Below are 57,671 nucleotides of genomic sequence, written 5' to 3'. Positions count from 1 at the left end.
CCGACGACAGGGAAGCCGCCTACCGGGGGCTCGTCTCCGATCTGAAAGTGGCGGCACAAGCCCTCGGGTAATGGCTACAATCCGTGCATGCCCCTTACCTTCACGCTCGACCCGGCCGTCACCCCGGATCTTCGCGACGGCATCCTCGACCTGTGGACCGACGTGTCCAACGCCGGCGGGGCCGTCGGCTTCGTGCCGCCGGTGACGCGTGAGGAGATCCGGCCCCAGTTGCTGACGCACTTCGCGTCCATGGCGGAGGGGCGGGTCCGGCTGCTCGTCGGACACGACGAGGAGGGACGGGTCGCGGCCACCGCGTTCCTCACCTTCAACACGCACCACCTGATGACCCACTGGCTGTGGCTGTACACGGTGATGGTGCACCCGCGGCACCAGGGGAAGGGGTACGGCCGCGATCTGCTGGCCGCGGCCGCGGACGCCGCCCGGGGGATCGACGGGATCGAGGCGATCCGGCTGACCTGCCGGGGCGGGCTCGGGCTTGAGCGGTTCTACGAGTCCTGCGGCTACAAGGAGGTCGGCCGGATCCCGGGCGCCATCCGGGTCGCGCCGGGCGACGACCGCGATGACGTGATCATGCTCCTCCCGCTGAACTGACCCCCCTGCAAGATCGGCCCTCCGGCGTGCTTCACTGGACGGTGCCCCTTTGGGTGCGTTCTGGCCGTTCGAACCGGAAGAGTGGATTGAGATGCTCCGCTACACGCTGATGCGCCTCGGAATTTTCGTGGGCTGCCTCGTGGTCGTCTGGGGCGCCGTCTACTCCGGCCTCGCCCCGCGCGGCCTCGGCGCGAGCAACGGCCTGTGGGTCGTCCTGCTCGCCCTGCTCATCTCCGCGCCGATCAGCTTCGTCGTGCTGCGCAAGGAGCGGGACCGGGCGTCCATCCAGGTCGCGCAGCGGGTCGAGAAGATGAAGGCCAACCTGGACGCCAACCGCAGCCAGGAGGACGTCGCCGACGACACCGCCCGGGCCCAGGGGCAGACCTCGTAACGCCCCCACACGCTGCGCAGCGCCCCGTTTCCGTACTTGCTCGGAAACGGGGCGCTTTGCCTTGTATGGGTGTGTGTGCCCCGTCACCTGTCAAAGCCAGGCTTTGGGGTCCTCAAAGTTCAGGTGTTAAGGTTCGTGTATGAAGTCAGCAGCTGTGCCTCATTCGCCTCTGAGCGCTCCGCTCGTGGCGCGGCTGCACGTGGATCTCTGTCGGTGCGCGTCCGCTTTCTGTCGTCCCTGACGTAACGCAAGGCCCGTCGTCTCCCACGTCAGTTCCCCCTACGCGTCCCCCAACGGAGTCAGTCCGTGTCCTCATACACGAAGTCCTTCAAGGTGCCCTTCTGGGCCCAGATCATCGCCGGTCTCGTCCTGGGCGTGCTGCTCGGCTGGCTCGCCCGCGGCCAGGACCTCTCCTGGCTGGTCACGACCCTGGAGAAGGTCGGCGACACCTTCATCGGGCTGCTGAAGCTCGCCGTCGCGCCGCTCGTCTTCTTCGCGATCCTGGTGTCGATCACCAACCTGCGGAAGGTCAACAACGCGGCCCGCCTGGCCTCCCGCACCCTCCTCTGGTTCATGATCACCTCGCTGATCGCGGTGAGCATCGGCCTCGTCATCGGCCTGGTCACCAATCCCGGCGCCGGCACCGGCCTCACGCCCAAGGACGGCGCGAAGCCCGAGACCACCGGCTCCTGGATCGACTTCCTCACCGGCATCGTGCCGACCGACGTCATCACGCCGTTCACCGAGCTGAACGTCCTGCAGATCGTCTTCATGGCCGCCGTCGCCGGTATCGCCGCCCTCCAGCTCGGCGAGAAGGCCCAGCCGATCCTCACCCTGAGCGAGTCCGTCCTCACCCTGCTCCAGAAGGCGCTGTGGTGGGTCATCCGGCTCGCCCCGATCGGCACGATCGGCCTCATCGGCTACGCCATCGCCACCTACGGCTGGGACCTGATCGGCAAGTACGCGACGTTCACCGCGGACATCTACGTCGGCTGCCTCATCGTGCTGTTCGGCGTCTACCCGACGCTGCTCGCGACCGTCGCCAAGGTCAACCCGATCCAGTTCTTCAAGGGCGCCTGGCCCGCGATCCAGCTGGCCTTCGTCTCCCGCTCGTCCGTGGGCACCATGCCGCTGACGCAGAAGGTCACCGAGCGGCTCGGCGTGCCGAAGGAGTACGCCTCCTTCGCGGTGCCGTTCGGCGCCACCACCAAGATGGACGGCTGCGCCGCGATCTACCCGGCCATCGCCGCGATCTTCGTCGCCCAGATCTTCGACATCCAGCTGGGCATCGGCGACTACCTGCTCATCGCGTTCGTCTCGGTCGTCGGCTCCGCCGCCACGGCCGGTCTCACCGGCGCCACGGTCATGCTGACCCTCACCCTGTCCACCCTCGGCCTGCCGATGGAGGGCGTGGGTCTGCTCCTCGCGATCGACCCGATCCTGGACATGATCCGCACCGCGACCAACGTCGCCGGGCAGGCGCTGATCCCGGTCCTGGTCTCGGCCCGCGAGAACCTGCTCGACCGGGACGCCTACGCCACGGCCGACGGCTCCTCCCTGGACGAGCCGCGGGACGCGCGGCCCGAGCAGGTGCCCGCGGCGGCCTGACGTACCGACGGCCTCCGGCCGGTCCTTGGCGGGTTTCCCGGCCGAGGGCCGGTTGGCGGCTTTCCCGGCCGAGGACCGGCCGATGGGACCGTACGCTAAGCGGTATGGGTGCCGTGAAGACGAAGCGGATGCCGCGCGCGGTCCGTGAACAGCAGATGCTGGACGCCGCCGTGCGGATCTTCGGCCAACGCGGGTACATGGCCGCGTCGATGGACGAGATAGCCGAACTCGCGGGCGTCTCCAAGCCGTTGGTCTACCTGTACCTGAACTCGAAGGAAGACCTCTTCACCGCCTGCATCCGCCGGGAGGCCAAGGCCCTCGTCGAGGCGGTACGGGCCGGCGTCCGCCGCGATCTGCCCGCCGACCGGCAACTGTGGGAAGGCCTCGGCGCGTTCTTCGCGCACACCGCCGAGCACCCCGACGCCTGGTCGGTCCTGCACCTCCAGGCCCGTACGCACGGCGAGCCCTTCGCCGCCGAAGTCGCCGCGATGCGCGAGGAGATCGTCGCGTTCGTGACGCAGCTGATCCTCGCCGGGGCCCGCGAGGCCCACCGCGACCCCGACCTGCCCGAGCGCGAGGTCGCCGGGCTCGCCGAGGCCCTGGTCGGCGCCGCCGAGTCCCTCGCGGCCTGGGCCAACGCCACCCCGGGCGTCACCGCCCGCCAGGCGGCGGCCACGATGATGAACTTCGCCTGGTCCGGCCTCGGCGACCTCATGGCGGGACGGCCGTGGTCGCCTCCGGCGGAGGGGACGGACCCCCAGGCCGGGTGAGCCGTGGTCCCGGTCCCGGGTGGCGATCCGGCCGTGCTCCCGCTCAGGCGGGGAGCACCTCCCCGGTCACATGCACCCGGTCGCCCGGGCCCCGCAGTTCGAAGCGGCCGTTCTCCGCCGCGTAGGTCACCGTCCCCGGCAGCGGCACCGGTGCCCTGAAGTCCGCCCGCACCCGGCAGGCGTCCGGCGTGCCGTGCGCGGCCAGGCAGCGGGCGGCCGTCCACATGCCGTGGGCGATGGCCCGGGGGAAGCCGAACAGGCGGGCGGTGAGGGGGTGGAGGTGGATCGGGTTGCGGTCGCCGGAGGCGGCCCCGTAGCGCCGCCCGACGTCTCCGGCCAGTCGCCACTCCGCGACGGCGGGCAGCGGCTTGCGCGCCTCGCCCTCCTCGCGGGTCCCGTCCTCCTCGCGGGTCCCGTCCTCCTCGCGGGTCCCGTCCTCCTCGCGGGTCCCGTCCTTCTCGCGGGTCCCTTCGTTATCGCGTGCCCCGGCGGGACGCGCGGTGCCGTGTCGCGCCAGATACGTGCTCGTCGACTCCCAGACCACGTCCCCGGCGCCGCGCACCTCGGTGACGACCGTGGCCTCGGTGCCGCGCCGGTGCGGTGCCAACCCCTCGACGTGGACGGAGAGTTCGTAGGCGCCGGTGGCCGGCAGCGGTTCCCGCCGCGTGATCGTGACCGAGGTGTGGACGAGGCCGAGCAGCGGCAGCGGGAAGTCCCGGCCGCTCATCAGCCGCATGGCCAGGGGGAAGCCCAGCACGTGCGGATACGTCACCGGCAGCGCGTCCGCCCCGGTCGGGAACCCGCAGACCCGCTCGTAGGCCGCGAGCCGCGCCAGGTCGACGCGCAGGCCGGGCAGGACGAGCCGGGTGCGGGGGAACCGGGCGTCGGGGGCCGGGCGTTTGAAGGGGGACAGCAGGGCACCGCGGGCGAGGAGCGGGGCGAGGGAGGGGGACCCGGTGAGGACGAGAGCGGTGGAGTCGGCCATCACGCCCCCAGCAGGCTCTGGCCGCAGACGCGGACGACCTGGCCGTTGACCGCGCCCGAGGCCGGGTGCGCGAGCCAGGCGGTCGTCTCGGCGACGTCGACCGGGAGGCCGCCCTGGGCGAGGGAGTTCATCCGGCGGCCCGCCTCGCGGATGAACAGCGGGATCGCGGCCGTCATCTTCGTCTCGATGAAGCCCGGCGCGACCGCGTTGACCGTCACGCCGTGCTCGGCGAGCGCGCGCGGCGCCAGGGAGCGGACCAGGCCGACGACACCCGCCTTGCTCGCCCCGTAGTTGGTCTGCCCCGCGTTCCCGGCGAGGCCCGCGATCGAGGCGGTGGCCACGATCGAGCCGCCGCGCCGCAGCGTCCCCGCCTTCAGCAGGGCGTCCGTCGTGCGCAGCACACTCGCCAGGTTCACCTCGAGCACGGAGATCCAGCGTTCGGCCGGCATGTTCACCAGCCGCCGGTCGCGGGTGATGCCCGCGTTGTGGACCAGCAGGTCCAGGCCGTCCGGCAGGGCCTCGGCGATCCGGGCGCCCGCGTCGGCGGCGGTGATGTCGAGGAGCAGGGCGGTGCCGCCGAGCCGGTCGGCGACGCGCCGGGCGTCCTGCCCGGCCTGCGGCACGTCGAGGACGACGACCCGGGCCCCGTCCCGCGCGAGCGTCTCGGCGACGGCCTCGCCGATGCCGCGGGCGGCGCCGGTGACCAGGGCGGTGCGGCCGGTGAGGGGGCGGTCCCGGTCGGCGGGAGCGGTGGTCTCCCCGGGCGGGCCCACCTCGATCACCTGCCCGCTCACGTAGGCCGACTTGGGCGACAGCAGGAACCGCAGCGTGGACTCGGCGGCGGAGGCGTCCGTGAGGCGGACCAGGTTCACGGTCCTGCCCCGGCCGATCTCCTTGCCGAGCGAGCGCGTGAAGCCCTCCAGGGCCTGCTGGGCCGCCGCCTGGTGGTGGTCGGCCGGGTCGAGCGGGGCGCCGAGCACGACCACGCGGCCGCTCGCCGCGACCGACCGCACGACCGGGTGCAGGGCGGAGTGCACCTCGGCCAGGCCCTCCACGTCCCGCACCCCGGTCGCGTCCAGGACGACGGCGGCCGCCCGGTCGGCGCCGGCCGGGCCGATCCCCGTACGGGCCAGGACCGGCGCCAGGTCCAGGGCGGACGCGCCGGCCGTGAGGTGGCGCAGGCCGCCGTCCAGGGCGGGCCGCTCGGGGGACCAGCGCACCAGGTCCGCGGGCTGCGGCAGACCGAGCCGCCGGGTGAGGAAACGGCCGGGCCCGGTGGCGGTGAAGCTCAGATAGCGGTCGGCCATTCCAACTCCCGGTTTGCGACGACGGCTCAGTGCAGGGGCACAACTGCTTACTCTGGAGTAAGGTTACCGGAGGTAAGGCTACGTCACAGGCGAGGAGCAGGTCGAGATGAGCCCTCAGAAGATGTCGGTGCGGCGTGTGGCGGTCATCGGCGGAGCGCGCATCCCCTTCGCCCGCTCCGACGGCCCGTACGCCACCGCCTCCAACCAGCAGATGCTCACCGCCGCCCTGGACGGCCTCGTCGAGCGCCACGGGCTGCGGGAGCCGGGCGCCGTCGGGGAGTTCGTCGCCGGCGCGGTCCTCAAGCACAGCCGCGACTTCAACCTCGCCCGCGAGACCGTCCTCGGCTCGAAGCTCCACCCGAGCACCCCCGCCTACGACATCCAGCAGGCCTGCGGCACCGGCCTCCAGGCCGTCATCGCCGCCGCCAACAAGATCGCCCTCGGCCAGACCGACTCGGCGATCGCGGGCGGCGCCGACACCGCGAGCGACGCACCCCTCGGCGTCAACGACTCCCTGCGCCGGATCCTGCTGGAAGCCCGCCGGGCCAAGTCACTGAGCGGCCGGATGAAGGCCCTGGCGAAGGTGCGCCCGGGCCACCTCGTCCCCGACATCCCGCGCAACGCCGAGCCGCGCACCGGCCTGTCCATGGGCGAACACGCCGCCGTCACCGCCCGCGCCTGGGGCATCGGCCGCGAGGCCCAGGACGAACTGGCCGCGACCAGCCACCAGCGGCTGGCGGCGGCATACGAACGCGGCTTCTTCGAGGACCTGGTGATCCCCTTCCGGGGCCTCGCCCGCGACCAGAACCTGCGCCCCGGCTCGACCGTGGAGAAACTGGCCGCCCTGAAGCCGGTGTTCGGGCTCGACCACCCCGACCCGACCATGACGGCCGGGAACTCGACGCCCCTGACGGACGGTGCCGCCACCGTCCTGCTGGCGAGCGAGGACTGGGCGCGTGAGCGCGGCCTGGAGCCGCTGGCGTACCTCACCGCGTACGAGACGGCGGCCGTCGACTTCGTCGGCGGCGATGTCGCCGGCGGCGAGGACGGACTGCTCATGGCACCGGCGTACGCGGTCCCGCGCATGCTGGAGCGGGCCGGGCTCGGCCTGGACGACTTCGACCTCGTCGAGATCCACGAGGCGTTCGCCTCCCAGGTGCTGGCCACGCTCGCCGCCTGGGAGAAGCGCGGCCTCGGCACGGTGGACCGCGCCCGGCTGAACGTCGCCGGCTCCTCCCTCGCCACCGGCCACCCCTTCGCCGCCACCGGCGCCCGGATCGTCGCCACACTGGCGAAACTGCTCGCCGAACGGGACGCGCCCGCCCGGGGGTTGATCTCCGTGTGCGCGGCGGGCGGGCAGGGCGTGACGGCGATCCTTGAGCGGGCCTGACCGCACGGCAAACCGAAGCTGAAGGACCCTCACTTAACCTCCGAGAATGCACAGCCCTGGCTCCGGACCATCCCCGAACCCGCACAGACCCGCCACGCAAGGGCCGTACGATCCCGTTCCTACCGTCAGTAACCCCTTTCGGGGGGTTCCGCCGGTTGAGCGCCTCGGCGTGCGAGGCACGTACGTCATGCAGCAAGCAGTTCTCCAGCTGCACGCCCCAGGAGCCGCCCGTGTCCACTGCGTATCCCTCCTCCGCCTACGGCGACGTGTACGGCGGGCCGGTCCTGGTCGCGCCCGAGGTGCGGCGCATGGACGGGGCGGTGCGGGAGGCGTCCGTGCCGCCGCTGGCGCCGCCGTGGACGCACGGGTCGCTCGCCGACCTGCCGTTCGACAACGCGAGCGCCGACCCGGGCGCCGTGGTGCTCAGCCGCAAGGACGCCGACGGGCGCTGGAGCGACGTCACCGCCACCCGGTTCGCCGACCAGGTGCTGGCCGTGGCCAAGGGGCTGATCGCCGAGGGGCTGATGCCGGGCGACCGGGTCGCCGTGATGGCCCGCACCATCTACGAGTGGACGGTCCTGGACTTCGCGGCCTGGGCGGCCGGGCTGGTCACCGTCCCCGTCTACCCCACCTCCTCCGTCTTCCAGGCCCGCTGGATCCTCCAGGACTCCGGCGCGGTCGCCCTCGTCACCGAGACGGCCGGGCAGGCCGCCGCCCTCGGCCCCGAGCGGGAGCGGCTGCCCGACCTCAGGCACGTGTGGGTCGTGGAGAAGGGCCACGTGGAACGGCTCGCGGAGGCCGGTGCGCACCTGTCCGACCAGGAGGTGGAGGTGCGGCGCGGCATGCTCGGCCCGGACACCCTCGCCACCCTCGTCTACACCTCGGGCACCACCGGCCGCCCCAAGGGCTGCGCCCTCACCCACGGCAACTTCTTCGCCGAGGTCGACAACGCCATCGAGCTGCTCTACCCCGTCTTCCGGGCCAAGACCAGCGAAGAGGCCTCGGTCCTGCTGTTCCTGCCCATGTCCCACGTCTTCGGCCGCATGGTGGCGATCGCCTGCGTCCGGGCCCGGGTACGGCTGGGGCACGTGCCCAGCATCAAGGCGGAGGAACTGCTGCCGGACCTGGCGAGCTTCCGGCCGACCTGTCTGATCGCCATCCCGTACATGCTGGAGAAGGTCTTCAACTCGGCCCGCGCCAAGGCCGAGGCGGGCGGCCGGGTGACGTCGTTCGACCGCGCGGTGGCGGTGGCCCAGCGCTACGGAGAGGCGATGGAGGCCCGCCAGACGGGCACCGGCCCCGGCCCCTCCCGGGCCCTCAAGGCCGCCCGCGCCTTCTACGACCCGCTGGTCTACCGCCGCATCCGCAACGCCATGGGCGGCAGGGTCCGTTACGCGATCTGCGGCGGCTCACCGCTCGGCCGCCGCCTCGCCGCGTTCTACGCCGGTGCCGGCATCGAGATCTTCGAGGGCTACGGCCTGACCGAGACCACCGGCGCGTCGACCGTCACCCCGCCCCTGAAGCCCCGCCTGGGCACGGTCGGCTGGCCGCTGCCCGGCACCCGCGTCCGCATCGCCGCCGACGGCGAGATCCTCGTCGGCGGCGACCACGTGCTGCGCGGCTACTGGGACCCCCAGGCCGGCGGTGTCGTCCCCGCCGCACCCGACGGCTGGCTCGCCACCGGCGACATCGGCGAACTGGACGACGAGGGCTACCTCACGATCACCGGCCGCAAGAAGGAACTCCTCATCACCGCGGGCGGCAAGTCCGTCGCCCCGGCGCCCCTGGAGAACTGGCTGCGGGCCCACCCGCTGATCTCCCAGTGCCTCGTCCTCGGCGACGGCCGCCCCTACGTCTCCGCCCTGATCACCCTCGACGAGGCCGGCATCACCCACTGGCGCCGCATGAACGGCAAACACCCCGTCCCGCCCGGCCTCCTCGTCGACGACGAGGAACTCCGCGCCGTCCTCCAGCGCGCCGTCGACGAGGCCAACAAGATGGTCTCCCGCCCGGAGTCCATCCGCCGCTTCGTCATCCTCCCCGAGGACTTCACGGAGGAGGCGGGCCATCTGACCCCGTCGATGAAGCTCCGCCGCGAAGCGGTCCTGCGCGCCTTCGCGGCCGAGGTGGAGGGCCTGTACACGCGGTGAGGCACCTTTGCGATCCCTTCACACGTGGTTCTTGACGGCGCAAGGCGTGTGCCCGTTGGCTTTCAGCCACCCCATACACCTCGTAGCGATGCCCCCCATCGGAAGGCACCACCAGTGAAAGCGCGTAACACCCGTCGGACCGCTGTGCGCCCCGTCGCGATAGCCCTGGCGGCCTCCGTGTCGGTCCTGTCCCTCACCGCGTGCGGCGACGAGGGGAGCGACGACGCCGCCGTGAAGAAGGGCAACGACATCACCGTGGGCCTCCTGCTGCCCGACCGGGACACGGCCCGCTTCGAGAAGTTCGACTACCCGCTCATCAGGCAGGAGGTCGCCTCCCTCACGGAGAACAAGGGCAAGGTCCGCTACGCCAACGCCGAGGCGAGCGTCGCCCGGCAGAGCGAGCAGTTCCGGAAGATGATCGCCGACAAGGTCGACGTCATCCTCGTCGACGCGCTGAACTCCAAGTCCATCGCCCCGGACGTGCAGAAGGCCAAGGACGCCGGCATCCCGGTCATCGCCTACGACCGGCTCGCCGAGGGCCCGATCGACGCCTACGTCTCCCACGACAACGAACTCGTCGGCCAGGTGCAGGCCCGCGCCATCATGAGCGAACTCGGCGAGAACGCCGAGAAGAGCAAGGTCGTCATGATGAACGGCGACCCCGCCGACCCCAACACGGCCCGGTTCAAGAGCGGCGCGCTCGGCGAACTCCAGGGCCAGGTCGACATCGTGGAGCAGTACGACACCAAGGAGTGGAAGCCCGCGATCGCCAAGGCGAACATGGAGAAGGCGATCAAGGCCGTCGGGCTGAACAACATCGACGCCGTCTACTCCGCCAACGACGGCATGGCCGGCGCCGTCATCGAGGCGCTCAAGGAGGCGGGCGCCACCAGGATGCCGCCCGTGACCGGGCAGGACGCCAACCTGGACGCCGTGCAGCGGATCGTGTCGGGGGAGCAGTACATGACGGTGTACAAGCCCTTCCTGCTGGAGGCGACGAACGCCGCGAAGATCGCCGTGGCGAAGGTCCAGGGCCGCTCGATCGAGTTCGCCGCGCTGACCCGGGAGACGGTCGACAGCCCGACGCAGAAGAACATCCCCGCGATGCTCGTGCCGGTGGTCGCCCTCACCAAGGACAACATCAAGGAGACGGTGATCACGGACGGCGTGTACACCGTGAAGGACATCTGCACCCCGAAGTACAAGGCGGACTGCGCGGCGATCGGCCTGGAGTAGACCGGCCCTCAGGGCGCGGGAACCCCGGGTATTGGAATCATCAGTCCAAAATTGTGCTAGCGTCCTGCCATGGCCCGGCCGAGGAAGTTCGACGAGGAGCGGGCTCTGGACGCGGCGATGCGCGTGTTCTGGGAGAGGGGTTACGAGGCCACCTCCACCCAGGACCTGTGCGACGCCACCGGTCTGGGGCGCAGCAGCATCTACAACACCTTCCAGAGCAAGCACGACCTGTTCGAGCGTGCGCTCGCGCACTACCTGGACACCATGACGGCGGCGCAGACGGCGGTGCTGGACGACCTGGAGCGGCCGGCCGCCGACCGGGTGCGCGCGCTGCTCACCCAGGTCGTCGAGAGCGAGGCGGAGTGCCGGATCGACTCCGGACGGGCCCTGGGCTGCCTGGGCGTCAACACCGTCGTGGAGCTGGCCGACCGCGACCCCGCGGCGGCCGCGGTGCTGGAGCGTGACACCGCGCGGCGCCTGGCCGCCTACCGCGCCGTGCTGGAGCAGGGCCGGCGCGACGGCAGCATCACCGCCTCGCGTGACCCGGAGGCACTCGCCCGGTTCCTCAACGCGACGGTCGCCGGGCTGCGCGTCTCCAGCCAGGGCGGCGCCGGCCGGGCCGAGTTGGAGATGATCGCCGAGACCGCCATGGACGCGCTGGGGTCCTGAATCCGGCGGAGGGGGGCCTCGGCTTCCTCGGGCGGGTGCATGCCCCTTCACCCCGGCATGCCCCAGTTTTGAACTGACCAATACATAACTCTGGACCGAGAGCAGGCGCCCGGTCCCCCCGGAGCAGAGGAGTCTCCCGTGCCCCGTGCCGTATACGTCCTGGCGCTCGGCATCTTCGCCATGGTGACCAGCGAGTTCGTGGTCGCCGGGCTGATGCCGCAGATGGCGGAGGGCCTGCACGTCACCGTCCCGCAGATCGGGTACCTGATCACCGTCTTCGCCGCGGCCATGGCGGCCGGCGGCCCCTTCCTCACCATGGCGGTGGGCAGACTCGCCCCCCGCACCGCCCTGCTGACCCTCTTCGCCGTCTTCCTGGCCGGCAACGTCCTGGCCGCCACCGCGCCCGGCTACGCCGTGATGACGGTCGCCCGGGTCATCACCGGCGTGGCCTCCCAGGCCTTCTTCGGCGTCGCCGTCTCCCTGTGCGTCCGGCTCGCCCGCCCGGAGCTGCGCGGCCGGGCCATCGCGGTCGTCATGAACGGGCTGATGCTCGGCACGCTGCTCGGCCTGCCCCTGTCCACGCTGGTCGGCGAGCGGTACGGCTGGCGGGCCGCGTTCTGGGCGATATCGGGCCTGGCCCTGGTCGCCGCGGCCGTGACCCTCGTCGGCGTACCGCGCCTCGCGCGCCTCGGGGACGGCGGCGGACTCCGCTCGGAACTCGGCGTCTTCCGCAACCCCAAGCTCTGGCTGGTGCTGTCCACCAGCACGCTGATCATCGGCGCGACCTTCTCCGCCTTCAGCTACTTCAACCCGATCCTCACCGAGGTCACCGGCTTCGCCGGCGGCACCGTCCCCCTCCTGCTCATCGCCTACGGCGCCGCCACCGTCGTCGGCAACACCGTCGTCGGCCGTCTCGCCGACCGGCGGACCGTGCCCGTCCTCGCCACCGGCCTGCTGCTCAACGCGCTGTTCCTCACGGGCTTCGCGCTCCTCGCCGACCTGCCCGTCGCCGCCGTCGTCTGCATGCTGGGCATCGGACTGGTCGGCGTCACGATGAACCCGGCGATGGTCACCCGCGTCCAGCGGACCGGCAACGCGGGCCCCCTGGTCAACACCGTCCACTCCTCCTTCATCACCCTCGGCGTCATCCTCGGCTCCTCCCTCGGCGCCGTCGCCATCGAGGCCCGGGGTCTGCGCGCCGCCCTCTGGCTCGGTGCGGGCATGGCCGTGCTGGGGCTGGCGACGATGCTGCCGGAGTTCACGTCGGGGGGCTCCGGGGGCTCCGGGGGCTCTGGGGGCTCCGCGGCGCCCGGGGATTCCGGCCCCGCCCGGCGCGAGGTCCCCACCGGGACCGGCACGCGGGCCTGAGGGAGAACTCCCTTACGGGCCAAGGCCCTTGACTTCTCCGGGCGCCCGCGCGAAAGTCCCCTCCCTTCCTGTTCGCTGCCGGGCTGGAGCCGCCATGACCACAGGTACGCACTCCGCAGGGACTCCCGGATCCCCGTCCCGAAGACGACTGCTGGCCGGTGCCGCCGGGGCCGGGCTCGCCGTCGCCGCGGGAGTCCAACAGGGCGCCCACGCCGCCGACTTACGCCCGCTCGGCACGTACGACGTCGTCGTCATCGGGTCGGGAGCCGCCGGAATGACCGCCGCGCTGACCGCGGCCCGGCAGGGCCTGAGCTGCGTCGTCCTGGAGAAGGCGCCGACCTTCGGCGGATCGGCCGCCCGCTCCGGCGCCGGGATCTGGATCCCCAACAACTCCGTGATCCTCGCGGCCGGCGTCCCGGACACCCCCGCCAAGGCCGCCGCCTACCTCGCCGCGGTCGTCGGCCGGGACGTCCCCGCCGACCGGCAGCGCGCCTTCCTCGCCCACGGCCCGGCGGCGCTCTCCCTCGTCATGGCCCACAGCCCCCTGCGCTTCCGCTGGATGGAGGGCTACAGCGACTACTACCCCGAGCTCCCCGGCGGCCTCCCGAACGGCCGCTCCATCGAACCCGACCAGCTCGACGGCAGGGTCCTCGGCGCCGAACTGGCCCGGCTGAACCCGCCGTACATGGACGTCCCCGCCGGCATGGTCGTCTTCGGCGCCGACTACAAGTGGCTCGCCCTGGCCGCCGTGAACGCCCGGGGCGCCGCGGTCGCCGCGCAGTGCCTCGCCCGGGGCGCGAAGGCGGCGGCGCTCGGGCAGAAGCCCCTGACGATGGGGCAGGCGCTGGCGGCGGGCCTGCGCGCGGGGCTCGCCTCCGCCGGGGTCCCGGTGTGGCTGAACACCCCGCTGACGGACCTGCACGTCGAGAACGGCACCGTCACCGGAGCCGTCGTCACCCGCGACGGCGCCCCGGGCCTGGTCCGCGCCCGCCGGGGCGTGATCGTCGGCTCCGGCGGCTTCGAGCACAACGCGGCGATGCGCGAACGCTTCCAGCGCCGGCCCATCGGCACGGACTGGACCGTCGGCGCCAAGGAGAACACCGGCGACGGCATCCGGGCCGGGGAGCGGCTCGGCGCGGCCCTCGACCTGATGGACGACGCGTGGTGGGGCCCGGCGATCCCGCTGCCCGGCCGGCCGTACTTCTGCCTCGCGGAACGCACCCTGCCCGGCGGCCTGCTGGTCAACGCCGCAGGCCGGCGCTTCGTCAACGAGGCCGCGCCCTACGGCGACGTCGTCCACACCATGTACGACGTCCACGACACCGACCCGGCCATCCCGTCCTGGCTGATCGTCGACCAGAACTACCGCAACCGGTACCTCTTCAAGGACATCGCCCCGACGCTGCCGCTGCCCGCCGAGTGGTACGACTCCGGCGCCGCGCACAAGGCCTGGACCCTGGACGCCCTGGCCGCGTCCATCGGCGTCCCGCCGGCCGCCCTGCGCACCACGGTCGACCGCTTCAACACCCTCGCGCTGCGCGGCGAGGACCCCGACCACCATCGCGGCGACAGCGCCTACGACCACTACTACACGGACCCGTCGGTCCTCCCGAACTCCTGCCTGGCCCCCCTCTGGCTCCCGCCCTACCACGCCTTCCGCATCGTCCCCGGCGACCTCGGCACCAAGGGCGGCCTGCGCACCGACGCCCGCGCCCGCGTGCTGCGCGAGGACGGCTCGGTGATCCCGGGCCTGTACGCCGCGGGCAACGCGAGCGCGGCGGTCATGGGCCACAGCTACGCCGGGGCGGGCTCGACGATCGGCCCGGCGATGACGTTCGGGTACATCGCGGCGAGGGATTGCGCGGGGGTGTTGTAGAGGCGGTGTTGGTGTGGCAGCGGGGGGGGGGCTGGCCTAGGCGACAGCCGCCGGCTTGCGGGCCACGAGGCACGCCTGGGCGACCGGTTCGCCGAAGGTTTCGTCGGGCTCCCGCACCGTGCGTGAGCGCAGGGTGAACCCGGCCTCCTCCAGCAGCGCGGCGATCCGCTCCGGCCGGCGGCGGCGGAAGTCCAGCGCCACCTGGTGGCCGAAGGCGCCCTCGTGGCGACGCGGCTCGTCACCGACCTGGAAGGCGACGATCAGGTGGCCTCCCGGGCGCAGGACGCGGCGGAACTCGGCGAAGAGGTCCGGCAGCCGGTCCAGCGGGGTGTGGATGGTCGAGTACCAGAACACGACACCGTCCAGCCCACCGTCGGGCAGGTCCAGCTCCAGCATCGAGCCCTGCACGAACCGCAGTCCGGGATTCTCGCGGCGGGCGATCGCGAGCATCGACTCCGACAGGTCCAGGCCGAACACGGACAGCCCCCGGGCCGCCAGGAACCCCGTCACCCGGCCGGGCCCGCACCCGAGGTCGGCGACCTCGCCCCCGGCGCCGACGAGCTCCGCGAACCCGGTCAGCAGCCCCCGGTCCAGCGCCGTGCCCACACCGGCGTCCCGGAAGTGCTCGGCGTAGTCCTCGGCGATGGTGTCGTAGAAGGTACGGGTCTCGGTGAGGAAGTCGACGTCGGCCATGCCCGGGAGCCTACGACCCGGGCACGCCCGACCGACCATTTCCGGCCCGCCTGTCCGCTCCTGACTGTTGCCCGGGGCTGGGCGACTCCGTGCCTGGGTGTTCCGTGTCCCCGGCTTCCGCCGGCGGCTCGCCCTCCGGGTCTTCGCCCGCCGGCTCGTCCCCGGGGCTTCGGTCGGTGGCCCGTCCCTGCCTTCGGGGCGCGGGCCGCCTCCCGGGCTTCGCCTGAGAGGCTGAGGCCCGGGGTCGTGCGCTTGGTCGGCCTGCCGGGCCTGCCGGGCCTGCCGGGCCTTCACGGCTGTGGCCGAGCCCCTGCCCTTCGGGGGAGCGGGCCGCCCCCCGGCGGGCCTGCCTCGCGCTCGCCGGTTCGTGCCCGGCGCTGCCTGCCCGCGTGGCTGCCCTCCCCGCCCTGCGCGTGGCGGGCTCATGTCTCTCGCCTGGGGGCCTGAGCCCATGTCCCCCGCCCGATGGCCGGAGGCCTACTCCCCGCCCGGGGGCCGGAGGCCTACTCCCCGTCCGGGCCGGGGGCTACTCCTCGCCCGGCGAGCTCGTCCCCTGCCCCTCGCGCCCCCGCGCGGCGCCCAGGCCCGCTCCCGCGCCGATCGCCGTGCCCAGGCCCAGGCCGAGGGCCAGGCCGAGGCCCAGGTTGTCGAAGACCGTGATACCGAGCACCAGCCCGGTCGCCGCGCCGAGGGAGAGGCCGAGTGACAGGCCGGTCGCGAGGTGGTTGGTCCCGGGGGATCCACTGTTCTGTTCGTCGTTCCGCATCCGAACATTCTCTCGAGTCCGGGCAGTGGCGAGAAGAATTCGCCCAGAATTCACGAAGGGGCGCCCCGGGAAAAGGCAGGAGCCCCGCCGCCTGACGGCGCGGGGCTCCTTGGGTACTGCTATCAGACCGGCGTGACGTTCTCAGCCTGCGGGCCCTTCGGACCCTGCGTGACGTCGAAAGACACCTGCTGGTTCTCCTCGAGGGACCGGAATCCGGTCGCGTTGATCGCGGAGTAGTGGACGAAGACGTCGGGGCCGCCGCCCTCCTGGGCGATGAAACCAAAGCCCTTTTCGGCGTTGAACCACTTAACGGTTCCGGTAGCCATAAGCCCTCCTTGGGCTCAAAAGGGTTGCCCTGCTCCAGAACCAGCAAGTGTGAAGATGAATTCTGCACAACTGCATACGTCTGAGAATGACGAGAGCCCGCGGTCACATGCTCCGCAGGCTCTGTACTGCAAGGGAAACCAAACTGCAACTTGCGACGAGCCTAGCACGCGACCACCGGAAAGCAATAGGGGTCAAGATCACGTCACCCGAATGTTTGAACATCCCCGGCCGACTGGCCGTGAAGGCGCATGCCCCCCGGCCGCGCGCCGACACCGGGGCCGCGCGCCGGTCCGTACGCCGTGAGGGCTAGCCTCACGATGTGGACAATCCTCGCACCCGGCCGCGCGTCGGCCACATCCAGTTCCTGAACTGCCTGCCCCTCTACTGGGGGCTCGCCAGAACGGGCACGCTCCTCGACTTCGAGCTCACCAAGGACACTCCGGAGAAGCTCAGCGAGAAGCTGGTGCAGGGCGATCTCGACATCGGTCCGATCACCCTGGTCGAGTTCCTCAAGCACGCCGACGACCTGGTCGCCTTCCCCGACATCGCCGTCGGCTGCGACGGCCCGGTCATGTCCTGCGTGATCGTCTCGCAGGTCCCCCTGGACCGGCTCGACGGCGCCCGCGTCGCCCTCGGGTCGACCTCCCGCACCTCCGTCCGCCTCGCCCAGCTGCTCCTCGCCGAGCGCTACGGCGTCCAGCCGGACTACTACACCTGCCCGCCCGACCTCAGCCTGATGATGCAGGAGGCCGAGGCCGCCGTCCTCATCGGCGACGCGGCGCTGCGCGCGAACATGCTCGACGGGCCGCGCTTCGGGCTGGAGGTGCACGACCTGGGGACGCTGTGGAAGGAGTGGACGGGCCTGCCGTTCGTCTTCGCGGTCTGGGCGGCGCGCCGCGACTACCTGGAACGCGAGCCGGTCCTCACCCGCCGGGTGCACGAGGCCTTCCTCGACTCCCGCAATCTCTCCCTCGAAGAGGTCGGCAAGGTCGCCGAGCAGGCCGCCCGCTGGGAGGCCTTCGACGAGGCGACCCTCGCCCGCTACTTCACCACCCTCGACTTCCGCTTCGGCGGCCCGCAGCTGGAGGCCGTCGCCGAGTTCGCCCGCCGCGTCGGCCCGACGACCGGCTTCCCGGCGGACGTGAAGGTGGACCTGCTCCAGCCGTGAGCCGGGCGCCGCTCCGGCACTACTCTGCTGGGGAGTGCGCGCGTACGGGGGCCGGCGAAGGCCTGCACATGCCCACGGGGACATCCCTGGGAGGGGACATGCCCACGGGGGACCTGCCCACGGGGGACGCGTGCCTATGGGGGAGGGGTGACGCCCATGCGGCCGCTCGACGTCGACGAACCCACCGTCGTGGGTCCCTACCGGCTGCTCGGCCGGCTGGGCTCCGGCGGCATGGGCCGGGTCTACCTGGGCCGCAGCGCCGGCGGCCGCACGGTCGCGGTGAAGATCGTGCACCCGCACTTCGCGCTGGACGACGAGTTCCGGGCCCGGTTCCGGCGCGAGGTCGACGCCGCGCGCCGGGTGGGCGGCGCCTGGACGGCACCCGTGCTGGACGCCGACCCGGAGGCGCGCGTGCCGTGGGTGGCGACGGCGTACGCGGCGGGCCCCTCGCTGTCCGCCGCGGTCGCCGACGGCGGTCCGCTGCCGGCCCCCACCGTACGAGCCCTGGGAGCGGGGCTCGCCGAGGCGCTGGCGGCGGTGCACGAGCTGGGCCTCGTCCACCGGGACGTGAAGCCGTCGAACGTCCTGCTCACCCTGGACGGCCCGCTGCTGATCGACTTCGGCATCGCCCGGGCCACGGACGGCACGGCGTCCCTGACGTCCACGGGCGTCTCGATCGGCTCGCCCGGCTACATGTCGCCCGAGCAGATCCTGGGCCACGGCGTCACGGGCGCGGCGGACGTCTTCTCCCTGGGCGCGGTCCTGGCGTACGCGGCGACCGGCGCACCGCCCTTCCCCGGGGACTCCTCGGCGGCCCTGCTCTACAAGGTCGTCCACGAGGAGCCGGAACTCGGCCTCCTGGACGGGGAGCTGCGCTCCCTGACGGCGGCCTGCCTGGCGAAGGACCCGGGCGCGCGGCCGGCTCCCGCGGAACTGGCCCGGCGGCTCGCCCCCGAGGGAGCGGCCCGGCTGGTGGCGGGCGGGTGGCTGCCGGGGACGCTGGTGGAGCAGGTGAGCCGCAGCGCCGTGCGGCTGCTGAACCTGGAGGCGACGGGGACGGGCGCGCCCTCGGGACCGGTGGGGTTCAGCAGTCCGTCCGTGGGGGAGCCGGACGCGGGCGGGGCAGGCGCCGCCGCGGGGGTGTTCGGGCCGCCGCCGGTGATGGACGGACCGATGCCCGCACCGCCGGCATCACCATCGGCATCAGCGGCACCACTGGCATCAGCGGCACCAGCTCCCGCCGCCGTACCCGTACCCGAACCCCGCGACGGGCACCGCGAGGACACCGTCGTCCCCTCCGGGGGCCGTCGGCCCGGCAAGCTCTCCGTCTCCGTCGCCGCGACCTCCACGCCCGAGGGCGGAGGGCGGGTGCGGAAGCTGAGCTGCACCGTGGCGCTGGCCGTCGCGGGGGCGATGGCGGCCGTGACGATCGGGTCCGTGCTCGTCCTCGACCTGCTGCCGGGCGGGGAAGGCCAGGACGACGCGGGTTCGGGCAGCGGCGACGCCTACTCGCCGCCCGGGGCGACCGCGAGCTCCGCCCCCTCCGGTACGGTGCCCGCCGCCTACCTCGGCACCTGGGAGGGCCAGGGCACCGCCCTCGACGGCCGGCTGCCCGTCGGCACGTTCCGGATCACGGTCGAACAGGCCGCGGTCGGTCAGGAGTTGGGACGGCTCCGCCAGACCGACCAGATCGGCGGCGTCTGCGTCGACGTACTGACCCTGAAGCAGGTGACGAAGAAGGAGCTCGTCGCGACGTCCGTCGGAGCGAAGACCAACCACGGCGGCTGCAACCCCGCCCCCACGACCGTCCACCTCACACCGGTGGGCGATGACCTCCAGTACCGCTCGGAGAGCACGGAGTCGGGGCGTCCGCAGGCTCGGATGTCGAAGGTGCGGTAGGGGTACTCCACAGCCGACGCGCCCACCCGCCCTGCCAGTTCCCCATGGTCACTACTGTGTCTGCGATAGCGAAGACCATCACACGAACCGGATGTTCCAGGCACGGTTCGCAACGGGGAAGGCCCGGCATGGACACACTGCAACCGGATGATCCGCGGGAGTTGGGCACCTATCGCCTTCTGCGAAGACTCGGCGCCGGTGGAATGGGCCGCGTCTACCTCGCCCGGTCGCCCGGCGGCCGTACCGTCGCCGTCAAGGTCGTACGGCCGGACCTCGCCGCGGACACCGACTTCCGCGCCCGGTTCCGGCACGAGATCGAGATAGCCAAGGCGGTGTCGGGCCGCTACACCGCGCCGGTCGTGGACGCCGACCCGGACGCGCCGCTGCCGTGGCTGGCGACGTCGTACGTGCTCGGCCCCGACCTCACGGACGTGGTCGCCGCGCACGGCGCGCTGCCGGAGCACACGGTGCGCGCTCTGGCCGCCGGCCTTGCCGCCGCCCTCCAGGAGATCCACGCGGCCGGCCTCATCCACCGGGACCTCAAGCCCTCCAACGTCCTGCTCGCCGCGGACGGGCCGCGGGTCATCGACTTCGGCATAGCGCGGGCCGTGGACGGCAACCGGATGACGCAGACGGGGGTGGTGGTCGGTTCGCCCGGCTACATGCCGCCGGAGCAGGCACTGGGCCAGGACGTCGGCAGCGCAGGCGACGTCTTCTCGCTCGGCGCCGTCCTCACCTTCGCCGCGACCGGCCACCCGGCCTTCGGTGACGGCACCGCCTCGCACGCCTCGATGCTCTACCAAGTCGTGCACGGCGAGGCCGACCTGACCGGCGTACCGCAGTCGCTGCTGGGCCTCGTCCGCGCCTGTCTCCTCAAGGATCCCGCCGGACGGCCGACGCCCTCGGAGATCGCCACAGCGCTCGCCCCGCAGGGCGTCGACGGTCTGCTCAGGGACTGGCTGCCGTCAGCGGTGGCGTCGACGATCGCCACCCATGCGGCCGGAATCCTGGACCTGGACGCTCCCCAGGAACCGGCACCGGCACCGGCACCGGCGACGGCAGGGACCTTCGGCCCCGCGCCGACGACGCTGGACGGCACGCCGGCGCCCGCCCCCACACCGGCGGCGGGATACGGCTACGCGCAGACACCCGGTTACGGCACTCCCCCCGCGCCCGGTTACGGCGGCCCCTCCGCCCCTCCTTACGGCACACCTCCCGGCGGCAACGGCACATTCGGTTACGGCGCCCCGCCCTCTGTCCCCGGCACGCCCGCGCCGGGCACCGTGCCCGTGGGCTCCGCCGCCCCCACCGGCTCCGGTCCCTCGCGCCGTCGCGCTCTCTCGCTCGCCCTCGGCGGTGCGGCGGCCGTCGCGGCGATCGGCGGCGGCACCGCGTGGTTGCTCGGCCGGGACGGCGACGCGTCCGACGCCGCAGGCGGCAAGGGAGGCGTGGGCCGGCCGGTCGGGGAGAACTTCACCACGCCTCCGGCCGGGGTGGCGCCGCAGCCCCTGTGGCATGAGAGCGCGGACCCGGACAGCACCGCCCCGGACGAGCCGCTCCTGACCTACGGCGGCCTGCTGCTGGTCAGTGGTGATCCCCTGGTGGCGTACGACGTGGCGACCGGAGACGCCCGTTGGTCCAAGCCGGGCATCTGCCGCCCCGGCGCCCCGCTCCTGTTCCACGACGGCAAGGTGTACCTGGCCGACGGGGACTACGACGGCGTCCTCGTCGCCTACGACGTACGCACCGGTGAGGAGTCCTGGCGCAGCCGGCTCGGCAAGGCACTGACCGTCGAGGGCACGATCGCCGTCGACGGCAGCAACGTGTACGTCACGGCGAAGGACTACGGCGAGTCCCGCGGCGCCACCGACTACCGCACGGCCGTCGCCGCCATCAGCCACACCACCGGCCGGAAGGTGTGGGTCCAGCGGCGCGACTGGGGCACGAAGGACTACGACGTCCAGGGCACCGTCTCGGGCAGGCACCTCGTCTACACCGACTCCAATCTCAACGTCACCGTGCGCGACACCGCCACCGGCGACCAGTTGTGGACCCGGAAGATCGGTGACGAGTGGAGCTGGCGGCCCACCGTCGCGAACGGGCTGGTCTTCCTGCCCGGCGAGCAACTCACCGCGCTCGACGCGGAGACGGGGAACAGGCGGTGGTCCCTGTCGCCCAACGGCCGACGCGGCTTCCACAACCCGACCGCCATCGACGGTGTGCTCTACGCCGCCGACTTCGACGGCGGTGTCTGGGCCGTGAGCGCCAAGACAGGCAAGCGTCTCTGGCTGTGCGAGGACCCCGGCGCCGACGAGCCCCCGCAGACGTTCCTGAAGGCGGGGACCACCCTGTACGGGGCCTCGGGACCGCTGGACGGCGGCGGTGTCTTCGCCCTGAACGCCAAGACGGGCAAGGGCCGCTGGGTGTACGACGACAACAAGGAGACCGGCGAGCCGTGGCAGGCCGCCCTGGCCGGCAACCGGCTGCTCGTGACCCACGGGGCAGAGGTCTACGCACTGCCGGCGGTGTGATCCCGGACGGCGCCAGGCCACGGGATCATCCGGCCTATCCCGTGGCCTGTGTGCCGCAGCATTCCCTTGCCCGGTGTGATGGGAGCGCCGACCGTCCTCCGCGATGCGGGGTCCTGGGGGAGTTTGCTGTTACGGCCATGCAATCGACGGCCCGTAACTACACTCGCGCCCCATGCGCTCCCCCCACAACAGCAAGCACAGGAAGCCAAGACGAGGCGGCGTCTCCCGAGGAGGCCGAGAAGAAGTGCCCGGGGGCGGTGACGCCCCCTGACCCCCGCCGACCTACCCCCCACACCCCCCTCCCCACCACTCCGGACCCCGGCCCCACCCCGCCGCTCCAAACCCCGCCACAAACAATCCCGAGACCCTCGAGCCCACTGGCTGCTTCTCGCTCTCACGCTCCCCCTCGTTCTCGCCCTGCTGGTCTTCGAGGGCTGGACACGGCACGAGGTCGACGCCGCGAAGGCGCGGACGCCGTGTGTCTCGCCCGTGCCTGAGGGCGTCGCCGGGGGCGGGCCCGTGATCGGGATCAATCGGGACGGGATACGGAGCGGGGCCATGCCCGCCCGGACCGTCGCGCTCACCTTCGACGGCGGGCCCGACCCCGTCTGGACACCCCGGCTGCTCGACCTGCTCCGCAGGAACAGGGCGCGCGCCACCTTCTTCGTGCACGGCGCCCAGGCCGCCCGGCATCCGGAGCTGATGCGGCGTATCCGGGCCGAGGGGCATGAGATCGGGTCCAACACGTATACGGGAGCGGTCCTCGGGGAGTCCTCCGCGCCCCGGTTCCGGGCCGAGCTCGAACTGACCCAGACCGCCCTCGCGGGAACCGCCGGGGTGCGTACCAACCTGCTGCGGATGCCGAGGACCACCACGCCCGACACCCTGTGCGGCCGCGAATGGCAGGCGGCGCGGCGGGCCACCGGGTACGGGTACGTGCTGGTCGCCGCCGACAAGGGGGCGAAGAGGCCCGCGCAGGGGATCGTCCGGCAGTTCAGTCAGACGGAGAGCGCGTACCAGGAGGCGCGCAGGCTGCTGAAGAACCGGGGCGTCGACCGGTTCACCACCGTCTCCGACGGGCTCGGGCTCGTGCCCTACGCCTCCCCGTCCCTCGCCGAGCGGTGGCTGGGGCGGGGGCTCGTCCAGGTGACCGGTCTCGGGCGTGCCTTCTCCACCGCCATGATCTGGATCCTCGGTGTCGCCGGCGGGCTGGGCGTGCTGCGGCTGCTGCTGCTCGCGCTCTTCGCCCGGACCCATGTGCGACGGCTGGAGCGGTTCCGCACCGGGGCGCCCTGGATGCGGGAGACGTCCGGGCCGGTGACCGTGCTCGTCCCGGCGTACAACGAGGAGGCCGGGATCGGGTCGACCCTGCGGTCGCTGCTGGACTCCACCCACCGGCAACTGCAGGTCGTCGTCATCGACGACGGGTCGAGCGATCGGACCGCCGACATCGCCGAGAACACGGGGGATCCGCGGGTGGAGGTCGTACGGCAGGCCAACTCCGGGAAGGCCGCCGCCCTCAACGCCGGGCTCGCGCACGCCCGGTACGACATCGTCGTGATGGTCGACGCCGACACCGTCTTCGAGCCCGACGCCATCGAACGGATCGTGCAGCCGCTCGCGCACCCCGCCGTGGGTGCCGTCAGCGGCAACACCAAGGTCGGCAACCGGCGCAGCCTGCTCGCCCGGTGGCAGCACCTGGAGTACGTCTTCGGGTTCAACCTCGACCGGCGCATGTTCGAGGTGCTGGAGTGCATGCCCACCGTCCCCGGCGCCATCGGGGCCTTCCGGCGGGACGCGGTGATCGGCGTCGGCGGGGTCAGCGAGGACACCCTCGCCGAGGACACCGACCTGACGATGGCCCTGTGGCGGGCCGGCTGGCGGGTGCTGTACGAGGAGTCCGCCGTCGCCTGGACCGAAGTGCCCACCACTGTCCGGCAGTTGTGGCGGCAGCGGTACCGGTGGTGTTACGGCACCCTGCAGGCGATGTGGAAGCATCGCGGGGCGCTGGTCGCCACGGGGCCCGCCGGGCGGTTCGGGCGGCGCGGGCTGACGTACCTCGCGCTGTTCCAGGTCGCGCTGCCGCTGCTCGCGCCGGTCATCGACGTCTACGCCCTGTACGGCGTGCTGTTCCGCGACCCGTGGGAGTCGGCCGCGGTCTGGTTCGCCTTCCTCGGCGTGCAGGTCGTCTGCTCCGGCTACGCGCTGAGACTCGACGGCGAACCGGTGCGGGCGCTGTGGTCGATGCCGTTCCAGATCGTCGTCTACCGGCAGTTGATGTACCTCGTCGTCATCCAGTCGCTGGTCGCGCTGCTGCTCGGCAGCCGGCTGCGGTGGCAGCGGATGAAGCGGTCCGGTACGGCCGCTGAACAGATCGGTGGGCCGGTTCCGTATAGGAGCGTGCCGATGCGCTGACCTGAGAGACCCCCCACAGCACCTTCGAGGCTCCGATGAGCGACTGGACCGACCGGCGGGGAGGGCCGCCTCCCGAGTGGACCGACCGGCAGGGAGGGCCCCCTCCCGAGTGGACCCCGCGGCGGGAACCGCCCGCGCCCTCCCTCGCGCCACCGCCCTCGACCCGCACCGCCCCCCTGCCGGGCATGCCCTCGCCCGCCGCCCCCGGGCGCTACGACAGCGGCCTCGCCGCACGCGGCGGGCGCGGCAGCAGGAACCGGCGCCGTCCCACCCGGCGACGCCGGTTCCTGCGGACGGCGGCCGTCCTGTCGTCGGTGCTGCTGCTCGGCGGGGCCGGTACGTACGTCTGGGCCGACACCCGGCTCAACCAGCAGGTCGACCTCGGCGCGCTCACGGACCGGGTTCCGCGCGGCGAGGGCACCAACTACCTGGTCGTGGGCTCCGACAGCCGTGAGGGACTGTCGGCGCGGGACAGGAAGGAGCTGAACACCGGCTCGGCCGAGGGCCGCCGCACCGACTCGGTGATCCTGCTGCACACCGGGGCGGGCGGCACCACCATGCTCAGCCTGCCGCGCGACTCCTGGGTGACCCTCCCGCCCTACACCGACCCCGACACCGGCAGGAGCTACCGGGCCGCCCCGAACAAGCTCAACGCGGCGTTCTCGCTGGGCGGCCCCGACCTGCTGGTGCGGACCGTGGAACGCAACACCGGCGTGCACATCGACCACTACGCGGAGATCGGCTTCGCCGGTTTCGTGGGCGTGGTGGATGCCGTCGGCGGCGTGGACCTGTGCCTGGACCGGCCCGTGCGCGACAAGGACTCCGGCGCCGACCTGCCCGCCGGCTGCCAGACCCTCGACGGCGCCGAGGCGCTGGCCTTCGTACGGCAGCGCAAGCAGGAGGCGCAGGGGGACCTGGGCCGCACCCGCAACCAGCAGAGATTCCTCGCCGCCCTCGCCCGCAAGGCGGCCACGCCGTCCACCCTCGCCGACCCGTCCAAGTCCTTCCCGACCCTGAGCGCCGGCCTCGACACGCTCATCGTGGACGAGGAGACGGAGCTGCCCGACCTGATGTCGCTGTTCGAGGCGCTGCGGAAGGCCGCGTCCGGCGGGGGCCGGCAGCTCAACGTGCCCGTGGCAGACCCCGACCTGCGGACCCCCCAAGGCAGCGCCGTGCAGTGGGACGGCCGACGGGCCCGCGCCCTGTTCGAGGCCCTGCGGGAGGACCGGCCCCCGGGCTGATCATCGAAGGCCGGCCTCAGTGCACGCTCGCGGTCTCCCTCACCCTGTCGACGAGCCGCGCGATGCCCTTCGGTACGGCGGTCAGCGGGCCGTCGGTCGCGTCGTAGTACGGCACGCGGCCGCCGCCGGACGGGGCCGGCAGCGTCATCAGGCTGCCGGGGACGCCGAGGGGGTCGGCGATGGCCGTGTTGCGGCACGCTTCGCAGACGGGGAGCAGGCGCCGGCTGCCGTTCTCGGTGGAGACACGGACGTGATGGAGGCTCACGCCGGAACCGTGCAGGGGGTTGACGCCACAGCACAGGTCGGCCTTCTCACCGGCGAGGGCGGCCCGGCCCGCCCGGGCGAGGACGATGACGGTGACCAGGGTCGCGGGATCCGTCCCCCCTTTCCGGGCGCGATCGACGTCCCCGTCGAGCAGGAGCAGCGCCGCGTCGAGGCAGTCCCGGGCGCGGGTGCGGTCGCCGGGTTCGGTGAACTCCCGTGCCAGGGCGCTGACCTCGGCGAACGCGGTGCGCCGGAGGTAGGACGCCGACGGTTCCCTGGGGGCCGTGAGGGCCAGCCGGTGGGCCGGCTCGCGTGCCGGCCGCCGCCGGCGCAGCACCAGCTCCGCCACGCCGGCGAGGAGGGCCCACAGCAGGAGGGCCGCGAAGGCGCCCACGAACAGACCGGGCCAGAAGTCGGTGGAGAACAGCGGCGGGAGAGCGGTCTCCTCGGCGGGACTCGGCGCAGGGGCGGGTGCGAAGGCCTCGGCGGGCCGGTCCGTGCGCGGCGTCTTGTCCAGGAAGGTCATCAGCGCGTCGAGGCGCTCGCCGATGAGGTGGTCGTCGGCCTCGTCCGCCCGGCTGTCGCCCAGGGAGACGGAGTCCGGCAGGTCGAGGAAGAGGTGGTTGGCGTCCAGGCGCAGGCCGTGGTTGTAGACGTCGATCGTGCCGTCGCCCGGGTCGGCCACGACGTACACCCCGTCCTCACGGACCTTGGCGTGCACCGCCGCGGCGAACAGCTCCGAGTCGCCGGCCGCCTCGCTCTCGTACGTCTGCGGAACGAGGGAGACGAACACCGGGCCACCGCCGTCGGAGCGCCGGAACGCGCTGATCCGGTCGTGCAGCCGGTCCCGCGCGCGTGCGTCGAGGACCCGCGGGCTCTCCGGGTCGGCGTACACCGGGTCCCGCTCCAGGCCCGCCGCGACGCGTTCGACCCGGGCGGACATCTCGGCGGGGGTGGGCGGCCGCACCCCGCTCGACCTGGTCTGGTCGAAGACGGAGAGGGCGGTGAAGGCGACAGCGGCGGCGGCGACCACGGCGGAGGCGAGGACGGCCGCGAGGGCCGGGATCCGGCGTGGGGCACGGGCGCCGGAGCTCTTGCCGGACTCGGAGCTCTTGCCGGACCGGCTGCTCTCGCCGGACCCGGAGTACCGGCGGCGCACCCGTCGCACGTAGGCCGCCGACAGCAGGATCAGCAGGGGTACGCCGGTGAGCGCGATGCCCGTCAGGAACGACTGGTTGCGGCGGTCGGCCTGGCCGATGTACATCTCGGCGGGCTCGTCGTCCTCGTACTCCGCGCGGGCCGCCTCCGCACGGGCGGCGGCCTTCCCGCCGCCCTGGGCGATGACCTCCGCGAACCGCTCGAAGCTCAGCAACGTCCCCGCGTCCGAGGGCAGTTCGTACAGCTGGACGGTCCAGGCGTCGTCGGCCGGTACGCGCACGCCGTACGCAGCGGCGTCCGTCACGGAACTGTCGTCCAGCAGCACGTACAACCCGTCCCGGCCCAACCGGTCGTGCACCGCGTCGAGAAGCTCCTTGCCCTGCCTGACGCTCTGGAGCGGGAGCACCATGACGTAGGTCGGCACGCCGGTCTTCTTCGCGATCCGCGCGAAGTCCGGTGCGGTGGAGCGCGGTACGGCGCGGGGGAGCTGGTCGCTGACGTAGACCGGGTTCTCCCGGAGCCGGTCGGCGAGGTAGGCGGCCTGGGTGGGGGCGGAGGTGGTGTCCGCGGCGCGGGCCGGGGTGGCGGTTGCGAAGAGGGCCATCAGCGCGCAGAGGGCGAGAAGCAGCCGGCGGACCCGGGTTCGGTCATCGCTGCTCGCCCATATCCGTCCTGCGCAATGCCTGTTCGCCGTGACGGCTCTCACCGATGTGCCCCCGTGGTCCGATCGCTGTCCGCGCCGCACTCTACTCGGCGCTTCGCGCGGGTTTCGGCAGGCGGTTGATCAGGCGTGATAGGAAGACTGCCGACCAGGGGGAGTTGCGATTCGCAGCACAGCTCCGGCTCCCCCCAGGAACGAAGCGGGGAAAGAGCACAACGTGTACCTGAAGACGTCCTTTGTTCGCCTGGGTGCCACGGCCGTGACGGCCCTGGCCCTCACTTTCACCGGCATCGGAACGGCCAGCGCCGCGGCGAAGCCCAACACGATCGACTACTTCTCCTCGGGCGGCAAGAAGCGCGCGATGGTGATTTTCCAGCCGCGCGACTCCTCGCGGGAAGCCGAGCGCGTGACGGTCGACGACCTGAGCAAGGACGGCCACTACATCTGGACCGAGGTCTACGACGTCACGGCCGGGAAGAAGAAGGGTGAGTGCCAGACCAGTTCCTACACGAACTGCGTGTACCAGATTCCGGAAGGCCACAAGGTCCGGATCAACGTCTACCGGATGAACTCGAAGAACGTTGACTTCATGGGCGAAGTCAACACGAAGAGCGGCAAGTTGCCGACGGCGTAGTGCCGACGCCGATTCGCTGCCGATTCGCTGCCGCACACCGCATCGGCAGCGAATCGGCCCCGGCGGTCGGCTGAGGAGCCCGGGCGGAACCTTCGAGGGATCTGCACACCGTTCACCGAGAGGTCGGAGGAAAGGTGGGCAGGACCTGAGCGAGGCTCACATCCCACGGTGCGTCCTGCATTCCTGTACCGCGAAGTGGCAGAAGATGTGAAGAAGACGCGGTACCCGGTGACGGAATGGGCACACTCATGAATGCGGCCCCCGAAATCCACCGCACCCCGATAACCACTGACTGGCCGCCCCTTCTCCTCACGTGCTTTGATCGGTCGCGCTCGAGCACTAATAGATTTTTGAACCGAAGGGAACCGCCTCCCATGGCCTTCACCCCGCAGATCGAGACCGCCCAGATGTCCGACGCCGAGCTGGACACCATCGCCGGCGGCCAGGCGGGCGGCGTCGCCGCGGGTGCCGGCGCCGCAGCCGGTCTCTACGTCGAGACGACGGCTGCCGGCCTCACCGCCGGTGTCGGCGGCGGCGTGGGCCTCGCCGTCTCGCCCCAGGGCGTCGCGGCCGACCTGCACCTCAACGCCGCCGTCGCTTCCTGACGAAAGCGCACGCGAGGCCCCGGACCATCCGGTCCGGGGCCTTTCCGTATGCTCGCCTGCATCTGCGTCCCTCTGCCCTTCAACGACCCCAGGACACCCGCCATGCCGCGACGCCGCACCTCAAGCTCGTCAAGCTCGACGGGAAGTACGTCGGGAGCGACGGCGCCGAGGCCACCCCAGGGCCGCGGCGTCGGCAGCCGGGCCGTGCGTGGGCGGTTGCTCACCGTCGACGACTCCGACTCCCCGTCCGACGTCGCCGACGCCCAACTGCCGCTGCTCGTCGCGGACACGGGGCGCGCGCCGAGCGAGTTCCACATGGAGAAGAACCGCGCGGAGAAGGCCCTGTGGCACGAGCTGCTGCCGACGTGGCGCGACACGATCGCCGCGGCGGGATGAGCACCGGGCTGCTGGTCCTCGCCGCCGCGCTGTGGGGCGCGGCGGCGGGAGCGCTGCTGCCGCGCGCGGTGTACCGGTTCTCGGCCCCCTCGGGGGAGCCGTGGCATGAGGCGTGCCCCGCCGGGCACGCCGTCAGGGGCTGGCTGGGGCGGGCGTCGTGCCCGCGGTGCGCCGGGGGCGGGTACGGGCCGCGCACGACACCCCTGGTGATCGCCACCGCCCTCGTCTGCGCCGCCCTCGCGGCCGCCACCGGCACCCGCCCGGAGGTCGGCGCCTGGCTGCTCCTCGCCCCCGTCGGCGTCCTGCTCACGGCCGTCGACTTCCGCGTCCGACGGTTGCCGGACCCGCTCACCCTCCCCTTCGCCGCCGCCGCCCTGGCCCTGCTCGGCGTCACCGCCCTCGTCCCCGAGCACGCGGGCGAGTGGACCACCGCACTGCTCGGCTCCCTCGCCCTCGGCGGCGGCTACTTCGTCCTCTTCCTCATCAACCCCGCGGGCATGGGCTTCGGCGACGTCAAGCTCGCCCTCGGCGCCGGCGCCGTACTCGGCTGGTACGGCTGGCCGACGGTGATGCTCGGCACCTTCGCCGGCTTCCTGCTGGGCGCCCTGTACGGCGCCGCCCTGGTCCTCACCCGCCGAGCCACCCGCAAAACGGCCATCCCCTTCGGCCCGTTCCTGATCACCGGCGCACTCCTCGGCCTGCTGGTGGGCGCGTACACGGCCTGACGTCCTGCCCCCCGAACCCCTGGCGTACGCTGGGCTGGTCCGTCCACAACCCTTACGAAAGGGACGCCCGGTGACCGAGAAGGCCGACCTTCAGCCCATCCTCGACCGTGCTGCCGCCGGTGGGCGGATCACCCCGGACGAGGCGCTCGTGCTGTACCGGGACGCCCCGCTGCACGCGCTGGGGGCCGCCGCCGACGCCGTGCGGCGGCGCCGGTACGCGGGGACCGAGCACATCGCGACGTACATCATCGAGCGCAACATCAACTACACGAACGTGTGCGTCACGGCGTGCAGGTTCTGCGCCTTCTACGCGGCCCCGAAGGACACCGCCAAGGGCTGGACGCGTGACCTGGACGACATCCTGCGCCGGTGTGCCGAGACGGTCGAGCTGGGCGGCACGCAGATCATGTTCCAGGGCGGGCACCACCCGGACTACGGCGTCGAGTACTACGAGAAGCACTTCAAGGCGATCAAGGACGCCTTCCCGCAGCTGGTGATCCACTCGCTGGGCGCGTCCGAGGTCGAGCACATGGCCCGGATTTCGAAGGTGTCCGTCGAGGAGGCCATCCGGCGCATCCACGCCGCCGGCCTCGACTCCTTCGCCGGCGCCGGTGCCGAGCTGCTGCCGGAGCGGCCCCGCAAGGCCATCGCCCCGCTGAAGGAGTCCGGCGAGCGCTGGCTGGAGATCATGGAGATCGCGCACAACCTGGGCGTGGAGTCCACCTCCACCATGCTCATGGGCACCGGCGAGACCAACGCCGAGCGCATCGAGCACCTGCGCATGATCCGTGACGTCCAGGACCGCACGGGCGGCTTCCGCGCCTTCATCCCGTACACCTACCAGCCCGAGAACAACCACCTGAAGGGCCGCACGCAGGCGACGCTCTTCGAGTACCTGCGGATGATCGCCATCGCGCGGCTGTTCATGGACAACATCGCCCACATCCAGGGCTCCTGGCTGACCACGGGCAAGGAGGTCGGCCAGCTCTCCCTGCACTACGGCGCCGACGACCTCGGCTCGATCATGCTGGAGGAGAACGTGGTGTCGTCGGCCGGCGCCAAGCACCGGTCGAACCGGATGGAGATCATCGACCTCATCCGGAAGGCCGGGCGGGTGCCCGCGCAGCGGTCCACCACGTACGAGCACCTCGTCGTGCACGACGACCCGGCGAACGACCCCGTCGACGACCGTGTGGTCTCGCACATCTCCTCCACGGCCATCGAGGGCGGCACGGCTCACCCCGAGCTCAAGCTGATCGCCTCCAACTAGCGCGCGGCGGAGAAGAGTTGGAGACCATCCACACGGCGGACGCGGTCCGCGTCACCTGGGACTCCGATCCCGTCAAGGGCGGCGCCGTGGTCGTCGGACGGGACCGGATCGGTGCCGTCGGGACCCTCGACGACGTGCGCGGGGCGTTCCCGAAGGCCCGGGTGCGCAGCTGGCCCGGGACCCTCGGCCCGGCCCGCGTCCACGAGGGCCCGCTGCCGGACGCCCCGAGCCCGCGCGAACGCGTCCACGCCGTGCTGAAGCTGGGCGCGGTGGCGGTCCTGGAGGAGTACGTCGACTCGGCGGAACTCCGGGCCGCCGCCGAGCGGAACGACGTGATCGTCCTGCCGCGGGCCCGCCGGACCGCGATCGTCCCGACCGGCCGCGCCGACCTCGCCGTCTTCGACGACGCGGGGGAGTGCCTCGCGACGGTGTGCGCGGGACGGCTGGTGCACCGGCGCCGCTGAGCGGAAGCCGGCCCCCCGACCCCTCCCGGCCCCCCGGCCGGGGCAGTGGCCCGCGTCAGCCCGCGAACGCCTTCCCGAACGCGCCCGCACTCTGCGGCACGCCACTGCAGTCGGTCGCCGGCTGGTCCGACCCGGAGCCGTTCGCGCACTGGCGGTCCCGGGCCGCCGACCACATCGACACCCACCCGATGCCCTTCTCCTCGGCGAAGGCCCGGACCTCGGCGGCGTCGGCGAGCGTGAAGGTCTCGCCGTCGACGTCGTTGACACCGATCATCGAGGTGAGCGCCATGCCCCGCCAGGCGGCCGCGTCCGACGTGCCGAAGACCTTCTTCAGCTGGGTGTGCGCGGCCTGCGCGGCCGTGCGGGCGTAGCCGCCCATGTCGCCGTCGTAGGACGTGCCGTAGTTCATGGTCATCAGGTTGACGGTCGAGACCTGTACGCCGTTGTCGTTGGCGGAGTCGAGGAGCGCCAGGCTGTCCTTCCCCAGGCCCGAGGGCATGACCGGGAGCGTGAAGGAGACCTCCAGGTCCTCGCGTTCCGCCTGCAATCGGGCGATCGCCTTCGAACGCAGGGCGATGGAAGCGGAGTCGGCCAGTTCGTCGCCCTCGATGTCGAAGTCGGCCAGGCCGGCGCCGGCCGCGTCGAGGGCCTTTCCGTACGCCGCCGCAAGGTCCGACGCGCTGTCGCAGTGCGCCGCGAGTTCGTTGCCGGAGGCGCCGCCGAAGGAGACCCGGACCCGGCCGCCGTCCTCCTTGAGCCGGGCGATGCGGGAGGCGACCGCCGAGTCGCCGATGGCGTGCGTGCCGTTCCAGCGCGGGGTGCAGTCGCTGCCGTCGGCCAGGACGAAAGCCAGGTTGTACGTCGTGGGGGAGCCCGCGGAGTCGGTGCCGGCGGCTTCGGTGGAGCTGACGTAAGGGGCGTACGACGTGCCGGACTCGGCAGGTGACGAGGTGCCGGGCGTGGCCGTCGTCACCGGGGGAGCCGTGGGGGTCGCGGGTGCCGCCGGGGTCGCGTCGCCCTGGCCGGAGCATCCCGCCGTGGCGAGAGTGAGCAGGCAGCCCAGCCCGATCGCCGCCGGTTTCCGGTGACTCCTCATGACATGCGCTCCCGTTCTCGTGAGGTCTGGGGGTCAGACAGGAAGTACGTTTCCCGGCAGCAAACGTCTCACGGGGTCGGTCGCTCACGGCGAGTTCCGCGGGCATTCCCGAGAACTCTCAGAGAAAGGACAGCTTGGGCTGTTTCTCACGGGTCTCTCACATGAAAACCCGAGTTTGGGGCACATAAAGGCGCCCTAGTGTCCGGGGAATGCATTCCGAGCCTGCCATCGAAAACCGCGCTCCTCGCGGTCGCCGCCGCAAACGCGGCAACGAGTCCGCCGATGGACCCGTGTTCGTTGACACCTCCGGACGCCGGGCCCGGCTGCTGCGCCGGATCGGCCTCCTGCTGGGGACCGGCTGCCTCGGCTACACGGCCGTGCTGGGCGCGGCCTTCATGGGCTGGGGGACGTCGCTGACGCCGTCGCAGTTGCTGCCGTTCGCGGGCGCGGGCCCCGGGGGCGGTCCCGGCGGCGCCGGCGGGCCCGGCGGTCCGGGGGCTCCGACGGCACCGCCCGGCGCAGTGACCGGAACCGCTGTCCCCACCTCGCTTCCGTCCGCGTCCGCATCTGCGCCCGCATCCGCATCTGCGTCCGCGTCCGCCGCCGCGCTCTCCGACTGACCGGGGCCGCCGTATGACCACGACCACCCCCTCCCGCGGCCGCCGCCGCGCGCCCTCCCGGATGGAGCGGGCCGCGGGCAAGGCCGCCGCGCTGCAGCGGCCGCGCGTCATCCTCGCCCTGCTGCTCCTGCTCGCGCTGGTCTGCGTGATGCTCCTCGACGGCTATCTGCGCGCCGAGGTCGGCGGCGACCAGCGCGTCCGCACCGGGGCCAGCTCCAGCGACGTACCCGACGACATCCTGAACGGCGGGCCGATCGTCACCTTCCGCGGCGGACAGGCCACGACCGTCTCCGTCCCGGACAAGACCATCGCGCTCACCTTCGACGACGGCCCCAACCCGACCTGGACGCCCGAGGTGCTGGCGATCCTGGAGAAGTACGACGTGCCCGGCACGTTCTTCCTGGTCGGCTCGATGGTGTCGCGCTACCCCGGCATCGTCGAGGACATGGTCGACCAGGGCCACGAGGTGGGCATCCACACCTTCACGCACGTCGACCTGTCGTACCAGAGCGATGCCCGCGTCCGGCGCGAGATGGAGCAGACCCAGCTCGCGCTGGCGGGCGCGGCCGGCATCACCACCACCCTGTTCCGGGCGCCCTACTCCTCGCAGACCGACGCCATCGACAACTACAGCTGGCCCGTGTACGAGAAGCTCGGCCAGGACGGCTACACCAGCGTCTTCGTCGACACCGACAGCGACGACTGGAAGCGGCCGGGCGTGGCGAAGATCGTCCAATGGGCGACACCTGAGAAGAACGAGGGCGCCTCGGTCCTCTTCCACGACGCGGGCGGCGAGCGCTCGCAGACCATCGCCGCGCTGCCGAAGTACATCGAGAAGATGCGGGCGAAGGGCTACACCTTCACCACCATCAGCGGCGTCCTGAACCAGCAACAGGCGCAGGCCCCTGCCGGTGCCCCGGGCGCCGGGGGGACCCGTCTGCAGGCCGCCCACCGCGAGGCCACCGGCACGATCCTCTATGAGGGCAAGGCCCTGGTCGCGGCCGTCGCCGTCGCCGAGGCCGCCGTACCGACGTTGTCCGTCGGCCTCATGGTCGTCGGCGTCGCCGTCATGGGCCGCTTCGGGATGATGCTCCTCCTCGCCCGCCGCCACCACCGGCAGCGCAACCGGCGCCGCTTCAGCTGGGGACCGACCGTCACGCGGCCGGTGAGTGTGATCGTCCCCGCGTACAACGAGAAGGAGTGCATCGCCAACACCCTCGACTCGCTGGCGCGAAGCACCCATCCGATCGAGATCATCGTCGTGGACGACGGTTCCACGGACGGCACGGCCGACATCGCCGAGTCCCTCGGCATGCCCAACGTCCGCGTGATCCGCCAGGCCAACGCGGGCAAGCCGGCGGCGCTCAACAACGGTGTGCGCAGCGCCCGGTACGACATCGTCGTGATGATGGACGGTGACACCGTCTTCGAGCCGGACACCGTACGGCAGCTCGTGCAGCCCTTCGCCGATCCGGAGGTCGGCGCGGTCGCGGGCAACGCCAAGGTCGGCAACCGCACCACCGTCATCGGCGCCTGGCAGCACATCGAGTACGTGATGGGCTTCAACCTCGACCGCCGCATGTACGACCTGCTGCGCTGCATGCCGACGATCCCCGGCGCGATCGGGGCGTTCCGCCGCGAGGCGGTGCTCCAGGCGGGCGGCATGAGCGAGGACACCCTCGCCGAGGACACCGACATCACCATCGCCCTGCACCGCGCGGGCTGGCGGGTCGTCTACCAGGAGCACGCGCGCGCGTGGACCGAGGCGCCGGGCTCGCTCAAGCAGCTGTGGTCCCAGCGCTACCGCTGGTCCTACGGCACGATGCAGGCCCTGTGGAAGCACCGCAAGTCCCTGACGGACAAGGGGCCTTCGGGCCGCTTCGGGCGGGTCGGGATGCCGCTGGTGGTGCTGTTCCAGATCGTCACGCCGGTCTTCGCCCCGCTCATCGACGTCTTCACCGTCTACGCGATGATCTTCGTCGACCTCAGGGCGTCCCTGCTGGCCTGGTGCGCGGTGCTGGGCGTCCAACTTCTGTGCGCGGCCTACGCCTTCCGCCTGGACCGCGAGAAGTACCGCTACCTGCTGATGATGCCGCTCCAGCAGCTGGCCTACCGGCAGATGATGTACCTGGTCCTCATCCACTCCTGCGTCACGGCCCTCACCGGCGGCCGACTGCGCTGGCAGAAACTCAAGCGGACGGGCGAGGTCGGGACCCCGGCGGGGGCTTCCCGATGACGTCGTCAAGCGGCGCCGTCTGCGCGGTGGATGGTGACGACCAGCTGCGGCAGCACTCGGCCGGCGATGGAGCCCGAGGGGACTTCCCCTACGCGGACCGCGCCCATCGCGCGGTAGAACGGCTCGGCGTTCGGGTCCGCGTCGATCGTGAGCCGCGTGAACCCCAGGTCCCGTCCGGCGGCGATCGTGCGCTCGAACAGCAGGCGGCCGATCCCCTGGCCGATGGCCTGCGGCTCGACGAACATCATGCCCAGGACGCCGGTGGGCGGCTCACCCTCGAGCGTCGCGAAGCCGAGGATGCGGCCGTCCCTGTCGGCCACCGTGGTCCGTCGGCGCGCGACCTCGTCCGCGGCGAGGGTGAGCTCGTCCCGGCACGCTTCCAGGAACCCGGCGTCATAGCCCCAATGCGCCTTGGACCGCAGAGCCAGGTCGGTGAGCACGCCGGCTTCCGTCGCCCGTGCGGGCCTGATCAGCACGTCCATGTATGTCCCCCACTCAGGTGCGTCCCATTCTCCTGCTCCTCACTCACCCACGAACGGCTGCCACCAGCCCCAGACCGGAAAGGAGGGGCGGCCTGATGGGCGCGCACAGCAAGGGGGCGCGGCGTAAGACGGCGGTCGGCGAGGCACGGACCGGCAAGGGGGCGACGGTTGGTTCGGCGGCGGCGACCGGCTACGGGCCGGTGGCGGGCGACGGGTCGGCGGTTGGCTATGGGTCGGTGGCGGGCGACGGGTCGGCGGTTGGCTACGGGCCGGTGGCCGGCGACGGGCCGGTGGTCAACTACGGACCGGTGGCCCATCTCGGGCCGGTGGCCGGCAACCGGGCGACGGGCGGCGAGGTGCCGGTCGGTAGGTCAGCCGTCGGCGAGGTGCCGGCTGGCTACGGGTCGGCGGGCGGTGAGGCGGTGCTCGGCAGGGGCGCGACCACCGGCGAGGTGATGGCCGCGGACTCGGCCCCGTCGGTCGGTGAGGCGGTGTTCGCGGACCCGGTCCCGTCAGTCGGTGAGGCGGCCTTCGCGGACCCGGTCCCGTCAGTCGGTGAGGCGGCGTTCGCGGACCCGGTCCCGTCAGTCGGTGAGGCGGCGTTCGCGGACCCGGTCCCGTCGGTCGGCCAAGCGGTGGTCGTGGGTCCGGCCGCGTCGGTCGGTGAGGCGGCAGTCGTGGGCCCGGCTCTGCCGGTCGGTGCGGCGGCAGCCGTGGGTCCGGCTGCGGCGGTCGGTGAGGCGGCAGTCGTGGGTCCGGCTGCGGCGGTCGGTGAGGCGGCAGTCGTGGGTCCGGCTGCGTCGGTCGGTGCGGCGGCAGTCGTGGGTCCGGCTGCGGCGGTCGGTGCGGCGGCAGCCGTAGGCCCGGCACCGTCGGTTGGCGAGGCGCCAGCCGTGGGCCCGGCCCCGCCGGTCGGTGCGGCGGCAGCCGTGGGGGCGGCCCTTGCGGCGTCGGACCGTCGCGATCGCTACTTCGACGTCCTCCGCGCGGTCGCCCTCGTCCGTGTCGTCGCGTACCACGCCTTCGGATGGGCCTGGGCCGGGCTCGTCTTCCCCTCCATGGGGGTGATGTTCGGCCTGGCCGGCACGCTGATGGCGCGGTCCCTCCGTCGCCCCGCGCTCACGGTGCTCAGAAGCCGTGTCCGGCGGCTGCTGCCACCCTTCTGGTTCTGGGGCGTCTTCGTCGTCGGCGCGATGCTGGTGCACGGCTGGATGCCGGGCCGGCAGATCCTCTACTGGATCGTGCCGCTCGGCGACCCGCCCGGCGACGCCTGGGGCGAGCAGGCCTGGGAGATCGTCTGGTACCTGCGGACGTACCTGTGGTTCGTGCTGCTCTCCCCGCTCCTGCTGCGGATCTTCCGACTCGCGCCCCTCACCGTCCTGTCGGCGTCCCTGACCCCGGTGCTGGTCCTCCGGTTCGCGTGGCAGCCCCCGGACGACCGGCTCGGTGCCGCGCTGTGGGACCTGGCGACCTTCCTCTTCTGCTGGCTCCTCGGCTTCGCCCACCACGACGGCGTCCTGGCCCGCCTGAAGCCCGCCGCGGTGGTGCCGCCCGCGCTGGCCGCCCTGGCCTGCGGCGGCTGGTACGCCCTCGCGCACCAGGCCGAGTACGGCACGTACGACCTCGACGAGAACCCGCTCGCGCAGGCCTTCTGGTCGGCGGGGTTCGTGACGCTGCTGCTGTACGCGAAGGACCGCTTCCACATCACGATGCCGGCGCCGGCCCGCCACCGGCTCCTCGACCGGCTCGTGACCGTCTTCAACGCGCGGGCCGTCACGATCTACCTCTGGCACGAGATCGCGCTCGTCCTCGCCGTACCGCTGATCGACGTGTTCTGGGAGGTACCGGCCTTCGAGGCGCACCTGCCGCTGGACAGCCAGTGGTTCCTGTTCGGCGTGGGCTGGGTGCTGATCGCCGTGTTCGTGCTGCTGTGCGGGTGGGTGGAGGACGTGGCGGCGCGACGCAAGCCGCGGCTCCTGCCGTGAGGGGGTGCTGCAAGAATGGGCCCGTGACCCGCGCATCCCTGGACAAGCAGCCGCACGAAGTCGCCTCGATGTTCGACGACGTGGCGGAACGGTACGACCTGACCAACGACGTGCTGTCCCTCGGCCAGGACCGGCGATGGCGCAAGGAGGTCGCCAAGGCGGTCGACGCGCGCCCCGCGCAGAAGGTCCTCGACCTCGCGGCCGGCACGGGCACGTCCTCGCTGCCCTTCGCCCGCACCGGCGCCTACGTCGTCCCGTGCGACTTCTCCCAGGGCATGCTCCAGGTCGGCAAGCAGCGGCAGCCCTGGCTGCCCTACACCGCCGGCGACGCGACGCGGCTGCCGTTCAAGGACGACACCTTCGACGCCGTCACCATCTCCTTCGGGCTGCGCAACGTGCAGGACACGGACGCCGCGCTGCGCGAGATGCACCGGGTGACCCGGCCCGGCGGGCGGATCGTGATCTGCGAGTTCTCCCACCCGACGTGGGCGCCGTTCCGCACGGTCTACACCGAGTACCTGATGCGCGCCCTGCCGCCGGTCGCCCGGGCCGTCTCCTCCAACCCCGACGCCTACGTCTACCTCGCCGAGTCCATCCGCGCCTGGCCCGATCAGCCCGCCCTCGCGGAGCGCCTGGGCAAGGCCGGCTGGTCGCGGGTGGCCTGGCGCAACCTGAGCGGCGGGATCGTGGCCCTGCACCGGGGCTTCAAGAAGGACTGAGGTTTCCCTAGAGGGCTTCCCTACGGTGAGCTGAGGACCATGTACGGATCGCCCGGCTCGTCCAGCTCACGCTGGAGCCCGCCCCTCGGCGGTCGCGGAACCCGCGGCTCGTGCACACCTCCGCCGCCCTCGCCGGGGCCGAAGTCGAACCACACGTAGACCATCGAGTCGCGCGGCACCTCGGCGCCGGGCTGCGGGTACTGGCGCACGACGTAGTCGACGACGGCGAGGTGCAAGTCGGGCCGGTCCGGCGCGTTGAGGGACAGCCCCCGCGCCCGGGCCGCCTCGCGCGCGTCCACGGCCATCAGACCGACCAGATGCGGTACGCGCACTTCGGGTGTCTTGCGGGATATGTGCACAGATGTCACCCCCAGCGGTACAGGAAGGGTAACTCCCGCCCCGCACCGGCCGGAAGCGACAAGTGTCTTTCTGTGACAGTCGACTACTGTCCGTTGCCGACCGGGTCGGTGCGGAGTGGAGGCAGCCCTTCAGCAGGGTGATCAACGCCGCTGCATAGACTGCCCATGTCCTGTGCCCGGGCGGCACACCGATTCCGAACCTTGGGGAGATCCCGCCGTGAGTGTCGTGACCGAGCCCCTCTCCGAGAACACCGCCGATGTCATCGTCGTCGGCGCGGGGCCAGCCGGCTCCACCACCGCGTACCACCTCGCCAAGGCCGGACTCGACGTACTGCTCCTGGAGAAGACCGAGTTCCCGCGCGAGAAGGTCTGCGGTGACGGCCTCACCCCGCGTGCGGTCAAGCAGCTCGTGGCGATGGGCATCGACATCTCGGAAGAGGCCGGCTGGCTGCGCAACAAGGGCCTGAGGATCATCGGCGGGGGAGTGCGGCTCCAGCTCGACTGGCCGGACCTCGCCTCCTTCCCCGACTACGGCCTGGTCCGCAAGCGCGACGACTTCGACGAGCAGCTCGCCCGGCAGGCCCAGAAGGCCGGTGCCCGGCTGTTCGAGAAGTGCAACGTGGGCGCGCCGATCGTCGACGACCGCACCGGCCGCATCACCGGCGTGCACGCCAAGCTCGGCGAGGAGAAGCGCGAGGTCACCTTCCACGCGCCGCTCGTCGTCGCCGCCGACGGCAACTCCACCCGCCTGTCCCTCGCGATGGGCCTGCACCGCCGCGAGGACCGCCCGATGGGCGTCGCGGTCCGCACGTACTTCACCAGCCCCCGCCACGAGGACGACTACCTGGAGTCCTGGCTCGAACTGTGGGACCGCCGCGGCCCTCAGGACCGTTTGCTGCCCGGTTACGGCTGGATCTTCGGCATGGGCGACGGCACCTCCAACGTCGGCCTGGGCGTGCTCAACACCTCCGACTCCTTCAAGGAGCTGGACTGGCGAGAGGTCCTCAAGGCCTGGTGCGCGTCCATGCCGGAGGACTGGGGCTACACCCCCGACAACATGACCGGGCCGATCCGCGGCGCCGCGCTCCCCATGGCCTTCAACCGCCAGCCGCACTACACCAAGGGCCTGCTGCTCGTCGGCGACGCCGGCGGTCTGGTGAACCCCTTCAACGGCGAGGGCATCGCCTACGCCATGGAGTCCGGCCAGATCGCCGCCGACGTCATCGTCCAGGCCCACGCGCGGCCGACGCCGGCCGGCCGCGAGATGGCCCTGCAGCGCTACCCGCGCGTCCTGAAGGACACCTACGGCGGCTACTACACCCTCGGCCGGGCCTTCGTGAAGCTCATCGGCAACCCGAAGGTCATGCAGATCGCCGCCCAGCGCGGTCTCACGCACCCGATGCTGATGAAGTTCACGCTGAAGCTCCTCGCGAACCTCACCGACCCGACGGGCGGCGACGCGATGGACCGGATCATCAACGGGCTGAGCAAGGTCGCGCCGAAGGCCTGACCGGCCGCCGACCCATTCGGCCGTTCAGACGATCATCGGCCGTTTCAGTCGATCAGCCGCCCATGGCCTCGATGTTGGCGGCCCGGCGCGCGTACACCTCGTCGCGCCGGTCCGTCATCTGCCGCAGCGCGTCCTTGCGCTCGCGCTGCGAGAGCCGGTCCAGGTAGAGCCGCCCTTCACAGTGGTCGGCCTCGTGGGCCAGGCAGCGGGCGAAGTATCCGGTGCCCTCGATCACGACCGGCTCGCCGTCCCGGTCGAACCCGCGCACCACGGCCCGGTCCGGACGCGGCACCTCCCGCGTGGCGCCCGGCACGGACAGGCACCCCTCGGCCTCGTCGAGCAGCCTCCGGCCGGCCGCTTCGATCGGCTCCAGCACCGGGTTGACGACGTGCCCGACGTGCCGGACCCCGTCGTCGTCCGGGCAGTCGTACACGAACAGCCGCAGATCGACCCCGACCTGGTTCGCCGCGAGCCCGGCCCCGTCCGCGATGTACATGGTCAGGAACATGTCGTCGATGAGCGCGGCGAGGTCCGGGCCGAACTCGGTGACGTCCCGGCACGGCTTGTGCAGGACCTCCTCGCCGACCTCGGTGATCCGCCGCACCTTCCCGTTCCGGGCCTCGGGCGCGAGCCTCGGGTACGCGTCGACGGGCCGTCCCTGCACGAAGACACTCGGCATCTGCTGTCTCTCCCTGTGTTTGTGAGGATGCTGTGGGTGGCGAGAAGCCGACTTCCGGCACCGGGAGCCCCTCCCTACCCTCCGGGAATCATGACAACAGAACACGCGCAGCAGTCCCAGGAGCAGTCCGGCCACACGCGCAGACGCTTCCTCTCGGGCACCGGGGCCGCGTTAGGAGCCGGCGTCGGTGCCGGTGCCGGTGCCGGTGTGGTGGCCGGTGCCGGTGTCGGTGTGGTGGCCGGTGTCGGTGCCGGTGTCGCGAGCGCCGCTTCCGCCTCGGCAGGCAAGGGCGTCGCCGTCCTCGGCGGTGGCGTCTCCGGTCTCAGCGCCGCCCACGAACTCGCCGAGCGCGGCTACGCCGTCACCGTCTACGAGTACTACGACGCCCTCGGCGGCAAGGCCCGCTCGATGGACGTCCCCGGCACGGGCACCGGCGGCCGCGCACCCCTGCCCGGCGAGCACGGCTTCCGCTTCTTCCCCGGCTTCTACCGGAACCTCCCCGACACCATGCGGCGCATCCCCTTCGCGGGCAACGCCGACGGCGTCCGCGGCAACCTCCGCTCCGGCACCGAGGCGCTGTTCGCCCGCGGCTCGGGCCGCCCGGACCTGCACTTCCCGCTCCGCCGGGCCACCACCCCTCCCCGCCCCGGCGACCTGACCCCGTCCTGGATCCGCGACCAGATCCTGTCCGTGCTCGACCTCGGCACCCGCCTGCCCGCCCACGAGGCCGCCTACTTCGCCAACCGCCTCCTCGTCCACCTCACCAGCTGCGAGGCCCGCCGCGAGGGCCAGTGGGAGAAGGTCGCCTGGTGGGACTTCATCCGCGCCGAGGAGATGAGCGAGGAGTACCGCACCGTCCTCGGCATCGGCCAGACCCGCAACCTCGTCGCCACGCGCGCGGAGGTCGCGTCCACGCGGACCGTCGGCCGCGTCATCATCGAGGCCCTGCTGCTGTGGGGCCTGCTCGGCCGCGGCATGGACGGCCCCGACGCCGACATCGACCGCGTCCTGAACGCCCCCACGAGCGAGGCGTGGATCGACCCCTGGGAGACCCACCTGCGCTCCCTCGGCGTCGAGTTCGTCCTCGGCACCCAGGTCCACGAGGTCCTCTGCGACGGCGGCCGCGTCACCGGCGTACGGGTCTCCGCCCGCGACGGTGGCCGCGAGCGCGTGATCACGGCCGACCACTACGTCAGCGCCCTGCCCGTCGAGCACGCCCGCCTCACCTGGAGCCGGGCCCTGCGCGCCGCCGACCCGCAGCTCGCCCGCTGCGACGCGCTGCAGACCGACTGGATGACCGGCGTGATGTTCTACCTGCGCACCCCGACCCCGGTCGTGCACGGCCACGTCAACTGCCTCGACTCGCCCTGGTCGGTGACGGCCATCGGCCAGGCCCAGTTCTGGGACGTGCGGGACTTCCCGCGCGACTACGGGGACGGGCAGGCCCGCGACTGTCTCTCCGCGATCATCTCGGAATGGGACAAGCCCGGCATCCTGTACGGGAAGACGGCGAAGGAGTGCACCAGGGAAGAAGTCGTCGCCGAACTCTGGGCCCAGCTGAAGGACGGTCTGAACGACGCCGGCAAGACGACCCTGAGGGACGAGGACCGGCTGGGCTGGTTCATGGACCCGGCGGTGACGGGTCTGGGCGGCCCCGCCCCGCAGAACCGCGAACAGCTCCTCGTCCACCCCACGGGCACGCTCCACAACCGCCCGACCGCCCGCACGAAGGTGCCCAACTTCTTCCTCGCGGGCGACTACGTCCGCACCGACGTCGACCTCGCGTCGATGGAGGGCGCCAACGAGTCCGCGCGACACGCCGTCAACGCACTGCTGGATGCGGACGATTCAGACATCGGGCGCTGCCGGGTCTGGGAGCTGTACCGGCCGCCGGAGCTGGAGCCCCTGAAGCGCGTGGACGAACTGCGGTACCGGCTGGGGCTGCCGAACACGTTCGACCTCGGATAGGCGCCCAGAGGGGCCCTGGAGGGCCGTGAAGGCTTACCGAGGTGCCCCGGACAGGCGGGGAGGGCCGTTGTCCCCGAGTGACAGCGGCCCTCTTGCCCGTTATGCGTGCATCAGTGATGAAGTGACCTCAGAGGACGCGCACCGCGCCCGACGCCGGGTAGCCCGACAGGTCCTGGATGACGACGCCCTTGGACGGGTTCGCCGCGTCCAGGTACTGGCCGTTCCCGATGTAGACACCCACGTGGTACGCGGAGCCCTTGCCGCCCCAGTACAGGATGTCGCCGACCTGGATGCTGGACAGCGGGACGTCCGTGCCGGCCATCGACTGGTCCTGCGAGACGCGCGGCAGGTCCACACCCACCTGCTTGTACGCGGCCTGCACGAGGGAAGAGCAGTCCCAGGCGTTGGGACCGGTGGCGCCCATGACGTAGGCGTCGCCCACCTGGGCCTTCAGGAAGGCGATGACCGTCGCGACGCTGCCGCTGGCGGGCGCCGAGACCGACGCCGAGGCGGAGGCGGACAGGGTGGCGCGCTCGGTGCTGCGGGTGGCGCGCTCGGCGGCGGCCTTGCGGGCGGCCTCGGCCGCCTTCTTCTTGGCCTCGGCCTTCTTCTTCGCCTCGGCGAGGTCCTTCTTGGCCTCCGCGGCGGCCTTGGCGGCGGCGGCGTCACGCTCTGCGCGCAGCTCGTAGTTCGCGGCGGCCTGCTGCGTGGCGGCCGCGGACTGGGCGACCTGAGCGGACATGTCGGCCGTCAGGGTGGGCAGTTCGATGGTCTGCGTCACCGGCTCGGCGGCGTTCGCCGAGGCCGACGCACCCGCCGCTGCCATGCTGAGAACGCCACCGGCAACTCCGGCGCGCAGGGCGATCGAAGAGGTCGCGCTGCGGCGGGGCTTCCGGTGGCTGCGTATGTGAGCGGTGTGGGACATGGGAATAACCGGTACCAGGGGCTCCTTCATATCTTCAAGAAACGTGGGCTGCGCCACAGTTGCTCAATCGGGCCGCCAAAACCCTCGAACGGGGCCCTTTATTGACGCCGTAACGGACATTGCGGGCGCCCCGTGACCAGCCTGTGATCACGGTGTTTGATCAATACGCCCGAATTGCCCCGCGCCTACCATCGGTTGCGTTGATTGGCCAAGCCCCGTTCTCATGCGCCTCTCATCGATGTGACGGAGGTCACGGAACGGTTGCCGTGACGGTCGCGTCCCGGCGCGTGGATCACGGCCGGGTCACGGCCTCGCGAAGATCGTGAACGCGTGCACGCGTCCACACCCCGTTTCGTGCGCCCCCTGATGTGTGAACGCGCCTCTATCAAGAGATCAAGTCCATCGCCAATTTGCATGCAAGGGAACTCTCTTGATATTGAGACGCACCCTCCGGCCTGCGCTGACGAGCCAAAATGTCACCTCTGGTGATCACTCGGACGCTTCGGGTGTGAAGATCACCGCTCATCCGACTTCATGATCGATCGTCAGGTGGTGGAGATCACAAAGCTTGTGCAATACCCCGTGTCGCAGATCACAGAGCGTCGGGCATAAGATGCACGCGGTTGGGCTTGTGACCTGCTTCACATGTTCCCGATCTTCGCCGGGGCGGGCGGGGTTCGGGGGACTGGTGGGGCGGATGTGAGCCCGATGCAAACCGCCAGCAGTCAGTGCCGACTGAGAGGAGCGAGGAGCGGTGAACGCTTATGCGCCCATCCTCGTACTGGGAGCCCTCGGGGCAGGCTTTGCGATCTTCTCCGTGGTCATGGCCACGTTGATCGGGCCCAAGCGGTACAACCGGGCCAAGCTCGAGGCCTACGAGTGCGGAATCGAGCCGACCCCCACGCCGGCCGGCGGCGGGCGCTTCCCCATCAAGTACTACCTGACGGCGATGCTCTTCATCATTTTCGATATCGAGATCGTCTTCCTCTACCCCTGGGCCGTCACCTTCGACGCCCTGGGGATCTTCGGGCTCGTGGAGATGCTGCTCTTCGTGCTCACCGTCTTCGTCGCGTACGCGTACGTATGGCGGCGCGGCGGCCTGGAATGGGACTGAGGGGCCACACGTCATGGGACTCGAAGAAAAGCTGCCGAGCGGCTTCCTGCTGACCACCGTCGAGCAGGCCGCGGGCTGGGTGCGCAAGTCGTCCGTCTTCCCCGCCACGTTCGGCCTCGCCTGCTGCGCCATCGAGATGATGACCACCGGCGCCGGCCGCTACGACCTGGCGCGCTTCGGCATGGAGGTCTTCCGCGGCTCGCCGCGCCAGGCGGACCTGATGATCGTCGCCGGCCGGGTCAGCCAGAAGATGGCGCCGGTGCTCCGGCAGGTCTACGACCAGATGCCGAACCCCAAGTGGGTGATCTCCATGGGGGTCTGCGCCTCCTCCGGCGGCATGTTCAACAACTACGCCATCGTCCAGGGCGTCGACCACATCGTGCCGGTCGACATCTACCTCCCCGGCTGCCCGCCACGGCCGGAGATGCTCATGGACGCCATCCTCAAGCTCCACCAGAAGATCCAGTCCTCCAAGCTCGGCGTGAACGCCGAGGAGGCGGCCCGCGAGGCGGAGGAGGCGGCGCTCAAGGCCCTGCCCACGATCGAGATGAAGGGGCTGCTGCGATGAGCGACGCGAACGGCGCGGGCGGCGTGAACCCGGAGAAGGACCTGAGCGCGTCGAACCTCCCGGGCCAGCGCGGCCAGGGCGGCGAGGAGATCCGCGTCCAGCGCGGCATGTTCGGCGCGAACAACGGCGGCGACACCACCGGCTACGGCGGCCTGGTCCGCTCGGTCCGGCTCCCGGGACCGGCGAGCAGGCCGTACGGCGGCTGGTTCGACGAGGTCGCCGACGAGCTGGAGGGCGCCCTGGAGGAACAGGGCCTGCTCCCGGACAACGCCATCGAGAAGACGGTCGTCGACCGCGGCGAGCTGACCTTCCACATCGAGCGCGAGCACCTGGTGATGGTCGCCCGCACCCTGCGCGACGACCCGGCCCTGCGCTTCGAGCTGTGCACCGGCGTCAGCGGTGTCCACTACCCGAACGACAAGGGCCGCGAGCTGCACGCCGTCTACCACCTGCGCTCGATCACCCACAACCGGCTGATCCGCCTGGAGGTCAGCGCGCCCGACAGCGACCCGCACATCCCGTCGCTGTTCTCCGTCTATCCGACGAACGACTGGCACGAGCGTGAGACGTACGACTTCTTCGGCATCGTCTTCGACGGCCACCCCGCCCTGACGCGGATCATGATGCCGGACGACTGGCAGGGCTTTCCGCAGCGCAAGGACTACCCCCTCGGCGGCATCCCCGTCGAGTACAAGGGCGCCCAGATCCCGGCTCCGGACCAGCGGAGGTCGTACTCGTGAGCACTTCGCACGCATCCCCTCGCGAGACCACCGAGGGCACCGTCTACACCGTCACCGGCGGCGACTGGGACGAGGTCGTCCAGTCCGCGGCCCGCGCCGACGACGAGCGCATCGTCGTCAACATGGGCCCGCAGCACCCGTCCACGCACGGCGTGCTCCGCCTGATCCTGGAGATCGAGGGCGAGACCGTCACCGAGGCCCGCTGCGGCATCGGCTACCTCCACACCGGCATCGAGAAGAACCTCGAGTACCGGACGTGGACGCAGGGCACCACGTTCGTGACGCGCATGGACTACCTGACGCCGTTCTTCAACGAGACGGCGTACTGCCTCGGCGTCGAGAAGCTCCTCGGCATCGAGGACCAGATCCCGGACCGCGCCTCGATCATCCGCGTGCTCCTGATGGAGCTGAACCGGTTGTCCTCGCACCTGGTGTGCATCGCCACCGGCGGCATGGAACTCGGCGCCACCACGATCATGATCTACGGATTCCGTGATCGTGAACTCATTCTCGACATCTACGAGCTGATCACCGGCCTGCGGATGAACCACGCGTACATCCGCCCGGGCGGACTCGCCCAGGACCTGCCGCCCGGCGCGGTGGACCAGATCCGCGAGTTCGTGAAGAAGATGAAGAAGAACCTCCCGGAGTACGACAAGCTCGCCACCGGGAACCCCATCTTCAAGGCCCGCATGCAGGACGTCGGCTACCTCGACCTGGCCGGCTGCATGGCCCTCGGCGCGACGGGCCCGATCCTGCGCTCCACCGGCCTGCCGCACGACCTGCGCAAGGCCCAGCCGTACTGCGGCTACGAGACGTACGACTTCGACGTCCCGACCGCCGACACCTGTGATTCCTACGGCCGCTTCCTCATCCGGCTGGAGGAGATGCGCCAGTCGCTCAGGATCGTCGAGCAGTGCCTGGACCGGCTCCAGCCCGGCCCGGTCATGGTCGCGGACAAGAAGATCGCCTGGCCCGCGCAGCTCGCCCTGGGCCCGGACGGGCTCGGCAACTCCCTCGACCACATCAAGAAGATCATGGGCACCTCCATGGAGGCCCTGATCCACCACTTCAAGCTGGTCACCGAGGGCTTCCGCGTCCCGCCGGGACAGGCGTACACGGCGGTCGAGTCGCCCAAGGGCGAGCTCGGGGTGCACGTCGTGTCCGACGGCGGCACCCGCCCCTACCGGGTCCACTTCCGCGACCCGTCCTTCACCAACCTGCAGGCCATGGCGGCGATGTGCGAGGGCGGCCAGGTCGCCGACGTCATCGTCGCCGTCGCGTCCATCGACCCCGTGATGGGAGGCGTCGACCGGTGACCACCTCATCCTCCGAGCGGGGCGTCAGCCTGGGCATGCCCGAACTGCCCGCACCCGCCTACCCGGACGACGTCCGGGCCCGGCTGGAGACCGACGCGCGCGAGGTCATCGCCCGCTACCCGGACTCCCGGTCCGCCCTCCTGCCGCTGCTGCACCTCGTGCAGTCCGAGGAGGGGCACGTCACGCGCACCGGCATGCAGTTCTGCGCGGACGTGCTCGGCCTGACCACGGCCGAGGTCACCGCCGTCGCGACCTTCTACACCATGTACCGGCGCCGGCCGAGCGGCGACTACCAGGTCGGGGTGTGCACCAACACCCTGTGCGCCGTGATGGGCGGGGACGCGATCTTCGAGGAGCTCCAGGAGCACCTCGGCGTCGGCAACGGCGAGACCACCGACGACGGCAAGGTCACCCTGGAGCACATCGAGTGCAACGCGGCCTGCGACTTCGCGCCGGTCGTGATGGTCAACTGGGAGTTCTTCGACAACCAGACCCCCGCCAGCGCCAAGCGCCTCGTCGACGACCTGCGCGCGGGACGGCCGGTCGCGCCCACGCGCGGGGCGCCCCTGTGCTCCTTCAAGGAGACCGCCCGGATCCTGGCCGGCTTCCCCGACGAGCGGGACGGGGCCGTCGAGTCCGGAGGGAGCGCGGGACCCGCCTCCCTGGTCGGCCTCAAGCTCGCCAAGGGGGAGGGCGCTGCCGCCCGCGTGGTGCACCCGCGCGGCGAGGCGGCCCGCACCGACGCGCCGCACGACCCGTCACCGACGGAGCACTTGAGCTCGCACGACGCGCCGCAGGACACGTCGGCCTCCGACCCGGCCCACCCGGCCGGGCCCACAGCCGAGGAGGGGGAGTGATGACCTTGGCACCCGAGCTGAAAGACATGAGCCCCGAGAAGCTGCTCGCACCGGTGCTGTCGGCCTTCTGGGACGAGGACAGGTCCTGGACGCTGGACGTGTACCGCAGGCACGACGGCTACGAGGGGCTGCGCAAGGCGCTCGCCATGTCGCCGGACGACGTGATCGCGTACGTCAAGGAGTCCGGTCTGCGCGGACGCGGCGGCGCGGGATTCCCCACCGGGATGAAGTGGCAGTTCATTCCGCAGGGAGATGGAAAGCCGCACTATCTGGTTGTCAACGCCGACGAGTCGGAGCCCGGGACGTGCAAGGACATCCCGCTCCTCTTCGCGAACCCGCACAGCCTCATCGAGGGCATGATCATCGCGTGTTACGCCATCAGGTCGTCGCACGCCTTCATCTATCTGCGTGGTGAAGTCGTCCCCGTGCTGCGGCGGTTGCACTCTGCCGTGCGCGAGGCGTACGAGGCGGGCTTCCTCGGCGAGAACATCCTGGGCAGCGGACTCGACCTCGACATCACCGTGCACGCGGGCGCGGGCGCGTACATCTGCGGTGAGGAGACCGCACTGCTGGACTCGCTCGAAGGCCGCCGGGGTCAACCGCGGCTCCGTCCCCCCTTCCCTGCCGTCGCGGGCCTCTATGCCTGCCCGACTGTGGTGAACAACGTCGAGTCGATCGCTTCGGTTCCCGCGATCATGCATCGGGGCAAGGAGTGGTTCCGGTCGATGGGGAGTGAGAAGTCGCCCGGCTTCACGCTGTACTCCCTCTCCGGCCATGTCGCGAGCCCCGGTCAGTACGAGGCGCCGCTCGGGATCACGCTCCGCCAGCTCCTCGAGATGAGCGGCGGCATGCGCCCCGGGCACCGCCTCAAGTTCTGGACGCCGGGCGGCTCCTCGACCCCGATGTTCACCGACGAGCACCTCGACGTCCCTCTTGATTACGAAGGAGTGGGCGCCGCGGGTTCCATGCTCGGCACAAAAGCCCTCCAGTGCTTCGACGAGACGACCTGCGTGGTCCGTGCCGTCACGCGCTGGACCGAGTTCTACGCCCACGAGTCCTGCGGCAAGTGCACGCCCTGCCGCGAAGGGACCTACTGGCTCGTGCAGCTGCTGCGCGACATCGAGGCCGGCAAGGGACAGATGTCCGACCTCGACAAGCTGAACGACATCGCCGACAACATCAACGGCAAGTCCTTCTGCGCCCTCGGCGACGGCGCCGCCTCGCCGATCTTCTCCTCGCTGAAGTACTTCCGCGAGGAGTACGAGCAGCACATCACGGGCCGGGGCTGCCCCTTCGACCCGGCCAAGTCGACGGCCTGGGCCGACCGCACGGAGGTGAACGCATGACCGTGACCACCAACGCTCCCGCGGGTGGGGGAGAGGCGGCGGTCCCGCCGGAGGACCTCGTGTCGCTGACGATCGACGGCATCGAGATCAGCGTGCCCAAGGGCACCCTGGTCATCCGGGCCGCCGAGCAACTCGGCATCGAGATCCCCCGGTTCTGCGACCACCCCCTCCTGGACCCGGCCGGCGCCTGCCGCCAGTGCATCGTCGAGGTCGAGGGCCAGCGCAAGCCCATGGCGTCCTGCACCATCACCTGCACCGACGGGATGGTGGTGAAGACCCACCTGACCTCCCCGGTCGCCGAGAAGGCCCAGAAGGGTGTGATGGAGCTCCTGCTCATCAACCACCCCCTGGACTGCCCGGTCTGCGACAAGGGCGGCGAGTGCCCGCTGCAGAACCAGGCCATGTCGCACGGCGACGCCGATTCCCGCTTCGAGGGCCGCAAGCGGACCTACGAGAAGCCCGTCCCGATCTCCACGCAGGTGCTGCTCGACCGCGAGCGGTGCGTGCTGTGCGCCCGCTGCACCCGGTTCTCCAACCAGGTCGCGGGCGACCCGATGATCGAGCTGATCGAGCGGGGCGCGCTCCAGCAGGTCGGCACCGGCGAGGGCGACCCGTTCGAGTCGTACTTCTCCGGCAACACCATCCAGATCTGCCCCGTGGGAGCGCTGACCTCGGCGGCGTACCGATTCCGCTCCCGCCCCTTCGACCTGGTCTCCTCCCCGTCGGTGTGCGAGCACTGCTCCGGCGGCTGCGCCACCCGCACCGACCACCGGCGCGGCAAGGTCATGCGGCGGCTCGCGGCCCTCGACCCCGAGGTCAACGAGGAGTGGATCTGCGACAAGGGGCGGTTCGCGTTCCGCTACGCCCAGCAGCGCGACCGGCTCCAGACGCCGCTGGTGCGCAACGCCGAGGGCGAACTGGAACCGGCCTCCTGGCCCGAGGCGCTGCAGATCGCGGCCCAGGGGCTACTGGCCTCCCGGGGCCGTACCGGTGTCCTGACCGGCGGCCGCCTCACCATCGAGGACGCCTACGCGTACAGCAAGTTCGCGCGCGTGGCGCTCGACACCAACGACATCGACTTCCGCGCGCGCGTGCACAGCGGCGAGGAGGCCGACTTCCTCGCCGCCCAGGTCGCCGGACGCGGCCGGGACCTCGACGGCACGGGCGTCACGTACACCGCGCTGGAGAAGGCACCCGCCGTCCTGCTGGTCGGCTTCGAGGCCGAGGAGGAGGCGCCCGGCGTCTTCCTGCGGCTGCGCAAGGCCTGGCGCAAGCACGGGCAGCGCACCTTCTCGCTCGCCACCCACACCACCCGGGGTCTGGAGAAGGCGGGCGGCACCCTGCTGCCGGCGGCTCCCGGCACCGAGACCGAGTGGCTGGACGCACTCGCGGGCAACGCCGGTCTGGAGGGTGACGGCGCCGCCGCCGCCGAGGCGCTGCGCGCCGAGGGCGCGGTGATCGTCGTCGGCGAGCGGCTGGCCGCGGTGGCCGGCGGTCTGACGGCCGCCGTCCGCACCGCCACCGCGACCGGGGCCCGGCTGGTGTGGATCCCGCGCCGGGCCGGGGAACGCGGCGCGGTCGAGGCGGGCGCCCTGCCGTCGCTGCTGCCGGGCGGGCGTCCGGCCACCGACCCCCGCGCGCGGGACGAGGTCGCCGCCGTCTGGGGCGTCGCCGGCCTCCCGCACCGCTACGGCCGTGACACCGGCCAGATCGTGGAGGCCGCCGCGACCGGCGAACTCCAGGCCCTGCTGGTCGCGGGCGTGGAGATCGCCGACCTGCCCGACCCGGCACGCGCGCGTGCGGCGCTCGACGAGGTCGGCTTCCTGGTCTCGCTCGAACTGCGGCCCGGCGAGATCACCCGCAAGGCCGACGTGGTCCTGCCCGTCGCGGCGGTCGCCGAGAAGGCCGGCACCTTCCTCAACTGGGAAGGCCGGGTCCGCTTCTTCGAGGCGGCGCTCAAGCCGGACCAGATGACCCGCCGTCTCGCGCCCGCCGACGCGCGCGTGCTGCAGATGCTCGCCGACGCCATGGACGTCCACCTGGGGCTGCCGGACCTGCGCACGGTACGGGCCGAGATCGACCGGCTCGGCGCCTGGGACGGCCCGCGAGCCGGCGAACCCCTGGAGACCGCGGGCCCGCTGCCCCGTCCGGCCGCCGGGGAGGCCGTGCTCGCCGGACACCGGCTGCTGCTCGACCAGGGCGTCCTCCAGCAGGGCGACGAGGCACTCGCCGGCACCCGGCACGCCGCACGCGCGCGGGTGTCGGCCGCCACGGCCGCCGAGGCGGGCGTCAAGGACGGCGACCTCCTCGCGGTCACCGGCCCCGAGGGGGCCGTGGAACTCCCGCTGCAGATCAGCGAGATGCCCGACCGGGTGGTGTGGCTCCCGCTGAACTCCACCGGCGGCGGCGTCGCCTCCGACACCGGGGCGCGGCCCGGCTCCCTCGTCCGCATCGGCCCGGCGACCCTCGCCGGCGAGGCCCCCAAGGAGGTGGAGGCATGAGCCTTCAAGGAGGTGGAGGCATGGGCCCGTACCTCGCCGCTGAAGACCTCTCGATGTTCGGCACCGACCCCTGGTGGCTGGTCGTCATCAAGGCGGTGTTCTGCTTCGCCTTCCTGATGGTGACCGTGCTGATCTCCATCGTCATGGAGCGCAAGGTCGTCGCCTGGATGCAGCTGCGCATCGGCCCCAACCGGCACGGCCCCTGGGGCATGCTCCAGTCGCTCGCCGACGGCATCAAGCTGATGCTCAAGGAGGACGTCGTCGTCAAGCGCGCGGACAAGGCGGTGTACGTCCTCGCGCCGATCATCGCGGCCATCCCGGCCTTCATGGCGATCGCGGTGATCCCCTTCGGCCCGGCCGGCAACGAGATCTCGATCTTCGGCCAGCGCACCACGATGCAGCTCACCGACCTGCCGATCGCGATGCTCTACATCCTCGCGGTCGCCTCGGTCGGCATCTACGGCATCGTCCTGGCGGGCTGGAGCTCCGGCTCGACGTACCCGCTGCTGGGCGGTCTGCGCTCGTGCGCGCAGATGATCTCCTACGAGATCGCGATGGGCGCCGCCTTCGCCTCCGTGTTCCTCTACTCGGGGTCGATGTCGACGTCGACGATCGTCGAGCAGCAGACCGACCGCTGGTACATCCTGCTGCTGCCGGTCTCCTTCATCATCTACATCGTCACGATGGTCGGCGAGACCAACCGCGCCCCCTTCGACATGCCGGAGTCCGAGGGCGACCTGGTCGGCGGCTTCAACACCGAGTACTCGTCGATCAAGTTCGCGATGTTCATGCTCGCCGAGTACGTCAACATGGTCACCGTCTCGGCCGTCGCCACCACGCTCTTCCTCGGCGGCTGGCGGGCCCCCTGGCCCGTCAGCACCTTCTGGGAGGGCGCCAACCACGGCTGGTGGCCGCTGCTGTGGTTCACCGTCAAGGTGCAGCTGCTGCTGTTCATGTTCATCTGGATCCGCGGCACCCTCCCGCGCGTCCGCTACGACCAGCTGATGAAGCTCGGCTGGAAGGTCCTCATCCCGGTCTCGCTGGTGTGGCTGATGCTCGTCGCGAGCGTCCGGGCCCTGCGGAACGAGGGCTACGACTTCGCCGACATCGCCCTCTACGTCGGCGGCGGCGTCCTCGCCGTGCTGCTGCTCTCCTTCGTCGCCGACATGTTCCGCGAGAAGGCGAAGCAGGCCGAACCGCCGGCCGAGACCCCGGTCTTCGACCCGATGGCGGGCGGATTCCCCGTACCGCCTCTGCCGGGACAGGAACTTCCGCCCGTCCCGCGACGCCGCTCGCGCCGTGAGCGGGAGCTGATTGTCAGTGGTGGGCCCGATACTCAGAGTGACGAATCTCTGGGCGGATCTACGGATGGAAAGGAGGCGTCCGATGGCTGAGGAAATCGAGCGTTCGATGGCCGAGGAACCCAAGGACACCAAGCCGGGTTTCATGAACCCCGTGGCCGGCTTCGGCGTGACCTTCAAGGCCATGTTCAAGAAGCGGCTGACCGAGCAGTACCCGGAGCAGCAGAAGACCACGGCTCCGCGCTTCCACGGACGGCACCAGCTCAACCGCCATCCGGACGGCCTGGAGAAGTGCGTCGGTTGTGAGCTGTGCGCCTGGGCCTGCCCCGCCGACGCCATCTACGTCGAGGGCGCGGACAACACCGACGAGGAGCGCTACTCGCCGGGCGAGCGGTACGGCCGCGTCTACCAGATCAACTACGCCCGCTGCATCCTGTGCGGCCTGTGCATCGAGGCGTGCCCCACGCGCGCGCTGACGATGACGAACGAGTTCGAGCTGGCCGACTCCAGCCGCGCCAACCTCATCTACACCAAGGAGCAGCTGCTCGCCGGTCTTGAGGAGGGCATGGTCGACACGCCCCACGCCATCTACCCGGGCACGGACGAACAGGACTACTACCGGGGCCTGGTGACCGAAGCCGCCCCCGGTACGGAGCGCCAGGTCGCCCACTCCAAGGGCGAGGTGGTGCAGGAGGCCGACTCGACCTTCGGCGGGACCGAGCCGGCGTCAAAGAAGGTGATCGGCCGATGACCGCCCAGCTCGCCGCCTACTCCACCTCCACCGGAGAGGCCGTCCAGTTCTGGATCCTCGGCACGGTCGCGGTGCTCGGCGCCCTGTGCACCGTCTTCATGAAGAAGGCCGTGCACAGCGCCCTCTGCCTCGCCGGGACCATGATCATCCTGGCGGTGTTCTACCTCGCCAACGGCGCCTACTTCCTGGGCGTCGTCCAGATCGTCGTCTACACGGGCGCGATCATGATGCTGTTCCTGTTCGTGGTGATGCTGGTCGGCGTCACCGCGGCGGACTCCCTGAAGGAGACCATCAAGGGCCAGCGCTGGCTGGCCCTGCTGTGCGGGCTCGGCTTCGGCGTCCTGCTGATCGCCGGGATCGGCAACGCGTCCCTGAAGGAGTTCAACGGCATCGGCCAGGCGAACGCCGGCGGGAACGTGGAGGGCATCGCCGCCCTCCTCTTCACCAGGTACGTCTTCGCGTTCGAGATCACCGGCGCCCTGCTCATCACGGCCGCCGTCGGCGCCATGGTGCTCACCCACCGGGAGCGCACCGAGCGGGCCAAGACGCAGCGGGAGCTCGCCGAGGAGCGTGTGCGCGAGGGCAAGTACCTGCCGCCGCTGCCGGCGCCCGGCGTGTACGCCCGGCACAACGCGGTCGACATCGCGGGCCTGCTGCCCGACGGCACCCCCTCCGACCTCACGGTCAGCAAGACCCTGCGCGAGCGGGGCCAGATCCGGGACGTGTCGCAGGAGGCGCTCAACGACCTCAAGGCCCTGGAGCAGCGTGCCGAGGAGCGCCTGGAGCGGAAGGCCATCGAGCCGGCCACGTTCAAGCGGCCCGAGGAGGCGTCGAAGTGAACCCCGTCAACTACCTCTATCTCGCGGCCCTGCTGTTCACGATCGGCGCCACCGGCGTGCTGATCCGGCGCAACGCGATCGTCGTGTTCATGTGCATCGAGCTCATGCTCAACGCCTGCAACCTCGCGTTCGTCGCCTTCTCCCGGATGCACGGCAACCTCGACGGTCAGATCATCGCCTTCTTCACGATGGTCGTCGCCGCCGCGGAGGTCGTGGTCGGGCTCGCGATCATCGTGTCCCTGTTCCGCGCCCGCCACTCGGCCTCGGTCGACGACGCCAGCCTGATGAAGCTGTAAGGGGTCGGAAGAATCGTGGAGAACCTGATTGCGCTGCTGGTGGCGGCGCCCCTGCTCGGAGCGGCGGTCCTGCTGTGCGGCGGACGCCGGCTGGACGCCGTCGGGCACTGGATCGGCACGCTGCTCGCGGCCGTCTCCTTCGTGCTCGGCCTGGTGCTGTTCACCGACATGCTCGGCCAGGACGCCGAACACCGCGTCATGGGACAGCACCTGTTCAGCTGGATCCCCGTCGAGGGCTTCCAGGCGGACGTCGCCTTCCGTCTCGACCAGCTGTCCATGACGTTCGTGCTGCTGATCACGGGCGTCGGATCGCTGATCCACCTGTACTCCGTCGGGTACATGGAGCACGACGAGCGGCGCCGCCGCTTCTTCGGCTATCTGAACCTGTTCCTCGCGGCGATGCTGATCCTCGTCCTCGCCGACAACTACCTGCTGCTGTACGTCGGCTGGGAGGGCGTCGGTCTCGCCTCCTACCTGCTGATCGGCTTCTGGCAGCACAAGCCCAGCGCCGCGACGGCCGCGAAGAAGGCCTTCCTGGTCAACCGCGTCGGCGACATGGGCCTGTCCATCGCGATCATGCTGATGTTCCTGTGGTTCGGCACCTTCGCCTTCGGGCCGGTGCTCGGCAGCCACGAGGAGGCCGGGCTCGCCGGTGCCGCCGGTGAGGACAAGCTGACCGCGATCGCCCTGATGCTGCTGCTCGCCGCCTGCGGCAAGTCCGCCCAGGTGCCGCTGCAGTCCTGGCTCGGGGACGCGATGGAGGGCCCGACCCCGGTCTCGGCCCTCATCCACGCCGCGACCATGGTGACGGCGGGCGTCTACCTGATCGTCCGCTCCGGCGCCATCTTCAACGGCGCCCCGGACGCACAGCTGGTCGTCACGATCGTCGGCGCGGTCACGCTCCTGTTCGGTGCGATCGTCGGTTGCGCGAAGGACGACATCAAGAAGGCCCTGGCCGGCTCGACCATGTCGCAGATCGGCTACATGATCCTCGCCGCGGGCCTCGGCCCCATCGGCTACGTCTTCGCGATCATGCACCTGGTGACGCACGGCTTCTTCAAGGCCGGGCTGTTCCTCGGCGCCGGTTCGGTCATGCACGGCATGAACGACGAGGTGGACATGAGGAGGTACGGCGGCCTCCGGAAGTACATGCCGGTCACCTTCGTCACCTTCGGACTCGGCTACCTCGCGATCATCGGCTTCCCCGGCCTGTCCGGCTTCTTCTCCAAGGACAAGATCATCGAGGCGGCGTTCGCCAAGGGCGGCACCGAGGGCTGGATCCTCGGCGCCTGCGCCCTGCTCGGCGCGGCCATCACCGCCTACTACATGACGCGCGTGATGCTGATGACCTTCTTCGGCGAGGAGCGCTGGCGCAACGCCCCGACGCCGTCCCCTGCCGAGCCGGACGTGGAGCCCGCCGCCGAGACACGCGGCGAGTACACCCCGCCGCACCCGCACGAGTCGCCCAAGGTCATGACGATCCCGATGATCGTGCTGGCCGTGGGATCGGTGGCCGGCGGCGCGTTCTTCAGCATCGGCGACCGCTTCATGCACTGGCTGGAGCCGATCACCGGCCATGACCACGGCCACCCGCCGGTCAGCGCCCTCACGGTCACGCTGTCCACGGTAGCCGTCATGGTCCTCGGCGTCGCCCTCGCCTGGTCGCAGTACGGCCGCCGCCCGGTCCCGGCCGTCGCCCCGCGCGGCTCGCTGCTCACCCGGGCCGCCCGCCGCGACCTGCTCCAGGACGACTTCAACCACGTCGTCCTGGTCCGCGGCGGCGAGCACCTCACACGGTCCCTGGTCTACGTCGACCACACCCTGGTCGACGGCGTCGTCAACGGCACGGCGGCCTCGGTCGGCGGCCTCTCCGGGCGGATG

General features: G+C 71.5%; 51 protein-coding genes and 1 pseudogene (2 of these 52 only partly in view). 41 read left to right on the top strand and 11 right to left on the bottom strand.

Going from position 1 to position 57,671, the window contains the following annotated elements; all coding sequences use genetic code 11:
• The 6 genes from ABZ948_RS07060 to ABZ948_RS07035 all read left to right on the top strand — a co-directional run.
• Positions 1-71: the end of a UdgX family uracil-DNA binding protein gene (locus tag ABZ948_RS07060; protein ID WP_359757921.1), read on the top strand. 580 nt of this gene lie to the left of the window's left edge; only the last 71 of its 651 coding nucleotides appear in the window; its start codon lies off the left edge, out of view; it ends in the stop codon at positions 69-71.
• A gap of 16 nt (positions 72-87) precedes the next feature.
• On the top strand, positions 88-612 hold the full coding sequence (locus tag ABZ948_RS07055; protein ID WP_359757920.1) for a GNAT family N-acetyltransferase: 525 nt from the start codon (positions 88-90) through the stop codon (positions 610-612).
• A 91-nt stretch (positions 613-703) separates the two neighbouring features.
• On the top strand, positions 704-1,003 hold the full coding sequence (locus tag ABZ948_RS07050; RefSeq protein ID WP_359757919.1) for a DUF4229 domain-containing protein: 300 nt from the start codon (positions 704-706) through the stop codon (positions 1,001-1,003).
• Positions 1,004-1,142: 139 nt separating this feature from the next.
• Complete coding sequence (locus tag ABZ948_RS07045; RefSeq protein WP_359757918.1) at positions 1,143-1,244, top strand: putative leader peptide; 102 nt, start codon at positions 1,143-1,145, stop codon at positions 1,242-1,244.
• Between the two features lie 65 nt (positions 1,245-1,309).
• Positions 1,310-2,611: a dicarboxylate/amino acid:cation symporter gene (locus ABZ948_RS07040; protein ID WP_359757917.1), complete on the top strand. Its 1,302-nt coding sequence runs from the start codon at positions 1,310-1,312 to the stop codon at positions 2,609-2,611.
• 104 nt (positions 2,612-2,715) lie between these two features.
• Positions 2,716-3,381 carry a TetR/AcrR family transcriptional regulator gene (locus ABZ948_RS07035; RefSeq protein ID WP_359757916.1) on the top strand — a complete coding sequence of 222 codons (666 nt, stop codon included), beginning with the start codon at positions 2,716-2,718 and terminating at the stop codon, positions 3,379-3,381.
• A 43-nt stretch (positions 3,382-3,424) separates the two neighbouring features.
• Here ABZ948_RS07035 and ABZ948_RS07030 read toward each other — a convergent pair whose 3' ends face one another.
• Positions 3,425-4,366: a MaoC family dehydratase gene (locus ABZ948_RS07030; protein ID WP_359757915.1), complete on the bottom strand. Its 942-nt coding sequence runs from the start codon at positions 4,364-4,366 to the stop codon at positions 3,425-3,427.
• Complete coding sequence (locus ABZ948_RS07025) at positions 4,366-5,673, bottom strand: 3-oxoacyl-ACP reductase (protein ID WP_359757914.1); 1,308 nt, start codon at positions 5,671-5,673, stop codon at positions 4,366-4,368. The genes ABZ948_RS07030 and ABZ948_RS07025 overlap by 1 nt, the downstream gene beginning before the upstream one ends.
• Before the next feature lie 106 nt (positions 5,674-5,779).
• Between ABZ948_RS07025 and ABZ948_RS07020 the strand changes: the two genes are divergently transcribed.
• The 6 genes from ABZ948_RS07020 (at position 5,780) to kstD (ending at position 14,362) form a co-directional block, all read left to right on the top strand.
• Entirely contained in the window at positions 5,780-7,063 is a 1,284-nt protein-coding gene (locus ABZ948_RS07020; protein ID WP_359757913.1) for an acetyl-CoA C-acetyltransferase, read from the top strand.
• Positions 7,064-7,293: 230 nt separating this feature from the next.
• Positions 7,294-9,213, top strand: a complete 1,920-nt coding sequence (locus ABZ948_RS07015; RefSeq protein ID WP_359757912.1) for an AMP-dependent synthetase/ligase — start codon at positions 7,294-7,296, stop codon at positions 9,211-9,213.
• Positions 9,214-9,357: 144 nt separating this feature from the next.
• Positions 9,358-10,449 (top strand): sugar ABC transporter substrate-binding protein, encoded by a 1,092-nt coding sequence (locus tag ABZ948_RS07010; RefSeq protein WP_359757911.1) that lies wholly within the window; start codon positions 9,358-9,360, stop codon positions 10,447-10,449.
• Between the two features lie 69 nt (positions 10,450-10,518).
• Positions 10,519-11,118, top strand: coding sequence for a TetR/AcrR family transcriptional regulator (locus ABZ948_RS07005; protein ID WP_359757910.1), 600 nt, complete (start codon positions 10,519-10,521; stop codon positions 11,116-11,118).
• Positions 11,119-11,256: 138 nt separating this feature from the next.
• Positions 11,257-12,486 carry an MFS transporter gene (locus tag ABZ948_RS07000; RefSeq protein ID WP_359757909.1) on the top strand — a complete coding sequence of 410 codons (1,230 nt, stop codon included), beginning with the start codon at positions 11,257-11,259 and terminating at the stop codon, positions 12,484-12,486.
• 94 nt (positions 12,487-12,580) lie between these two features.
• A complete protein-coding gene (gene kstD, locus ABZ948_RS06995) occupies positions 12,581-14,362 on the top strand; it encodes a 3-oxosteroid 1-dehydrogenase (protein WP_359757908.1) in 1,782 nt (593 codons plus the stop codon).
• 36 nt (positions 14,363-14,398) lie between these two features.
• Here the strand turns inward: kstD and ABZ948_RS06990 are convergent, their stop codons facing one another.
• From ABZ948_RS06990 to ABZ948_RS06980, 3 genes are all read right to left on the bottom strand, one after another.
• Positions 14,399-15,055 carry a class I SAM-dependent methyltransferase gene (locus tag ABZ948_RS06990; protein WP_359757907.1) on the bottom strand — a complete coding sequence of 219 codons (657 nt, stop codon included), beginning with the start codon at positions 15,053-15,055 and terminating at the stop codon, positions 14,399-14,401.
• A gap of 526 nt (positions 15,056-15,581) precedes the next feature.
• Positions 15,582-15,821: a glycine zipper domain-containing protein gene (locus ABZ948_RS06985; protein ID WP_359757906.1), complete on the bottom strand. Its 240-nt coding sequence runs from the start codon at positions 15,819-15,821 to the stop codon at positions 15,582-15,584.
• 122 nt (positions 15,822-15,943) lie between these two features.
• Entirely contained in the window at positions 15,944-16,147 is a 204-nt protein-coding gene (locus tag ABZ948_RS06980) for a cold-shock protein (RefSeq protein WP_004984723.1), read from the bottom strand.
• A 320-nt stretch (positions 16,148-16,467) separates the two neighbouring features.
• On the opposite strand from ABZ948_RS06980, the gene ABZ948_RS06975 reads away from it, so the two are divergent.
• The 5 genes from ABZ948_RS06975 (at position 16,468) to ABZ948_RS06955 (ending at position 25,402) form a co-directional block, all read left to right on the top strand.
• Entirely contained in the window at positions 16,468-17,316 is an 849-nt protein-coding gene (locus ABZ948_RS06975) for a menaquinone biosynthetic enzyme MqnA/MqnD family protein (RefSeq protein WP_359757905.1), read from the top strand.
• A gap of 156 nt (positions 17,317-17,472) precedes the next feature.
• Positions 17,473-19,215: a serine/threonine-protein kinase gene (locus ABZ948_RS06970; protein WP_359757904.1), complete on the top strand. Its 1,743-nt coding sequence runs from the start codon at positions 17,473-17,475 to the stop codon at positions 19,213-19,215.
• A 128-nt stretch (positions 19,216-19,343) separates the two neighbouring features.
• Positions 19,344-21,746 (top strand): serine/threonine-protein kinase, encoded by a 2,403-nt coding sequence (locus ABZ948_RS06965; protein WP_359757903.1) that lies wholly within the window; start codon positions 19,344-19,346, stop codon positions 21,744-21,746.
• 558 nt (positions 21,747-22,304) lie between these two features.
• The gene (locus tag ABZ948_RS06960) at positions 22,305-24,161 is read left to right on the top strand and encodes a bifunctional polysaccharide deacetylase/glycosyltransferase family 2 protein (RefSeq protein WP_494487288.1); all 1,857 of its coding nucleotides are present in this window, start codon (positions 22,305-22,307) and stop codon (positions 24,159-24,161) included.
• A gap of 35 nt (positions 24,162-24,196) precedes the next feature.
• Entirely contained in the window at positions 24,197-25,402 is a 1,206-nt protein-coding gene (locus tag ABZ948_RS06955; RefSeq protein ID WP_359757901.1) for an LCP family protein, read from the top strand.
• A gap of 16 nt (positions 25,403-25,418) precedes the next feature.
• Here the strand turns inward: ABZ948_RS06955 and ABZ948_RS06950 are convergent, their stop codons facing one another.
• Entirely contained in the window at positions 25,419-27,428 is a 2,010-nt protein-coding gene (locus ABZ948_RS06950; protein WP_359757900.1) for a hypothetical protein, read from the bottom strand.
• A gap of 274 nt (positions 27,429-27,702) precedes the next feature.
• Here ABZ948_RS06950 and ABZ948_RS06945 point away from each other — a divergent pair, with 274 nt between their 5' ends.
• From ABZ948_RS06945 to ABZ948_RS06920, 6 genes and pseudogenes are all read left to right on the top strand, one after another.
• Positions 27,703-28,119 (top strand): hypothetical protein, encoded by a 417-nt coding sequence (locus tag ABZ948_RS06945; RefSeq protein WP_359757899.1) that lies wholly within the window; start codon positions 27,703-27,705, stop codon positions 28,117-28,119.
• 374 nt (positions 28,120-28,493) lie between these two features.
• Entirely contained in the window at positions 28,494-28,724 is a 231-nt protein-coding gene (locus ABZ948_RS06940; protein WP_037763498.1) for a hypothetical protein, read from the top strand.
• Positions 28,725-28,901: 177 nt separating this feature from the next.
• Positions 28,902-29,120: pseudogene (locus ABZ948_RS06935) on the top strand (hypothetical protein); the annotation flags it as partial.
• Complete coding sequence (locus ABZ948_RS06930; protein ID WP_359757898.1) at positions 29,117-29,845, top strand: prepilin peptidase; 729 nt, start codon at positions 29,117-29,119, stop codon at positions 29,843-29,845. The pseudogene ABZ948_RS06935 and the gene ABZ948_RS06930, both read left to right, overlap by 4 nt.
• Before the next feature lie 70 nt (positions 29,846-29,915).
• The gene (mqnC, locus tag ABZ948_RS06925) at positions 29,916-31,115 is read left to right on the top strand and encodes a cyclic dehypoxanthinyl futalosine synthase (RefSeq protein ID WP_031117049.1); all 1,200 of its coding nucleotides are present in this window, start codon (positions 29,916-29,918) and stop codon (positions 31,113-31,115) included.
• 17 nt (positions 31,116-31,132) lie between these two features.
• Positions 31,133-31,579 (top strand): hypothetical protein, encoded by a 447-nt coding sequence (locus ABZ948_RS06920; protein ID WP_359757897.1) that lies wholly within the window; start codon positions 31,133-31,135, stop codon positions 31,577-31,579.
• Positions 31,580-31,634: 55 nt separating this feature from the next.
• On the opposite strand, the gene ABZ948_RS06915 is transcribed toward ABZ948_RS06920, so the two are convergent.
• Positions 31,635-32,675, bottom strand: a complete 1,041-nt coding sequence (locus ABZ948_RS06915; RefSeq protein WP_359757896.1) for a chitinase — start codon at positions 32,673-32,675, stop codon at positions 31,635-31,637.
• A 290-nt stretch (positions 32,676-32,965) separates the two neighbouring features.
• Here ABZ948_RS06915 and ABZ948_RS06910 point away from each other — a divergent pair, with 290 nt between their 5' ends.
• Both ABZ948_RS06910 and ABZ948_RS06905 read left to right on the top strand, forming a co-directional pair.
• On the top strand, positions 32,966-33,295 hold the full coding sequence (locus ABZ948_RS06910) for a hypothetical protein (protein WP_359757895.1): 330 nt from the start codon (positions 32,966-32,968) through the stop codon (positions 33,293-33,295).
• A 13-nt stretch (positions 33,296-33,308) separates the two neighbouring features.
• Positions 33,309-35,531: a bifunctional polysaccharide deacetylase/glycosyltransferase family 2 protein gene (locus ABZ948_RS06905; RefSeq protein WP_359757894.1), complete on the top strand. Its 2,223-nt coding sequence runs from the start codon at positions 33,309-33,311 to the stop codon at positions 35,529-35,531.
• A 5-nt stretch (positions 35,532-35,536) separates the two neighbouring features.
• Here ABZ948_RS06905 and ABZ948_RS06900 read toward each other — a convergent pair whose 3' ends face one another.
• Entirely contained in the window at positions 35,537-36,013 is a 477-nt protein-coding gene (locus ABZ948_RS06900; RefSeq protein WP_359757893.1) for a GNAT family N-acetyltransferase, read from the bottom strand.
• A gap of 929 nt (positions 36,014-36,942) precedes the next feature.
• Here ABZ948_RS06900 and ABZ948_RS06895 point away from each other — a divergent pair.
• Both ABZ948_RS06895 and ABZ948_RS06890 read left to right on the top strand, forming a co-directional pair.
• Positions 36,943-37,998, top strand: a complete 1,056-nt coding sequence (locus tag ABZ948_RS06895; protein WP_359757972.1) for an acyltransferase family protein — start codon at positions 36,943-36,945, stop codon at positions 37,996-37,998.
• 23 nt (positions 37,999-38,021) lie between these two features.
• Complete coding sequence (locus ABZ948_RS06890; protein WP_359757892.1) at positions 38,022-38,717, top strand: demethylmenaquinone methyltransferase; 696 nt, start codon at positions 38,022-38,024, stop codon at positions 38,715-38,717.
• A 20-nt stretch (positions 38,718-38,737) separates the two neighbouring features.
• Here the strand turns inward: ABZ948_RS06890 and ABZ948_RS06885 are convergent, their stop codons facing one another.
• On the bottom strand, positions 38,738-39,049 hold the full coding sequence (locus ABZ948_RS06885) for a PASTA domain-containing protein (protein WP_359757891.1): 312 nt from the start codon (positions 39,047-39,049) through the stop codon (positions 38,738-38,740).
• Between the two features lie 244 nt (positions 39,050-39,293).
• Between ABZ948_RS06885 and ABZ948_RS06880 the strand changes: the two genes are divergently transcribed.
• Positions 39,294-40,586: a geranylgeranyl reductase family protein gene (locus ABZ948_RS06880; protein WP_359757890.1), complete on the top strand. Its 1,293-nt coding sequence runs from the start codon at positions 39,294-39,296 to the stop codon at positions 40,584-40,586.
• A gap of 52 nt (positions 40,587-40,638) precedes the next feature.
• Here ABZ948_RS06880 and def read toward each other — a convergent pair whose 3' ends face one another.
• On the bottom strand, positions 40,639-41,265 hold the full coding sequence (gene def / locus ABZ948_RS06875; RefSeq protein ID WP_359757889.1) for a peptide deformylase: 627 nt from the start codon (positions 41,263-41,265) through the stop codon (positions 40,639-40,641).
• Positions 41,266-41,355: 90 nt separating this feature from the next.
• Between def and ABZ948_RS06870 the strand changes: the two genes are divergently transcribed.
• Positions 41,356-43,233: a hydroxysqualene dehydroxylase gene (locus ABZ948_RS06870; protein WP_359757888.1), complete on the top strand. Its 1,878-nt coding sequence runs from the start codon at positions 41,356-41,358 to the stop codon at positions 43,231-43,233.
• A 127-nt stretch (positions 43,234-43,360) separates the two neighbouring features.
• On the opposite strand, the gene ABZ948_RS06865 is transcribed toward ABZ948_RS06870, so the two are convergent.
• Positions 43,361-44,188, bottom strand: a complete 828-nt coding sequence (locus ABZ948_RS06865) for a C40 family peptidase (RefSeq protein ID WP_359757887.1) — start codon at positions 44,186-44,188, stop codon at positions 43,361-43,363.
• A 724-nt stretch (positions 44,189-44,912) separates the two neighbouring features.
• On the opposite strand from ABZ948_RS06865, the gene ABZ948_RS06860 reads away from it, so the two are divergent.
• The 12 genes in view from ABZ948_RS06860 to nuoL are tightly spaced (at most 20 nt apart) and all read left to right on the top strand, a layout consistent with a single transcriptional unit that may run on beyond the window.
• Complete coding sequence (locus ABZ948_RS06860) at positions 44,913-45,272, top strand: NADH-quinone oxidoreductase subunit A (protein ID WP_003974383.1); 360 nt, start codon at positions 44,913-44,915, stop codon at positions 45,270-45,272.
• A gap of 13 nt (positions 45,273-45,285) precedes the next feature.
• Entirely contained in the window at positions 45,286-45,840 is a 555-nt protein-coding gene (locus ABZ948_RS06855; RefSeq protein WP_018528252.1) for a NuoB/complex I 20 kDa subunit family protein, read from the top strand.
• A complete protein-coding gene (locus ABZ948_RS06850) occupies positions 45,837-46,580 on the top strand; it encodes an NADH-quinone oxidoreductase subunit C (protein ID WP_359757886.1) in 744 nt (247 codons plus the stop codon). The genes ABZ948_RS06855 and ABZ948_RS06850 overlap by 4 nt, the downstream gene beginning before the upstream one ends.
• Positions 46,577-47,899, top strand: coding sequence for an NADH-quinone oxidoreductase subunit D (locus ABZ948_RS06845; RefSeq protein WP_359757885.1), 1,323 nt, complete (start codon positions 46,577-46,579; stop codon positions 47,897-47,899). Before ABZ948_RS06850 ends, ABZ948_RS06845 begins: the two co-directional genes overlap by 4 nt.
• Positions 47,896-48,756, top strand: coding sequence for an NADH-quinone oxidoreductase subunit NuoE (gene nuoE, locus ABZ948_RS06840; protein WP_359757884.1), 861 nt, complete (start codon positions 47,896-47,898; stop codon positions 48,754-48,756). The genes ABZ948_RS06845 and nuoE overlap by 4 nt, the downstream gene beginning before the upstream one ends.
• Complete coding sequence (nuoF, locus tag ABZ948_RS06835; protein WP_359757883.1) at positions 48,756-50,102, top strand: NADH-quinone oxidoreductase subunit NuoF; 1,347 nt, start codon at positions 48,756-48,758, stop codon at positions 50,100-50,102. The genes nuoE and nuoF overlap by 1 nt, the downstream gene beginning before the upstream one ends.
• Positions 50,099-52,603: an NADH-quinone oxidoreductase subunit G gene (locus ABZ948_RS06830; protein WP_359757882.1), complete on the top strand. Its 2,505-nt coding sequence runs from the start codon at positions 50,099-50,101 to the stop codon at positions 52,601-52,603. Before nuoF ends, ABZ948_RS06830 begins: the two co-directional genes overlap by 4 nt.
• Positions 52,604-52,623: 20 nt before the next feature.
• Entirely contained in the window at positions 52,624-53,997 is a 1,374-nt protein-coding gene (gene nuoH, locus ABZ948_RS06825) for an NADH-quinone oxidoreductase subunit NuoH (protein ID WP_359757971.1), read from the top strand.
• Between the two features lie 16 nt (positions 53,998-54,013).
• Positions 54,014-54,655, top strand: coding sequence for an NADH-quinone oxidoreductase subunit NuoI (gene nuoI / locus ABZ948_RS06820; protein WP_359757970.1), 642 nt, complete (start codon positions 54,014-54,016; stop codon positions 54,653-54,655).
• Complete coding sequence (locus ABZ948_RS06815; RefSeq protein ID WP_359757881.1) at positions 54,652-55,494, top strand: NADH-quinone oxidoreductase subunit J; 843 nt, start codon at positions 54,652-54,654, stop codon at positions 55,492-55,494. Before nuoI ends, ABZ948_RS06815 begins: the two co-directional genes overlap by 4 nt.
• Positions 55,491-55,790 (top strand): NADH-quinone oxidoreductase subunit NuoK, encoded by a 300-nt coding sequence (gene nuoK / locus ABZ948_RS06810; RefSeq protein WP_003992252.1) that lies wholly within the window; start codon positions 55,491-55,493, stop codon positions 55,788-55,790. The genes ABZ948_RS06815 and nuoK overlap by 4 nt, the downstream gene beginning before the upstream one ends.
• Positions 55,791-55,805: 15 nt before the next feature.
• Positions 55,806-57,671 carry the 5' portion of an NADH-quinone oxidoreductase subunit L gene (nuoL, locus tag ABZ948_RS06805; protein ID WP_359757880.1) on the top strand. It continues 99 nt past the right edge of the window, so 1,866 of the gene's 1,965 nt are visible here — the first part of the coding sequence; the start codon lies at positions 55,806-55,808; its stop codon lies off the right edge, out of view.

Origin of the sequence: Streptomyces olindensis, from assembly GCF_040645895.1 — a bacterium.
Classification (GTDB): Bacteria; Actinomycetota; Actinomycetes; order Streptomycetales; family Streptomycetaceae; genus Streptomyces; species Streptomyces olindensis.
The sequence above is the reverse complement of the archived record's forward strand: the minus strand, read 5'-3'. Positions and strand labels throughout refer to the sequence as shown.

Excerpts from the sequence above, each read along its gene's own strand:
- ABZ948_RS07055 (WP_359757920.1), top strand. The coding sequence starts at position 88 with ATGCCCCTTACCTTCACGCTCGACCCGGCCGTCACCCCGGATCTTCGC.
- ABZ948_RS07050 (WP_359757919.1), top strand. The coding sequence starts at position 704 with ATGCTCCGCTACACGCTGATGCGCCTCGGAATTTTCGTGGGCTGCCTC.
- ABZ948_RS07045 (WP_359757918.1), top strand. The coding sequence starts at position 1,143 with ATGAAGTCAGCAGCTGTGCCTCATTCGCCTCTGAGCGCTCCGCTCGTG.
- ABZ948_RS07035 (WP_359757916.1), top strand. The coding sequence starts at position 2,716 with ATGGGTGCCGTGAAGACGAAGCGGATGCCGCGCGCGGTCCGTGAACAG.
- ABZ948_RS07030 (WP_359757915.1), bottom strand. The coding sequence starts at position 4,366 with ATGGCCGACTCCACCGCTCTCGTCCTCACCGGGTCCCCCTCCCTCGCC.
- ABZ948_RS07025 (WP_359757914.1), bottom strand. The coding sequence starts at position 5,673 with ATGGCCGACCGCTATCTGAGCTTCACCGCCACCGGGCCCGGCCGTTTC.
- ABZ948_RS07020 (WP_359757913.1), top strand. The coding sequence starts at position 5,780 with ATGAGCCCTCAGAAGATGTCGGTGCGGCGTGTGGCGGTCATCGGCGGA.
- ABZ948_RS07005 (WP_359757910.1), top strand. The coding sequence starts at position 10,519 with ATGGCCCGGCCGAGGAAGTTCGACGAGGAGCGGGCTCTGGACGCGGCG.
- kstD (WP_359757908.1), top strand. The coding sequence starts at position 12,581 with ATGACCACAGGTACGCACTCCGCAGGGACTCCCGGATCCCCGTCCCGA.
- ABZ948_RS06990 (WP_359757907.1), bottom strand. The coding sequence starts at position 15,055 with ATGGCCGACGTCGACTTCCTCACCGAGACCCGTACCTTCTACGACACC.
- ABZ948_RS06985 (WP_359757906.1), bottom strand. The coding sequence starts at position 15,821 with ATGCGGAACGACGAACAGAACAGTGGATCCCCCGGGACCAACCACCTC.
- ABZ948_RS06980 (WP_004984723.1), bottom strand. The coding sequence starts at position 16,147 with ATGGCTACCGGAACCGTTAAGTGGTTCAACGCCGAAAAGGGCTTTGGT.
- ABZ948_RS06970 (WP_359757904.1), top strand. The coding sequence starts at position 17,473 with ATGCGGCCGCTCGACGTCGACGAACCCACCGTCGTGGGTCCCTACCGG.
- ABZ948_RS06965 (WP_359757903.1), top strand. The coding sequence starts at position 19,344 with ATGGACACACTGCAACCGGATGATCCGCGGGAGTTGGGCACCTATCGC.
- ABZ948_RS06960 (WP_494487288.1), top strand. The coding sequence starts at position 22,305 with ATGCCCGCCCGGACCGTCGCGCTCACCTTCGACGGCGGGCCCGACCCC.
- ABZ948_RS06955 (WP_359757901.1), top strand. The coding sequence starts at position 24,197 with ATGAGCGACTGGACCGACCGGCGGGGAGGGCCGCCTCCCGAGTGGACC.
- ABZ948_RS06950 (WP_359757900.1), bottom strand. The coding sequence starts at position 27,428 with ATGGCCCTCTTCGCAACCGCCACCCCGGCCCGCGCCGCGGACACCACC.
- ABZ948_RS06940 (WP_037763498.1), top strand. The coding sequence starts at position 28,494 with ATGGCCTTCACCCCGCAGATCGAGACCGCCCAGATGTCCGACGCCGAG.
- ABZ948_RS06930 (WP_359757898.1), top strand. The coding sequence starts at position 29,117 with ATGAGCACCGGGCTGCTGGTCCTCGCCGCCGCGCTGTGGGGCGCGGCG.
- ABZ948_RS06915 (WP_359757896.1), bottom strand. The coding sequence starts at position 32,675 with ATGAGGAGTCACCGGAAACCGGCGGCGATCGGGCTGGGCTGCCTGCTC.
- ABZ948_RS06905 (WP_359757894.1), top strand. The coding sequence starts at position 33,309 with ATGACCACGACCACCCCCTCCCGCGGCCGCCGCCGCGCGCCCTCCCGG.
- ABZ948_RS06900 (WP_359757893.1), bottom strand. The coding sequence starts at position 36,013 with ATGGACGTGCTGATCAGGCCCGCACGGGCGACGGAAGCCGGCGTGCTC.
- def (WP_359757889.1), bottom strand. The coding sequence starts at position 41,265 with ATGCCGAGTGTCTTCGTGCAGGGACGGCCCGTCGACGCGTACCCGAGG.
- ABZ948_RS06870 (WP_359757888.1), top strand. The coding sequence starts at position 41,356 with ATGACAACAGAACACGCGCAGCAGTCCCAGGAGCAGTCCGGCCACACG.
- ABZ948_RS06865 (WP_359757887.1), bottom strand. The coding sequence starts at position 44,188 with ATGAAGGAGCCCCTGGTACCGGTTATTCCCATGTCCCACACCGCTCAC.
- ABZ948_RS06855 (WP_018528252.1), top strand. The coding sequence starts at position 45,286 with ATGGGACTCGAAGAAAAGCTGCCGAGCGGCTTCCTGCTGACCACCGTC.
- ABZ948_RS06850 (WP_359757886.1), top strand. The coding sequence starts at position 45,837 with ATGAGCGACGCGAACGGCGCGGGCGGCGTGAACCCGGAGAAGGACCTG.
- nuoF (WP_359757883.1), top strand. The coding sequence starts at position 48,756 with ATGACCTTGGCACCCGAGCTGAAAGACATGAGCCCCGAGAAGCTGCTC.
- ABZ948_RS06830 (WP_359757882.1), top strand. The coding sequence starts at position 50,099 with ATGACCGTGACCACCAACGCTCCCGCGGGTGGGGGAGAGGCGGCGGTC.
- nuoH (WP_359757971.1), top strand. The coding sequence starts at position 52,624 with ATGGGCCCGTACCTCGCCGCTGAAGACCTCTCGATGTTCGGCACCGAC.
- nuoI (WP_359757970.1), top strand. The coding sequence starts at position 54,014 with ATGGCCGAGGAACCCAAGGACACCAAGCCGGGTTTCATGAACCCCGTG.
- ABZ948_RS06815 (WP_359757881.1), top strand. The coding sequence starts at position 54,652 with ATGACCGCCCAGCTCGCCGCCTACTCCACCTCCACCGGAGAGGCCGTC.